Source organism: Streptomyces sp. NPDC051576, assembly GCF_040681835.1.
Taxonomy (GTDB): Bacteria; Actinomycetota; Actinomycetes; order Streptomycetales; family Streptomycetaceae; genus Streptomyces.
In genome coordinates this window covers 509360-567030 of record NZ_JBFAZO010000006.1, presented here as the reverse complement: position 1 = coordinate 567030, position 57671 = coordinate 509360, and the positions used below count along the sequence as shown (strand labels likewise).

The following is a 57671-nucleotide window of genomic DNA, read 5'->3' as shown; positions in this document are numbered from 1 at the left end:
CCACGGACCCGCTAGCCAGGTGAAGAAGCCGTCATGAACGCCCGACCCCTCACGGATCCTCCACGCAGAGCTGTCCGCCTCAAGGGCCCACCCACCCACCATCCCAGCCACACCTGTGCTCCAAGAGCCCCTCCCGCCCCACTTCGCAAGGCCCAAAGCACGTGTCGACGCGGTCGACAGCCCTCACAAACCTCCCTTTCAAGTTTGAGGAGAACAAGCACACGTGAATGAGAACACCCGTCACAAGACCCTGACCGCGGCCACGGCGAGCGTCTGGGACGCGTTCGTCATAGTCGTCGGCATGCTCAAGGGCGGCACCGGCAAGACCACCTCCGCCTGGTTCATCGCCCTCTACTACGCCGTCGTCCTCGGACTGCCCACCCTGCTGCTGGACGCCGACGCGACCAGCCAGTCCGCCTACGACTGGTTCAAGGTCGCGGCGGCTGCGGGCTTCGAGATCCCCGCCAACCTGGTGGTCGAGCGGTACCCGTTCGAGGACATCGCCGAGTACATCCGGGCCAAGCGCGCCGAGTTCGGCGCGATCGTGGTCGACGCCGGCGGCGGCAGCGCCCGCATCTTCCACGAGGCCGTCACCGAGGCGAACCTCCTGCTCGTGCCCGTGGCCCCCACCAAGATCGAACGCCGCAAGCTCGTGGCCACCTTCGACGAGGCGGAACGCGCCGCCGCCCGCAACGAGCACGGTGTCACCGCCCACGTCGTCATGGTCAAGGCCGACGACCGCACCAGCCTCCCCCGCAACGCCCGGGACAACCTCCTGGAGCCCGGCGAGGGCGAGGGCATCGGGCCCGACCGCGACGAACCGTTCCCGCTCGCCGACACCGCCATCCACGCCTGGGTGCACTACATGGAGGCCTTCGGCGAGATCCCCACCGAACTGAGCGAGTACGCCGAGCTGATGAAGGAGCTGACGGCATGACGGACCGAATGAGGCCCCCGGCCCGCCGCACGGGTGGTCGCCCGCTCGGTGGAGCCAAGCAGGCGACCCCGCCGTCCCCACCGCCGACCGCCGAGCTCACACCCGAGCAGTTCGCCGCCGAACAGGCCACCGCCCAGGGCGAAGGCCATCCCGCTGCCAGCAAGCCGCAGATCCAGCCCGCGCCTTCCGCCGTTCCCGTCGGCCGGACCGAGGTGCCACAGCCCTCGACCCAGCCAACTACCGAGGCGCCGAGCGTCCCCGCCCCGGAGACGGCCGCCAGTCAGCCGGCCCACTCGGCAGTCGTCGCCCTCGGGGCGGGGACAAAATCCCCTGGGGAACCAACGGAGCGGCAGGAGGCGCCCGTGGTCCCGACTCCCGGGCCCGCAGCATCCGCGCTCCAGCCCACGCAGTCTGCTGTACCTGTTGCTCAGCAGGGCCTGTCCCACGTCGCGTCCGCGACTTCTGGTGCTCCAGCCGCGGAGGTGGCGGTTCGCCCGGCCATTCATCCGGTCGCAGGTGGTACGGCGTTCCCGGTAAGGATCGAGGGTCCAGGGGTTTACCAGGAACAGGACACTCGATCGCAGGAGGCTCCCAGCGAGGGAACACCGTACGCCCACGGTCCTGGCCGTCCCAAGGACATTCCCGAGATCGCCATGGTTCTCAACCAGCGCATCATCGCGCGCGAGAGCCTTGACTCGTCGGTTCCCGCGGTGCTGAAGCTGAAGAAGCGGCTCAAACGCTTCGCGCTGGACAACGAACTCGACCACCTACCCATCGGCGACATCGTCTCGGTCGCACTGGAAGAGTGGCTCACCTCCCGCGGGTTCTGACACGACGTACGACGCGAGGGGTGGCCGCCCCCATATCGGAAACGCGGCCGCCCCTTCCGCCGACTATTCCAATCGCCCACTAGGCGGCTAGCCAGCCGCCTAGGCCGGACGGACCGGAGCAACATTCGTGCCCGATCTCTCCCACCATGCTCGGCGCCTACGCGACATCGCCGACGCGCTCGAAGCAGAGTCACAACCCAACGACGACCCATTCACTCCGCATCCAGACACGTCGAAGGTCATCAACGACCGCCACACCAAGCGCGGACAGCTCAACTACGCCGTCCCAGACGTCCTCCAGCTACAGCGACGCGTCCGCCGCTACAACGCCGATCACGACATGTCCCATGGCGACATCGTCGCCGTCGCCCTCGACACGTGGCTTCGAGCCAAGGGCTACCCACCTAGTCTCAAACCATCCGAGACAGATGCCCCATGAGCAGGCTGCACGATCAACTCTCTCTAGAGTGATGACCCGCTCCGGCTGATCCGCCGCCAAGGACCCGTTGTCTATCGCACCTGCCACTCCCACGGCTGCATCAACCTCCCGTGAGCGACATCCCACGCCGAGTGCAGGACACGCAGGCTCTACATCTCAGCGCGGGTGCCGGCATGCTCTACGTCCCATTCGGACCTGCCGGCGGCCGAGCATCCGCCAGATCCGCGTCTCCTGCCACTATGACCCTGCCGAACAACCACACCAGACGTGTCGCCCGCGCAATGCCGAGCGCCATGGCCAACTCAGCAAGCCAGTGAACCCCGCCCGTGTCCCTTTCCCTAATGTCCAGAACCGTGGCCAGCAGGCAGAGCCCGGAGACCACCAGAGTCGCACCCAGGATGCTCACCCAGTTCCGTCTGAACTGCGGGCCCTGCATCGGATGTGTGCGCAGCGTCCGCATCCGCTGTCCGGTGGACGCGGCGTATTGAGCGATCGCCGCAGTGATGAAGCTGCCGACGATGGCTGCGACTGTCGCCGTCGCCGTGTAAACGTTGACGCGCTGCTCCCGCGCCGGCCAGCCCAGTACATCGCCTCTGCCGGTGATCAGCACAATGCCCAGATGCGCGCCGGTGATCACGAACGCGACAATCCAGTCCAGGCGCGGCCGCCCCACCCATCGGACCCATAGCCAGTCCAGCACCGCTTACTCACCCCCTGAGCTGCCGCTCAGGCTAGCGGTCGGTGCTGGCAGGCTTCTTGCAACTCCTGCGCGTGCGTGCGGGCAGCTCCGAAGACAGCGTTGACCGCGAACTGCAGGTCCACCGACCGTCCATCGGTGAATGCGACCGGCACATCGCACTGGGCGGTGATGCGGTGCTCCAGAAAGTCGAGCGGCTCATACTCCAGGGACTGCCGGTGCGGGTCGCGGATCGCGACCTGCCCGTTGACGGAGCGCACCACGCCCGACTCGTCCATCCATTCGTCGAGGTCGGGGATGAACTGCAGGACATCACTGCGCAGTTGGGTCGCGGCCCGGTTTCTGCGAACCAGACTCAGGCGCCCTCCGCGCCTGGGGACCCGCAGGCTGAGAGTGATGGCAGTGTCTGGGTGCCGCTGCCCGAAGCTGCGGAGCGAATGCCCCAGCTCGGATTGTGCGTTCAGAGCCCCGACACTGTCCGCCGGGGCACCCTCCAACTGCACGGTCAGCTCTGACACTGCTTCTATACGGTTCAGTTTTTCGCGGGCCCGCGCATGGATGACCGGCTTCAAAACGACCTCACCCCACGGGAGTCCAACGCCGTTCAACCACTTGGTGATGGCGCTGACCCGCGGTGCGGAGAAGCCGCCATGGAGGGTACCGATGATGTTCCCGTATGGCATGAAGCAGAGGGTCGTCACGTGCACGACATCGGTGCCGGCCGCGAGCCGCAACGCTTCAATGGTGCCGTTGCTGTGATCGAGTTGGTGAGGCACCTCTCCAGTGATCTTAGCGAGGAGGAGATGATCCTCGGAGGTGGCCGCATCGACGGCCCCGATCAGCCGATCTTCACCACTCTGCACACTGCGTTCGTCAGGCGGTGCGGCCGAGATGCGGTCGAGGAAGCCCCGCCAGTCCTGAGGCTCCATGCGTGGCTGGTGGTTCTTGGCCTCGACGATCTCGAAGAAAAATACTGTGCGCTTGCGCATCGTTCCGGCCATTTCGCCTCCCCCTACTGCTGGCATGGCCCACATGATCGTAGGCACATTTGCCGAGGATCACCGAGCACCGTCCGCAGATGGCCGAAAGTTACAGCCCGAGATGCGCCAACTACCGTGCGCGTAAGGGGAGTTTCACGCCCCAGGCCTTGTATGCGGCCTCCGATCTGGCAAGGTGATCGATCATTGGATTAGTTTCGAGAAGCCGTGATTCTCCGCCACAGGCCAGTAGCACCGGCACACGTCGTACCGACGAGCGGACCCGGCTGCGAAAGGTGCGTGAACGGCGGTGGCGGCAGCAGGCGGCCCGGCGACTCCCAAGCCCGGCCAGCACCAGCCAAAGCGCTGGTACCAAACCCGGCCATCCCCCTTTCCGTGGGAGCAGGCGGCTCTCGACCACATCAAGCAGCGGATGCCGGTCACCGCCCCGCACTACTCGTGGTCGACCTTCTCCTTCACCGCCATGAGCGGCCGCATCAATGAGTGCGACCTGCTCATCGCCGTACCCCGCGGCCTTTATCTGGTCGAACTGAAAGGGCACCCCGGCCGGGTCGCGAACAGCGGCGACACCTGGAGCTTCCACGCCCCCGACGGCCGGATCCGTACGATCCGCAACCCTCTGCACCTCACCGACCTCAAGTCCAAGGAGCTGAAATCCCGGCTCCAGGAAGCGGCCCGCGAGCTCTACCCGAGCCTCCGCGTCCCCCGTATCGACCCGGCCGTCTTCCTCTCCGACCCTCTACTCCAGAGCGAACTGGACACAGTTCAGCGCACCCATGTCTACGGACGCGACGGCGTCCGGAGCGGACTCCCAGGGATCTGGGACGAGTTCCTCAGCCTGCCGCCGGAGCGCGAGAACTGGCGGGTCAGGGAGGACTTCACCCGGCACCTGCCCGAGTTGATGAAGAAGATCGGGGTGCGGGCATCAACCGCTCACCTCGACTTCGGCGACGGCTGGAAGCTCGCCTCCCGCCCCCTGGACGCGGGCCCCACGTGGGAGGACCGGCTCGCCGAGCGCAAGGAGATGATCCACGAGGAAGGCCGGGTCCGGGTCTATCTCGTCGAGCAGCAGGCGAGCGAGGAAAAGCGGCGTTCTACGAGCCGTGCCGCCGAGCGCGAGTACCAGGTGCTCCAGGGCATCACCCACCGAGGTATCGCCCAGGCCGTGGCCCTGCGCCAGCATCAGGGCGGCCCCGCGATCCTCTTCCGCCACCGGGAAAGCGATCTGCGGCTGGACAACTACCTTGCCGTCTACGGCGCGAAACTGACTGAAGCGGTACGCCGTGACATGGTGCGCCAACTCGCCGAGGCCGTCCGCTACGCCCACCGCCGCTCGCTCTACCACCGCGCGCTGGCGGCCCGTTCGGTATACGTCAGCGCACACGAGAACGGCAGCGACCCCGTTCTGCGAATCATCGACTGGCAGGCATCCGCCCGCGACTTCGACACCACCTCACTGCGCTCGCTGGGCGAGAGTTCCTTCACTGGGGAGCACATCGAGGACGCCGCCCAGTGCTACCTCGCACCCGAGACCGACGCCGACTACCCGGACCCGGTGGACCTCGATGTCTTCGGCATCGGCGCGGTGGCGCACCACATCCTGACCGGGATGCCTCCCGCAGAGACCCGTACCGCGCTCAAGGAGCGACTCACGGCCGACGGCGGACTGCACATGTATGCGGTCAGCGACGCCATGGACGCCGGACTCGACGAGCTGGTGTACGCCGCCACCCGAGCCTCCGTCGACGATCGGCTGGACTCGGCCGACGCCTTCCTCAAGCAACTCGATGATGCCGAACAGGCCAGCGCCGCCCAGGCCGTCGCCGTGGAGGCCGACCCCCTCACTGCCACCCCCGGTCAGGCCGTCGACGGCGATTGGACCGTCGAGCGAGTCCTCGGCTCGGGTGCCACGGCACGTGCGCTGTATGTGACACGCGTTACCGAGGACGAGCGCGGCACAAGGACGGCGGAAGAGCGGGTCCTCAAGGTCGCCCTGGACGCAGACAAGAACGAGCGTCTCGCCTCCGAGGCCGCAGCCCTTCAACAGATCAGCAGCGGACGCATCGTCAAACTGTACGAAGGTCCGCGGACCATTGGCGGCCGGACTGTCCTTGCTCTGGAGTACGCGGGCCCCGAAACACTCGGCCAGCGGCTGGCCAGCCATGGGCAGCTGGGCTACGAGGAACTGGCGTCCTTCGGCGAGGACCTTTTCACCGCGCTGGACGACCTTGCGGCCAAAAGTATGCGCCACCGCGACCTCAAGCCTTCCAATCTCGGGATCAAGGTCCGGGACGACGACGAGCAGCAGCTCGTGCTGTTCGACTTCTCCCTGGCCAATGTCTCCGACCGGGACATCAAGGCGGGCACCCGCGGCTATCTCGATCCGTTTCTGGGCGATGCACGGCGTCCTATTTACGACGACTACGCGGAGCGGTACGCCGCCGCCGTCGTCCTGCACGAGATGGCCGCCGCCGAGCGCCCCATGTGGGGCAACGGCGCGGACGATCCGCTCACAGCGCTGAAGGACGAGCTACCACTGCTCGCCGCCGACGCATTCGTGGGGGTTCTGAGGCCCGGTCTCGAAGCATTCTTCGAGCGGGCCCTGCACCGGGACATCAACCGCAGGTTCGAGTCGCTGCGCCAAATGCGGGACGCCTGGCGGGCGATCTTCACCGAGGCCGACCGCACCCAGCCTCCGCCGACCACCGACACCGTCTCGATACTCGGGGCCGGCGGGCTGCCGGAGGGACTCTCCGAGGACGGCATCCGGGATCTGTACGCGGAGAGGGCGAAGCTCGGAACGACCCTCAGGGATGCAGGGCTGACCGAGCGGGCGGCGGCTGTGGCCGAGGAACTCGGCGCGGTGACAGTCCGCGAGCTACTGGATGTGCCGTTGCCCCGCTTCCGGGGCAAGCGCGGAATCGGCGCGGTCGTCAAGAAGGAGCTCAACCGACGACACCGTCAGTGGACGTCTGCCCTGCGGCCGAGGAAGCCCAAGGCCGTGGCCGTGCCGGTACAGCCCACGGTGCCAGCGGCAGACGACATGCTCGGCGCCGAGCATGAGGCCCGGCAGAACGTGGAAAGGCTCGCCGCGCTCCTCAACCCGGTATTGGCCGGCCGCAAGGACAACAAGCGGCCGCAGGTCGTCGCGGCCTGGCTCGGGCTCGATGGAAAAGCGGAGCCGGGCGCCTGGCCGACCAACCGGCAGGTTTCGGAATCCGTCAAGGCCTCCGAGTACACGGTCTCCAGGCACCTAGGATCGGCGATCGGCGAGTGGGCCTCTGCGGACTGGATGACCCTCCTGTGCGGCGAGCTGGTGGAAGCCGTCCAGGATGCAGGACGCGTGATGACCGCCCGCGAACTGGCCCGGGTGCTCAGCGCGGGTCATGGCTCCGAGAGCGAATCCACCGAGGGCACGGAGGCCGCCGCGCTCGCCGTCGTACGAGCCGCTGTCGCCGCCGAGACCCTCCTCACCGGCCGCGACGAGGACCATGAGCCCCGGCTCGCGCAGATGCGGCGGCGGGGGCGTCTGATCGTAGCCCTGGAGTCGCTGGACGGCTCCGACGATCCGACTTCCGATGAACTCGCCGCGTACGCCATTGAGTTGGGCGAGGCCGCCGAGAAGGTCGCTGCCGCCGAACCGCTACCTGACCGGGCCGCGGCGCTCCGCGACCTGCGTGCGGTGCGCACACCGGAAGGCATGGACCCGCTCCCGGACGCCCGTCTCGTCACCCTGGCCGCAGCGACTTCGGTAGGTGCCGCGGCCTCGCCCCGGCTTGAGCTATACCCCCGGACATTGGAGCTGTGGCGGGCTCTTCAGATCTCACAGGCCGCGGCGGGTGTACGACGCGAGGTCGGCATCAGCCTGGAGGGGCTGCTGGCTCGGTTGCGTTCCCGCTTCCCCGAGATGGTGCTGGGCAAGCCCACGTACATCGAGGTCGAGGACGCGCTCAAGAAGGCTGGCTTCACGCTGACGTACGAGACGGCCGAGGCGCGCTTCAAGCCTCCAATGCCAGTTTCTGCGGTGACCGGCAGCAGCTGGCTGTACTCCTCCACCGGCACGGTGACCGGAGCCTCTCGTGCGCTGGCGGCGGGAGCCGCCGCCGGGCGCGAGCCGTCGTTGCTGCTCGCCGCGAAGCTCGACTCCGCAGTACGGGAGGGCGGTTTCCTCGCACTGAACGTGCACGTCAAGCGGTTACGGGGTGAGACGGGTTCGGTTGCGGACGCGCTGGCGGAGGCATTCCCAGTCGTACCGGTGAGCCTGGCGCGAGTCTTCCTGGAGGAGTTCCGGGCGTTGGCGGGAGAGCACGGCACAGACTGGTCCAAAGTGCTGGGCGCGGACACGCGGTACACCAGGAGCGGTGAACTCCCGAGCGGGCTCAGGTCATTCGTGGTCCGGGTCTGGCCTCGCGTCGCTGCGCGGTTGGAGGAGACGGCTTCGCGGGAGCCGGGGACGGTGCTCTTCATTCACACTTCTGGGCTGCTCGCGCACTACTACGAGGCAGGTGGGCACGACCTGCTGATCAGCTTGCAATCCGGGGCGCGCAAGCCAGGCAGGCGGCCGCATGGACTGTGGTTGCTCACCCCTTCGCACAATCCGCAGGCCGGACCTGAGCTGGACGGGCGCACGGTAGAGATAACCGGCGGCGACGCGGAACGCGCGGTACTGACCGAGGGCTTCCTGAAGGACTTGGCCGCGGTCTCGGCCGCACATCGAGAGGGTTTGGGGCAGTGAGCGCGCGCGGTAGCGGCCAGGACGGATTACTGAAGGACCTCCGCAAGCAGGTGGCGCTCCTGGAGGACGACTTGCGGGTGCGCAGTGAGTCGGTGGAGGAATACCGGGACCGGGTCACGGACGAGTACACGCGCGCCTGCGCCGCCGGGCGAACAGCGGCTATGTACGAGACATGGCGCGACGAACGGGTCACGCAGGTCGCGGCGGCGTGGGTGCTGGGGTGCGTCTTCGTCCGATTCTGTGAGGACAACAAGCTAATCCCGCGTCCGTGGCTAGCAGGTGTCGGCGATCGTCTCAAGGACGCGGAGGACAACGACGCGGCGTTCTTCGCCGCGAACCCGGAGAAAAACGACCGCGACTGGATCATCGCGGCATTTGATCATCTTGCTGGCACCAACTCTACGGTGGCGGGGCTCTTCGACCGCGCACACAACCCGCTGTGGGAGATTTCGCCTTCATATGAGGCAGCAACAGCGTTGTTGAAGTTCTGGCGGCGGGTCGGTTCGGACGGCGAGATCGTGCACTCGTTCGTGAACGAGGACTTGGACACCCGGTTCCTGGGTGATCTGTATCAAGACCTGAGCGAGCACGCACGGAAGACGTACGCGCTGCTCCAGACCCCGGTGTTCGTCGAGGAGTTCATCCTCGACCTGACATTGGAGCCGGCGGTGAAGGAGTTCGGCCTCGAGCCGGTCGTCTCCCTCGTTGACGGGTACGGCGTGGCACGGGAACTACCTGCAGGGCTGCGCACGATCGACCCGGCATGCGGGTCTGGGCACTTCCTGCTGGGAATATTCCAGCGGCTGCTGGAGAAGTGGCGTGAATTCGACAAGAGCGCGGACGACTGGACGCTGATCCGGCGGGCGCTAGACGCGGTGCACGGGTGCGACAAGAACCCATTCGCGGTGGCGATCGCGCGGTTCCGGCTGATGATTGCTGCGCTCAAAGCTGCGGACGCGGAGCGGCTGGATGCGGCTCCTGAGTTCCGAATCAACCTGGCAGTCGGGGACTCTTTGCTCCACGGACGCGGAGCCCCAGGGATTCGCCAGGGGCTGCATTCCGATCATGAACAGTTCTTTTACACCACCGAAGACGTCTATGACTTCACGATGAGCTGCGACCTACTCGGGAGAGGTTCGTACCACGTAGTAGTCGGCAACCCGCCGTACATCACAGTAAAGGACAAGCAAGAAAACCAGGCCTACAGGGAACGGTACGACACCTGCGCAGGAACATATGCGTTATCGATACCATTCGCGCAGCGGATCTTCGAACTAGCAGTGCGCACGAGTGGGTCAGAGCGCGCAGCAGGGTTCACGGGGCAGATTACGGCAAACTCTTTCATGAAGCGCGAGTTCGGAAGGAAGCTGATCGACTGGTTCCATCAAAAGGTCGACTTGACGCATGTCGTCGACACCTCCGGAGCCTACATTCCGGGGCACGGAACGCCAACGGTCATCCTGGTTGGGCGAAATCGCACGGCTTACCAGAAAGATCCAGTCCGCACTGTCCTGGGAATCCGCGGCGAACCCTCACAACCGGATGATGCATCAAGCGGTTTCGTCTGGTCCGCCATTGATCAGCAGATCGATCAACCTGGCAGCGAGAGCGAATGGGTTTCATCAGTCGATTCTGCACGCGACCAGCTCGCAGAACACCCATGGTCTCTAAATGGTGGCGGGGCCGGGGAAATCGCCGAGGCGATCGCGTCAGGGCGACGGAAGCTGGGCTCCATAGCTACCAGCATCGGGCGAACAACGGCAACTGGCGCGGACGACGCCTTCTTCCTTCCGGACCTAAACACTGCACGACGCCTCAGAGACCAATCGGCAGTTCGCACACTCATCACGGGTGACGTTGTTCGAGATTTCAGATTCACGGATTCCGTCGCAGTACGCAACCCCTATTCGGGTCCAGAAAACCGACAGACCATCAATTCGGACCACCACCTCATCAAACATAGTTTGTGGCCGTTCCGAACCCAATTATCAAAACGCGTCATCTTCGGCAAGACCGTAATCGAGAACGATTACCCTTGGTTCTGCCATCTCGAAAACTATTCGAGCAAGCTCAAAACTCCGAATGGAATATCTTTCGCCTTCGTTGCCACGCATAATCACTTCACTCTCGACACCCAGTCACGTCTATTCAATCGTTCCGCGCCGGTGATCAAACTTCCGGAAAGCTCAAGCGAGGACGAGCACTTGGCACTGCTGGGAGTACTCAACTCGTCGGCAGCGTGCTTTTGGCTCAAGCAGGTCTGCCACGATAAGGGTAGCCAGTCGGGAACCGGCGGCTTCATGCACGACGAATGGGAACGCTTCTACGAATTCGCTGGGGCCAAACTTCAAGATTTTCCGCTCCCTGACCAGCTCCCCCTAAACCTCGGCCGTACTCTCAACATTCTTGCTCAAGACGTGGCCATGCACGAGCCCTCGGCCATATGCGCCGCCGATGAGCCGCCCACTCGCACTCGTCTCGATGCCGCCCGGGACATCTGGACGTGCACCCGCCAGCGCATGGTCGCTCTCCAGGAGGAGCTCGACTGGGAGGTTTATCACTCCTACGGACTTCTCGCCGACGACGAGAAAGCCCGACTTACATCCTCCTTGCCCGTCACCATCCCCCAAGTGAAACTCGGGGAACGGGCATTCGAGATCGTGTTGGCTCGGAGGCAAGCAACCGGCGAGGCTGAGACAGTGTGGTTCGGCAGACACGGCTCCACTCCCGTCACCGATATCCCAGCCCACTGGCCAGACGGGTACCGAGACATCGTGCAGGCCCGCATCGACACCATCGCCGCTCGCCGCGACATTGAGCGCATCGAGCGTCCCGAGTGCAAGCGCCGCTGGGCCACCGACCCGTGGGAAAAACAGGAGAAGGTCGCTCTGCGGACCTGGCTACTTGACCAGTGCGAGGACAAGTCCCTCTGGTTCCACATCCTCAACGACTTCGAACAGCCCCGCACCCTCAGCGTCGGCCAGCTCGCCGACGAACTCGAAAGGCGCCCGGACGCGGACGCGATCCTCAACACCGCATCGCTTTACGCCGCCCACCTCGGCAAGCCGAACCTCTCCTTCGCCCAGATCCTCCAGGACGTGGTCGACGCCGAGCATGTCCCCTACCTCGCCGCATACCGCTACAAGGACACCGGGCTTCGCAAGCGCTCGCAGTGGGAGGACGTCTGGGAGAAGCAGCGCGAGGAGGACCGTACCGGCGAGCATCTCGATATCGCCGTACCGCCGAAGTACACCTCCGCGGACTTCATCAAGCAGTCCTACTGGTCGAACCGCGGAAAGCTGGACGTCCCCAAGGAGCGGTTCGTGTCCTATCCAGGCGCCAATCCGGACTCCGACCCGACCCTGCTCCTGGGTTGGGCCGGCTGGGACCAACGCGACCAGGCCACCGCCCTGCTGAACCTCGTCAGTGAGCGCCGCAAACAGCAGGACTGGCCCACCGAACGGCTCGTACCGCTGCTCGCCGGGATCGCGGAACTGATGCCGTGGCTGCGGCAGTGGTTCGGGGAGGTGGACGAGGAGTGGGGCGAGGAATCGGCCGCCGAGGAGTTCCAGAGCTTCCTGGACGGGGAGTTGGCACGCGAACAGCTCACCCCCGGCGCACTCACCGACTGGCGTCCGGCGAAGAAGACCCGGGCAGGCAGGTCAACCGCAACAGCGAAGACAACCGCAACGACGGCCAAGAAGAGGGCGGCGGAAGACGATGAGTAGCAGCGGCGGCGACCTTTACCTCCGGGACGTATTGGACCTCCCCGAGTCCGTCCTTGCCGGATCGTTCAAGGTCGAGCTGTCCGGAGGTTTCGATGAGACCGCCGAGCGTGTACGCGAGTATGTGGTCACCCCACAGCTGGAGCAGTCACTCCGTCGGGCGCTGAAGATCGTTGAGGCGTCGGTGCGGGCGGGGTCGTCCAACGCCGCATATCTTCACGGCTCGTTCGGCTCCGGCAAGAGCCACTTCATGACCGTGTTGCACGCCATCCTCTCCAACGATCCGGCCGCCCGCGCCAAGCCCACACTCCAGCCAATCATCGCGGACCACGACACATGGCTACGGGACCAGAAGTTCCTGATGGTGCCGTTCCACCTGGTCGGCGCGACGGACCTGGACTCGGCGATCCTCGGCGGCTATGTCGCCACGGTTCGGCGGCTGCACCCGGACTCGCCCGTGCCACCGGTCTACCGGGCGGACGCGATGTTCGACGACGCCCGCCGCCAGCGGGAGTTCTTCGCGGACGACGCGCAGTTCGTACGCTGGCTCGGTAACCCCGCGCTGCCGGAGGACACGAATGCCACCCCGCAGCAAGCCACCGACGACGAAAGCGACCTAGAGGACCTCGACGTCAAGGAGGCCCCGAAGGTCTGGACCCCGGCCCTCCTTGACCTTGCCTTAACATCCGCCCCCGGCGAGCAGGTCCGCGACTGGCTGGCGTCCGCACTGCTCTCCGGCCCGTACTCCTCGTACTCCCGTGGCGCACTCGGCGCGAAGAACGCCTTCCTGCCCCTCGAAAACGGGCTGGACATCATCAGCCGGCACGCCAAGTCCCTTGGCTACGACGGGCTGATCCTCTTCCTCGACGAGCTGATCCTCTGGCTCCAAGCGCATCTGCGCGAGCGGACCTTCGTCAATGACGAAGTCAACAAACTGGTCAAGCTGATCGAGTCCGGTACGGGTGGCCGCGCGCTGCCAGTCGTCTCCTTCATATCCCGCCAGCGCGACCTGTCCGAGCTGATCGGCTCAGACGCGGTCGGCGCGGAGGCCAAGAACCTGGAGCAGCAGGTCAAATACCTTGCGGGCCGTATCGACCCGATCAGTCTGGAGGACCGCAACCTCCCGGAGATCATCAAGGAGCGGGTCCTCAAGCCCAAGGACGACGCGGCGAAGGCCGCACTCGAAGCAGCCTTCGCCCGGGTCGAGACGTCCAACCAGTCGGTACGCGATGTGCTTCTCGACGCCAACGGCGCCACCCACGCCGACTGGGCCGACTTCAAGTCGCTCTACCCGGTCTCGCCCGTCCTCCTCAACGTCCTGGTCGCGCTCTCCGGCGCTCTCCAGCGCGAGCGCACCGGCCTCAAGCTGCTCCAGCAGATGCTCTACAAGCGGCGCGAAGACATGAAGGTCGGCGAGCTGATCCCGCTGGGCGACCTGTGGGACGTACTGGCCGAGGGGATGGGCGAGGCGTTCACGGACCGGCTGCGCAGCGAGGCGGAGGCGGCAACTCGCTTCCACGGCAAGGTAAAGGAGCATCTGCTGCAGAAGTACGGCTCCCCAGACGACACCAAGTTCAAGGCCGACGACCGGTTCGTCAAGACGATGCTGCTCGCCTATCTCGCCCCCGAAGTGCCTGCCCTCGCCCGGCTGACCGGGCCGCGCCTTTCCGCACTCAACCACGGATCGATCCGCTCCCGCACCGGGCAGGAGGACCGGATCGTGGTCAAGCGGATGCAGGAGCTCCAGGCGCAGTTCCCCGGCGAGCTGCGCAGTGACGGCAACGACGTGGACCCAGTGTTCACGCTGCATCTGTCCGACCTGGATGTGGAACCGATCCTGGACAGCGTCGGCGAGAAGGACACTCTCGGCGCACGCAAGCGGTGGGTGCAGGAGTGGCTGTGGCGGGAGCTGGTGATTGCCGACAACGGCACCCTTGTCGCCGACCGCGAGGTCGTCTGGCACGGCACCAGGCGGACGGCCGAGTTCGTCTTCGAGAACGTGCGCGATACGCAGATCCTCCCCGACACACAGTTCGAGCCGTCCGCGCCGGACCGGATCCGTTTCGTCATCGACTATCCCTTCGACGAGAACGACAAGGGCCTGCCCAGCGCGGACGAAAACCGGGTCTTCCGGTTGCAGCGGGAGAAGCCGGATGCGCCGACCGTTGTATGGCTGCCGTCCTTCCTCTCCGCTCAGCGGGGGACCCAGCTCGGCCGGCTCCTGAAGATCAACTACCTGCTGGAGCGCGACCGGCTGAAGGACTTCGCGACCCATTTGTCCTCAGACGACCAGGTACGTGTCAAGCATCAGTTGGAGGCGCAGCGCGAGACCCTCGTCTCGCAACTGGGTCAGGTGCTGCACCAGGCGTACGGGATCGCCAAGGCCAACGAGACCGACCTCGGGGCCCAGGTCACCGAGGGCAAACACGTCCACTCGCTGTATGCCGGACACACTCCGCAGCTCCAGGGCGGCGGCGTCTTCAAGTACAACCTGCTGAAGCTCGCCGATGGCCTGCTGGACTCGATGTATCCCAAGCATCCGAACTTCGACCGCCAGGAGAGCCGCAAACCGGTCACTCCCGCGAAGTTCAAGATGGCGTACGGGTGGATCGCGAAGGCTATGGACGACGGCTCGCGCCGGGTCGTGGTCGACAGCCGCGAACTGACGGATGTGGCGCGGATCGTGCATCCCTTGGAGTTGGGTGAGGTGCACGACGGGCCGCTGAACGTCTCCACGGACTGGCGCCGTCACATCGACCAGCAGGCGGCCAAGCACGGCGCGAAGGGCGACTTTCCGGTCGAGGACATCCGCACCTGGATCGCCGAGCTCGGCTGGACGGGCCTTGACAAGTTGGTCTCGAACCTGGTTATCGCGACGTACGCGCTGCTGTCCGACCGCTCCTGGATCTACCGTGGCAAGGCCGAACAAGCCCCTGCGCTCGACCAGTTCGGTCCCGGCTGGGCACTGCGGGCGCAGGAGCGGCCCAGCGAGGACGAGTTCACAGCGGCGCACACGCGGGCCGCCGCACTGTTCGGCACGAGCGTGCCGCAGGTGCTGTTCACCAGGAATGTCAACGCGCTCGCGGCGGATGTTCGTGCGAAGGCCGAAGAGCGCGAGGCTGCTGTCAATGGGCTGCGGCGCGCACTGACCCGGTACCGAAGTGCCCTCGGCATCAGCGGGGAGACACTGAGCGCACGCGAGCAGTCGGTGCGGGACGCTGCCGATCTGCTGGCGCGGATCAAACAGAACCCGGAGGCGACACCGCTCGCGCGGGATCTGGCGGCTGCGACGTATCTGAGCACCGATGTGGTGCTGGCCAAGACGATGTCCTCGGCGCAGCGGGTACTGGAGGCGCTGGAGCGTACCGACTGGGATCTCATCGACAGCGTACGCAAGTACACCGGGCGCGGGGACGGTCTCGCCGACCGGTCCGAGCTGTTGCTCGCCGAGATCGCGGACGCGGCAGGGACCGACGAGTTCGACACAGATCTGGCCCCGGTACTGAGCAGCGCGCGCGGCCAGGCCGTGGCTCTGATCAACGAGGCAGCGCGGCTCAGCACGGTGACCCCCGTCGCGCCCGTCGCGCCCCCGCTGCCGCCCCCGCCTGTCGAGTCGGAGGCGATCGTCTCCCCTGCCCGGGCCGAGGACGACAGGCCGACCACGCACGGTCAGTCGCCATTGCCGGCTACGCCGACAGCCACCCGGCGGTCTCGGCGAGTGAAGGCCACGGACAGCGAAAGTGTCCTGGAAGCCGCACTCAGCAGGGCCCTGGCCGACGTACAGGGCGAGATCCGGGACTATGCGGCCGCGCACCCGGGCGTCGAGATCGAGATCAACTGGCAGGTGCTGCACGCGACTCAGGGCGACGGCGCGAGCGTGCCGGGCGGCGAGGACTGATGGGGGCCACAGTGCCCGAACTCGACCAGCGGGTCGTTACCGGGCTACTCACCACGCGTCTTGCCCACACGAAAGGCCGGCGGCTTGTGCTGGTCCACGGGAAGTACGCGTCCAACGGGCCCACGGAGTTCACCGTGCCGACTGGCGACGGCGAACGGCGCAGGGTTCGGGTCACGCACACCACTTCGGTGCTTGGCCTCACCGATGCCTGGCAGTCTCATCTGGCCACCGAGGGCGCGGACCTGCTGGTGGTCACCACTGATGTGCACGGTGACCGGATCGGCCTCGATCTGCTGGGCGAGATGGTGCGTTCGCAGATCATCGCCGTTGACGAGGCCGACATCGTCAAGCAGCTCTTCGGCGCCGCAGACCTTGACCCGCGGATGCGACGGGACCCGTGGCTGTGGCTGCCCGGCGCGCTGATCGTCGCCGAGCCGGTGGGCGGCTGGCCGCAGCACGGGGCCGTGCTCACCCTGGACGCGGCGATGCGAGCCCTCGTCGGGGTGCGGCTCGGGCTTGAGGGCGTCTTCGAGGATGGGGCATCGGTGGATGTCGATGCGCTGCTCACCTGGTCCCGTACGCCCGGCGGCCCGGAGCGCTTTGCCGCGCTGCCCGAAGCCGAACAGCAGGGCATCACCGACTGGCTGGCACAGAGCGCGGGCGAGGCCGCCCCTGTACTGCTGCGGCTCGCGCTCCGCGGCCGGGGGACCGAGGCAACCGCGCTCGGTGTACTGGCGTCCGTCATGACCGGAAAATCCGCGTCGGCCGACGCGGCCGTCGCACTGGGTACGGTCTTCGGCATGATCGGTTCCCGGCCCTCCGAACTGCGCGCCTACGCACGGGCGGTGGAAGGCACGCTGACCCGCTGGATCGGTGAGGCGGCGGGGCGGGGGCCGCAGAGCGTCGATGCCCGGCAGCGGGTGCTCGACGTACTGCTCCAGGCCGACGAGCTGGCGGGCAGCGCCCATCTGACATCTGCGCTCGCCGACAACCCGTTTCTTCCCTCCGGCTTCCAGGCACGACTGCATCGGCTGGCCGAGGCGCTTACTGAGGGACCGGAGGAGGCACAGGCAGCCTGGGATCACGTTCAAGAGCATCATCTCGGCGCCGTCTTCTATCCGAAGCGGGTCGAGCTGGCGCGCATGGCGGTACGGCTGAGGCACTGGCTAGACGGGCAGGAGCCTGTGGTGTCCTCGGTCGACCAGGCCCTGCACACACACGTCGCCGACTGGGGGTGGGTGGACCGGGCGCTGGCCCAGCTGTGGGTGGGCGACGCCGAGGCCGAGGCCGCTCTGGTCGAGGCGTACCGCACCGTGCACGACGCGGCGCGACGGAGGCGAGCGGAGATCGACGAAGCCTTCGCGGCCGAGCTCGGACCGTGGACGCAGCACGCAAGTGCTGCGCAGCCCGGTGGAGTGCTGCTCATCGAGGACGTACTGCGGACGGTCGCCTTGCCGCTGGCGGCCGAGCGGCCGCCGCTGGTGCTCGTCCTGGACGGGATGAGTAGCGCGGTCGCGGCTCAGCTCGGCGAAGAGCTGACAGGTGTGGGGCGGTGGCGCGAACTGTCCGGCGGGGGGCGGCGGGCGGCCGCGGTCGCGACGATTCCGTCGGTGACGTTGCTCAGCAGGGCCACACTCTTGTGCGGGCGTCCGGTGTCGGGCGGGCAGAGCGTGGAGAAGGAGGGATTCGCCGCTTTCTGGCAGGAGAACGGGCATGCTGCAGCCCTCTTCCACAAAAACGAGATTCCCGGACCTGCGGGGCACCTGCTCGATCCGCGGCTGGTCGCGGCGATCGCCTCGGACGCCGTGGTGGGTGTCGTTCTGGACGCCATCGAAGAGAGTCTCGACCACGGCCAACGGAGTTCACTCGCGGACTGGGCTGTGAGCCGTGTGAAGTACCTCCCCGAGCTACTCAACTCCGCGCGTGGGCAAGGGCGTCCGGTGGTGCTGGTGTCCGATCACGGCCATGTGCTGGACCGGCAGGGGCCCGAGCTGGGACCGGTGGCTGCTGAGGGTGTTGAGTCGGCCCGCTGGCGTACGGGGACGACAGTCAGTGAAGGCGAGGTCGTGCTGGACGGACCGCGGGTGCTGGAGAACGGCGGCCGCGTCACCGTGCCCTGGTCGGAGGAGATCTGCTATACCCCGCGCAGAGCCGGGTACTACGGCGGTGCGGCACTCGCCGAGATGACGGTGCCGGTACTGGTGCTGGCGCCGTCTGCCGACCTCGCGCCCGTGGGTTGGGCCGAGCTGCCGCGTGAGTCCGTGCAACCGCCGTGGTGGGAGGCGAATACCGCACTGGCGCCGGTGACGGCTCCCGCTCCCGCACCGTCCTCCAAGCCTGTGAGGAAAACGCCGTCAGCCAAGCCGAAGGCCCGGCCACAGGAGGGTGAGCTCTTCACCGACGACGCGGTCCCGGTTCCCGTGGCCAAGGCAGCGCCCGCCGTGCCGGCTCCGCACACGCTCGGCCGCCAGGTCGTCGCCACCAAGCTCTACGAGCAGCAGGGCAAGTTCGTCCGCAAAACCCCTGACCGCAAGGTGGTGGCCGCCGTCATCGACGCACTCGAAGCTTCGGGTGGCACGCTCTCGCTCGCGGCGGTCGCCGCGGCCGCTGTCGCTTCGGGCGGCCGCACGCACACCCGCCCCGAGGGCTTCGTCACCGTGCTGACCCGGCTGCTGAACATCGAAGGCTACGAGGTCGTCAGCCTGATCGACTCCCGGACCCGGGTCCGGCTCAACCGCGACACACTGCGCGAGCAATTCGAACTGCCCAAGGGGAGCGCATGAGCGCCGCACCCGTGAGCGCGGCCCGCCGACGCGAGGTCATCGACGCGCTGCGGCGCGGGACCGTGCCCCAGTCCGGCCTCGATCTGTTCGCAGTCGGCCTCGAACGCTTCACGCCCGCGCTGGACGAGCGGATCGCCACGATCACCACAGGCGGCGCGGCCTTCCACGCGATCCGCGGCGAGTACGGCTCCGGCAAGACCTTCTTCGCGCGCTGGCTCGCCGAACGGGCGAAGCGGGCGGGGCTCGCCGCCGCCGAGATCCAGATCTCGGAGACGGAGACGCCTCTTCACAAGCTGGAGACGGTCTACCGGCGGCTCACCGAACGGCTGACCACCGCGACCGAACCGGCCAGCGCCCTGCGCTCGGTAATCGACGGATGGTTCTACACCCTTGAGGAAGAGGTTAACGAGGCACAGCCCGAACTCGCCGAAGACAGCGTGACGTTGGAGGCGGCCGTCGAAGCCCTGACGGAAGAGCGGCTGCGTGCCGTCGCCCAGACCACCCCCGCCTTCTCCGCCGCACTGCGCGGCTACCGCAAGGCCACCCTGGACGGAGATGCGGCGACCGCGGAGGCTGTCATCGCCTGGCTCGGCGGCCAGAAGTCGGTCGCCGCTTCCGCGCGGCGCACAGCCGGCGTACGCGGAGATCTCGACCACTTCGCGGCGCTCGGCTTCCTCCAGGGGCTGCTCACCGTGCTGAAGGACTGCGGGCATCCCGGACTTCTGGTGGTCCTCGACGAGATCGAGACCCTGCAGCGGGTGCGGGGAGATGTACGGGAGAAGGGGCTCAACGCCCTGCGGCAGCTACTCGACGAGATCGACGCAGGCCGCTTCCCCGGTCTCTTCCTGGTGATCACCGGCACCCCTGCCTTCTACGACGGGCAGCAGGGCGTTCAGCGGTTGCCCCCGCTCGCCCAGCGACTGGCCACCGACTTCTCCACCGACCCGCGCTTCGACTCGCCACGTGCAGTGCAGCTGCGCCTGACCGGTTTCGACCTCCAGCGACTGGGTGAACTCGGTCATTCTGTAAGAGACTTGTATGCAGGAGCGGCCCGGAATCCTGAGCGTGTCGCCTCGCTCGTCGACGATGGGTACGTGGCAGAGCTGGCCACCGCGATGACGGGAAGGCTCGGCGGGCGGGCCGGGATCGCGCCGCGTCTGTTCCTGCGCAAGCTCGTCGCGGACGTACTGGACCGGGTGGACGAGTTCGAGGATTTCGACCCGCGTAAGCACTACGCGCTGACGTTGAACGCCGACGAGCTGAGCGAGGTCGAGCGAAACGCGGCGGCGGACAGCGCCGACGAGATCGAGCTGGAGCTGCCGTGACGGGCGCCCCCGAGCCATTGGATCGATTGCACCCCGGGCTGGTCCACCACATCGTCAACACCCTGGAATGGCCCGGGCTTCGGCCGCTTCAGGAAGAGTCGATCGAACCGCTGCTGGACGGCTCGGATGCCGTACTCCTCGCTCCGACCGCAGGCGGAAAGACCGAGGCCGCGTCGTTTCCTCTGTTGTCGAAGATGGCGGCGGAGAACTGGACAGGAACGTCCGTCCTGTACGTCTGTCCTCTCAAAGCGCTGCTGAACAATCTTCTGCCACGTCTGGAGACGTACACCTCCTGGCTGGGACGGACCGCTGCCTTGTGGCACGGAGATGTCTCACAGCCACGTCGTAAGAAAATCCTGCGCGACCGCCCGGACGTACTGCTGACAACACCCGAGTCTCTGGAAGCGATGCTGGTCAGCACGAACGTCGACCATCGGGCCTTCTTCTCCGGGCTGAGGGCGATCGTGGTGGACGAGGTGCATGCCTTCGCAGGGGACGACCGGGGCTGGCACCTGCTGGCCGTGCTCGAACGGCTGGAGCGGGTTGTCGGGCGTCCGGTGCAGCGGATCGGGCTCTCCGCAACGGTGGGCAACCCGGAGCAACTGCTCACCTGGCTGCAAGGCTCGGGAAGCAGACAGCGCACGGCGCAAGTCGTCGCCCCGCATCTGCGCGAGGAAAAACCCGTACTGCCGCCACCCGGCGACGTCCAACTCGACTATGTGGGGTCGCTGGAGAACGCAGTCACAGTAATCGCCGCCCTGCACCGCGGCGAAAAACGACTGGTGTTCTGCGAATCGCGCCGCCAGGTCGAGAAACTCGGCGAAGGCCTGCGGGCGAAAGGTGTGACCACGTTCTTGTCACACGCCTCATTGTCGGTGGATGAGCGGCGGCGGGCGGAAGAGGCATTCGCCGACGCACGGGACTGCGTGATCGTCTCAACCAGCACACTGGAACTCGGCATCGACGTAGGCGACTTGGACCGTGTCATCCAGATCGACGCGCCTGGCACCGTGGCCTCCTTCCTCCAGCGCCTCGGCCGCACCGGCCGACGGCCCGGCTCCACCCGCAACTGCCTCTTCCTCACCGTCGACGAGGACGGCCTGCTCAGTGCGGCAGCCCTGCTCCTGCTGTGGTCGCGCGGCTGGGTGGAACCTGTCGTAGCCCCGCCTGAACCCCGGCACATCGTCGCCCAGCAAGTACTGGCCCTCTGCCTGCAGGAACACCGCGTGGGAGACCGGCTCTGGCAGGAATGGTGGGGCGGGCTCGGCCCCTTCGGTCCGTCAGCCGAGCCCATCGTTCGTCACCTGCTCGCGGAGGGGTACCTGGACCGGGACGGAGGCATGTTGTTCATCGGTCCCGAGGCCGAACGCCGCTTCGGCTACCGGCACTTCATGGATCTCACAGCGGTCTTCACCGCTCCCCCGGAATTCGCGGTCCTGTCGGGCCGTACCGAAATCGGCACGACCAATCCCGCATTGCTCACCGAAGAGGTGCCGGGCCCAAGGCGCCTGCTCCTCGCCGGGCGGAGCTGGCAGGTGACCTACATCGATTGGTCCCGCCGTCGATGTTTCGTCGAACCGGTCGAGAGCGGCGGCAAGGCGCGGTGGGGTGGAGCGGGCTCGGGCCGAAGCGCCTCGTACGAGCTGACCCGCGCTGCACGGGAGGTACTGCTCGGCGCCGATCCGCCGGTTTCCGTTACCCGACGCGCGGAGGCTGCGCTCGCCCAGGCCCGTGAGGACAGCGCGGAACTGGTCCACCCCGACGGAACAGTGATCGTGCGAGGCGGGCATGACACCAATGTGCGCTGGTGGACCTGGGCCGGCTACCGGGCGAACGCCACCCTCGCCGCCACGCTCACCACCGTCGCCGATCCGCTCCAGCGGCCCACCGACTCCTGTATCCGACTCCGCGAGGACGTGACGCCCTCGGAATGGAAGAAGGCCACTTCCGAGGCCGCCGACCAGCTGTGTCTACCCTCGGTGGACTCCCGCGCGTTGAACGGCCTCAAGTTCAGTGCCGCACTGCCACCTCGCCTTGCGGAAGCGACGCTTGCCGCACGTCTGGCGGACCTCCAAGGTGCAGCCGTTACCTTGCGAGAGACGTCCACGTTCAGCAAGCCTCGTGGGTAGTAGCGGTTCCTCGCGGATACCGCGCCCGGTACCCGCATCGACGACCGACAGCGGTCAGGCCCAGGCGATCCCGTGCCGCGGTGCTGGGCAAGGGCCGCTGCTCAGACAGTCGGCCTGTCTTCGCAAGCCTCGGTGTTTCACCACGAATTCCAAGAACCGTGACGGTCTGCCACCGAATGCAAAAGGTGCCCCGTGACCTGCGATGATCCGGCTTGTTGAGGACTGGATCATGAGCGGGGGGGGCACCGTTCACGCGCAGGGTAGCGAGTGGGCGCGGGGTCTGACGATGTCGAGGGACGGGAGGGGGCAGGTCGGGCATGTGGGCGGGGTGCATCTGCGGCTGCTCGCGGAGCGCACGGGCCTGACCGGGGAGCTGTCGGCGGAGCTGGCCGGCCGGGGTTCGTGCCGCTGCACGACCGGGGGCAGGTGATCGTGGACCTCGCGGTCGCGATCACCCTGGGCGCGAGGTGTACCCGCGACATCCGGCTGCTGGAGCACCAACGCCTGGTGAACCGGCAGCTCACGCCCACTGTGTCCTGGTTACGCCCGCCCCTTCGGGCAGCACATATCGCTCGTGGACGGTACCGAAGGCTCTGCGTCGTTCAGCGTTCAGAGTCTGCTTCGTCGGCCGTCTCCGCGGCGTCTTCGAACAGCCTGGCAGGCGCTACGTCCAGGCCGGACGCGATGCTCAAGATGGTCAGCACCCCCGGATTGCGCCGCCCGTGTTCGATGTAAATCAGTCCTCGAAAACTCAATCCGCTGCGTTCGGCGAGCTCTTCCAAGCTGTAGCCGCGCTCTTCTCTAAGTCGTCGGATTTGCATTCCGATGGACACAAGTCGCGGATCCGGCAGCGATTGACTTTTGGGCACACGGTGACTCGATCGTCACACCATCAAGGTCCACCATGAACAGTTGTGCATAACTACCGGCTGTAGCGGAAAGCATCGTTCTGACCGGCCCTGAACAGACACCAGACGCACCGGCCACACAAGGCGCTCCGCCGCATCAACCGCCACCGACGTGAACCTCCGGACTGCCCACAACGCCCGCCGGGCCGGTACGGGGGCGAACACGCGCGCAGAACGCACCACCGATTTACGGGCGGAACATTGAGCAAGCCGACCGAGCCGTTCGATCGCTGGCACAAGCGATATCCCAAACCAGAACGCGGCGAGGAGCCGTGCCGATGCGGCACTAAAAAGCGCCCCCTATACCCGTCTGCGGATCATAGCCGGGGTCGGCAATGGCAAGCGCGCTACACCGACATCGGCGGCAAAGAGCGAAGAGTCTGCCTGACCACCTGGCAGGAGGCGCGTGAGCACCTGGACAGGGCACTTGCAGAAATCAAAGGGAAGGAATCACCAAACCCCTCCGACAGCAAGCGCGTTGCTTACTACGCGGCTCAGATGATTGAAAGGAGACGCCAGCGACAAAAGAACGCCCATACGACCGCCGCCTACGAAGGCCAACTCCGCAACCATGTCCTGCCGTTCATCGGGAGTCGCTCGGTCGGCACCCTGCGCCGCCGGGACTCCACGTCCTTCGTCGACTACTTGATCGACAAACCCAACATCAACTCGCCCCGCACGGTGGTCCAGATCTTCAAGATCTGGCGCCTTCTCATGCACTACATGGTTGACGAGGATGTCCCGCTCCCGTCCAACATCGTCTCGCGGATCGAACTTCCGGAAGTCACACCGCGCGTCAAGGTTGTGCTGTCACCCGGACATGTCGCAGCAGTCGCAGCTGCGATGCGGCGGGTGGCGCCCCGCTACGAGGTTCTGATCTGGCTAGGCGCGTGCGCCGGTCTGCGTCTGGGCGAAGCCTTCGGGTTGATGCGAGGTCACGTGTCCTGGGAAAATGGCCTGCTTCGCATCGTGGAACAGCGTCAGCGCGGCAAGGCTGTACGTCTCAAGACCAGATCCAGCTATGCGACGTTGCCAGTGGATCGTTTCCTGATCAAACAGCTCGCCCGGCACGCTGCGCAGTTCTCCGGCCCAGAGGCCAGGTTGTCCTCTGCCGAACGCCGCAGACAGGACCGCACTCCTGTCGACCTCATGTCGGAGGACCTTCTCGTCACCAACCGGATCGGTCGCCCCGTCCTGTACAACGACTTCTATGCGAAATGGCGAAAATCCGTGACCCGAGCCGGACTTCCCGAGCGAACTCGCTTCCATGATCTCAAGCACTTCTACACCAGCACGCTCGGTGCCTCCGGCCAGCACGACCCGAAGACCGTGCAGGCGCTCTCACGGCATGCCGAGTTCTCCGAGACCTGGGACACCTACGCCCACCCACCGCTCGCAGTGGAGGCGGTCACGGTCACGGTGTTCGGCACCGCGTTCTCTGACGCCGCATCGGCTGTCTGAGAATGCTCGGCACGTCCAGTCCGCAACTCCCTCATCGTGAGCACAGCGAAAGTTCTCAACGCGCTCTCCCGCTGTGCTCGTTGACACTCAGTCGTACGGAGACCGTCGAGTCGTGCCAGCGTCAGGGGGCCACTCATGGACCCGGTCGCCAGGGCCTTCGACCGGACCGAATCCATGGCGCGGAACTGGTCAGGATGGCCGACGCTATGAGCGCTGGCGGGGGCCAAACCGGATGGAGCCGAACAGCCCCTTCTTCGGCCCAGGAGTGACCACCGATCACCCTCGGCCGCACCACAGGCAAGACCGCTGGACTCCACAAGCCCCCAGCGACGGACACTCTCCGCGAGAGATCAGTAGTTTGACGCGGGGACGTGCTACAGAATCCCAGTAGATGACGGCAGCAGTTGGTTGTGTCGATCGGCTGCTGGCTGATGGGCATGTTCCGTACCATGAGCCGGTGACGCAACGTCAAGCGCTACTCATCGGTGTGCCGCAATGTGATGACGCGACGTTCTCCCCCATCTCTCAGGTGGTGAGAAACGACCTGGAGAAGATGCGGTCGGCGCTGACGCTGTCGTCCTACTCGGTCGATTCGATCGGCGAGGACACGCTGGATCCGAGTGGAAACCGCATTCGGGCTGCGATCAGGAAGGCCTGCGCTGGGGCCCCGGAGGGCAGTGTGCTGCTCCTCTACTTCTCCGGACACGGCGTCAGCATAGACGGTGTGGACTATCTGGTTCCCAGCGATGCCTTCCGCGAGGGCGGGGAGCTCATCCTGGACAGCCTTGTGCCTGTGATTCCCGACTTGAGCCACTGCCAGGCGAAACTCGTGGTGTTCTTCGTCGATGCGTGCCGAGACTCTCCGGCGGGCCTTCCTTCGGAGGGAGGTGGGGGAGGTGTGCTCCACTACCCGGCGGGGGGCTCGCAGGTGATGGTGGCTGGATGCGCACCCGGGCAAGTCTGCCACTACGGCGAGGACGGCAGTGTGTTCACGAGAACACTCGCTCGGGTGCTCGACCGCCGCCACCCGGCGCGCACGCTTTCCGCAGTACTCAATGAGGTCACCAAGGAAATGCGCAGGACTACGGGGCGAGGAGACGACCGCTCCCAGGTTCCGAACGCCTACCCGGTGATGATGTTACGGAACGCCGCGGACCAGGTGATCTGCGAGGGTGACGAACTTGTTTCCGCGTGGCGCCGCGTCGCCGCGGAGAACCGTCTCTGGGACCTGACCTCCGGAATCACGGATGAGATACGGGGGCACGTGACGGGAATCGCGGAGGACTGCGCGCGCACATATCTGGAGGTCTCTGACCTGCTCCGCGAGAAGACGGGGATGACCGACCACTGGTTCGACCCGAACTACCCGGCCAGAACCATCGACTTCACCGCGGAAATCCTCACCGAGGGCACCCCAATCCTGCCGGAGGAAGCGGCAGTGATGATTGCGGCACCCTTCATGCGTGAGGCGGTTCTCGCGGAAGGAGTGCGAAAGGCCGCGGCGATCAGGCCAGGTGACTTCAAGCGTTGCTACGAGCGGGGCCACCGTACAGACCTTGAGCTCACCCACGAGATGTACCCCCAGGTGACTCGTCGGGTCGAGGGACTGACCCGACGACACGAGACGGAAGCCGCGGAGACCCTCGTCATGTGGCTGGTCCACCGCTGGGTTGATGGCTTCACCGGTCTGTGGAAGCTCCCACGATCACAGGCCTGTGCTGATCGAGGGGCGTACCTGATCCGCAGGACCGTGGCCGATCTAAGCCAGGGGGAGTGCCGCCATCTGGTGGAGACGTTGATCCGCGCGGTTGCCGCAGGGCCGGCCGATGCGCGACTGGAGGGAAGGCTCGCTGCGCTGCCGGACGACTGGCGGGGGAAAACCGGAGTTCTGTGGCTCGCGGGGACCCTGGCGGCCGACCCACGCCGCCTGCCCGCAGTGATCGCCGATCACATAGGCACCGGCCTCGAGTTGTCCCTTGCCTCCGTCAAAGACGCCGCCGATCTGCTGCGCGCGCAAAGACGCAAGGGGGACCTCGATCTGGCACTGATCTGCACTCATCCCGCCCAGCAAGATGCCTTTCAAGCCGTGGCCAACGCCGGGCAGCATGTCTTGAATCGTCTACACGAACTCGGGCGACTGGGCCCAGTCGCCGACGCGTTGCCCTTCCGAATCACTCATGACGGAGTGAGGCCCGACCGTCCGGGCCCAGACGGCACCGCCGTATACGAAGTGCCCCTCACCCGGTTCCGGCTCTCTGAGGACAAGATCCGTGAGCTGCTGATGGGGCGACAACTCTACGACGACCCCGCACTCGCGATCCGTGAGCTCTACCAGAACTCTCTGGACGCCTGCCGATACCGGGACACTCGCCTCGAAGGGCTACGGAGGAAGGGAAGGCGTCCCGCGCCGTGGACGGGAGAGATCGCCTTCCGGCAAGGCCTGGACGGCGACCGAGAATACATCGAATGCGAGGACAATGGCGTCGGGATGAGCCGGGAAGTGCTGGAGCACGTCTTTTCCCAAGCCGGCGAGAGGTTCGTCTACTCGCAGGACTACCGTGCCGAGCACTCCCTCTGGCAAGAGCTCGATCCACCCCTACGCATGGTCTCCAACAGTCAGTTCGGCGTTGGAGTCTTCAGCTATTTCATGATTGCGGACGAGATTCTTCTGTACACGCGTCCTGTGGATCAGCAGGGAATCCCCTCATCGCAAGGATTCGCCGTCCGGATCGCCAGCAGTGGCAGCCTGATGCAGGTGACTCCATCGGAGGAAATGCTCCAAGGCGGAACCAGGATCAGGCTCTACCTCACTGGAGACGAAGAGCCCGACAAGAAGATCTCCGTTCTGCAGACTCTTCGCCGACTGCTGTGGATCGCCGAATACAGTGTTATTGCAGCCGAGCATGGCGCGGCGCCGGAGGAGTGGCAGCCCCGACACCTTCGATATCAGGATGAATCGGCTGAATCACTCAAGTTTGATCGCGACCTTTGGTGGGTGTCGGGCGAGGGTGGTCTGGCGGCGGATGGCCTGCGTACCAACGAGGAGATTTACGGGTTGATCGTCAATCTGCGTGACGAGCACCGCCCTCAATTCACTGTCGACCGAAAGAAACTTCGCACCTGGCATGAAGATTGGGTTTATGGCAAAGTTGACGACTCGCTGCCTGCTCTGAACGCATGGCCGGGATTGACGCTGTCTTGGTTGTGGGAAGTCACTGATTCCTCCGCTGAAGTGGCTGAGCGTATTTTTAAACACCTAGCCAAAACCAGAGCCGAGATACCGATTGGTGGCGGCTGGGGCCAGAGTGCAACCGTTCCGCTGGCCGAGGTTGGCTGCGTTCCCCAAGACAAAGAACTCTTCGATCCAAAGAGCAGAAACTACTACCTTTACTCTCGATGGTTCACGATCTGGCGGTCCGGCGCCTGGAAGGGAAGGGCCAGCACTCAGCGAAACTTGCGTCGTATACCTCAGGCGCTCTCTGTCGAGGGTTTTCCCCTGGCCGATCCCATCGACGGAGCTCTCCTGGCCCGGCTCCACCGTCAATATGGTGAAGACAGTCCTGTTCTGCTAGAAGAAATTCTCGACGCAACCGCGCATGAGAAACAGACGGTCGCGGAGCTTCTCCGTCGACTGCGAAAGTTTGCAATAACAGGCCTGGACTTGCGCCATCTGCACCGCTGCGCCTCTGTCGATCTCACGTTTAAGAAAGAGGACGCCCCGCTTGCCGGGGCGCTGGCCGCATGGTCTCCACCTGGTCTGCCGCCTTCCCCAATCATTGCTGGGAGTCTGGTCAAGGCGTCTGCGCAACTTGACCAGCCGTTGCGCGAGGTCGTCCGCAGGGCTGCCGCAGCAGCGCCCACGGGATGGGTCGGGCCGCGTGCAGAACTCGGTCAGCTTGGAGACCACATATGTACGGCAGCCGAGACCAGGCTACTGTCGGTTCGACTCAGCACCATTCCTCCCTGGACATCTGGGCCACTGCAGCCCGCGCATATCGCCCACGCAGCGGGTGAACTCGGCCGGGATATCTCGCAGATCCTTGAGATGTGTGATCGATTTGCCCCCCTGGGTGTGAGTGTGGCGGGACGTGAACGGTACCCGGAGTCACTCAGTCAAGTGCAGGTCGAGGCCCTACGGCATTTGGAAGCGGTTGGCAGCGTTCTGACGCCCGTCCAGTTGATTCATATCGCTGGGCTGGTTGGAACGAGCTATCAAGAAGTCAGGTCGGAACTCGGAGCGTTGGAAGAGTGCGGACTCCTTCGGCTAGCGGAGACCAATGGCGTGGTGGATCTGGTTCCCGATGCTGACACCGTCGGATTCATCAGCTACGCGCTACAGATCATGGATCGTTGGACAGGCCGACAGGAATTCCTACATCGCCCCGCCTCTTTGGCCGTGACGGCGATTTTGTCCGGTCGCTATATGAGGCGCGGTGCGACGAACCAGATGAAGGAACTGACCACCTTCACAACTCCGGACGTGGCCATCACCGAGCCGGACCTAATTCTTCTCGCCTCAATGATTTTCGGATCGATCGGAGAAGCCCGTGATTGCTTCTCCAGGACCTATCCTGAGGCTCAGCTCCCCGAGATCGCTCAAAGCGCTGAAGATCTCCAACCTTGGCTACTCCAGGAATATTTGATCACTCCCCGCTGGGCAGTGGAACCTGTAAGCTGGACCCTCGGTGTCGGGCAGATCATTGCCGGTGCCCTCGACTTCGGTTCCACTGTCGGCGAGTTCCTCAACACCATCGCTCCCTATCGAGTGCTGGGTGCACCTCTCCCAGAGCTGCCGAAAGAAATCTCCGAGGAGTTGAGCGCTTGGCATCCGGATCTCTACGACCATGAATTGCTCGTAGACCCTCGGGAAACACCCGCTTTCGGTGTGGACGACGTCTACTTGACGGAAGTAGACGCCCTACGGTTGGTACAGATCGCCGGACGGCTCGGCATGTCACTACAGGAGACCCATCAGCGGCTCACCCGGATGGCTCCACTCGGTCTGCGCCTCGCATATGTGGTCGACGCGGTCCCTGAGGGCATCGTGCACTGGCGTGATCTGCTTACGTTGACTGTCCATCTAGACGGGCAGAAACCGGAACTCAGGGGTCGTGTGGGCTCAGACCACTTTACGCGGGCGGCCGATGCGACGGGGGAATCAGCTGCAGACGTTCTGAAAAGGGTGAGAGTTTACGCCCGCCTGTTCTCTCTGGACCTCCCGCAGGAGCCTTTTGATGATTGAGCACGACGGCGTCGCTTTTTCCGAAGTGAAGTTTCCTCTCCAGACGGGCTTCGCTGTGGTGCGAGACGAGGACGGACTCACTGTTGCGGGACTGTGTCCTCAATGCGCGGCCCATACAGAGATGATCTTCGTGTTCGGCACTCCTCAGGGTGCGAAGGGCCTTTTCCGGCGGGCTCAACCGACACAGCTGAGGAAGGTGACGATGTATTGCGAATGCGGCTACTGGCACGGGGACAGACCTCCCGAGTCACCGGAGGCGGGATGCGGCGCCTACTGGTTGGTCGACATCGGATGAGCATCGAGCACAAGCGGTGGGCTCAGCGCGCCCAGGAACTGCGGCTTGAGCAGTTGTCTACCGCGCGCAAGCAGGCGGAGGCCTGGCGGGCCGGACTGGCCGGTATGACCGCACTGTTGGGGACCATCCTGGTGGTGAAGGGGCGCGAGACCGTCGGTGATCTGGCCCCCTTGGCAAGGGTGACTGTCGCCGTGTTGCTCGCCATGACGTTCGGAGGCCTCCTCGCGGCGACGATCCTCGCCGTCCGAGCGACCGCCGGGACACCCGGTGCGGAAATCCTCTTGACTGGTGAGGGACTTCGGGAATGGACCAGGAGTGAGGTCAGGGCCATCGCACGGCGGATCTGGTGCGCCGCCCTCCTGACCCTGGGGGCACTTTCGCTCCTCGTGACCGCTCTCGGCTTCACCTGGTTCGGTCCGGTCTCAGACCCCGCAAAATCAATGGTTCAGGTGATCACTCAGGGTGACAGCGTGTGCGGTGAACTTGTGGGAACTGCTGGCGATGATGTGATCGTCAAGGGGGATGGGTTAAGGAAAATGCCGATCAACCTGATCCTCTCCATCGAACCCGTGAAGAGCTGCATCCGCCCCTGAAGAATCCCGGGATGAAACTACAACCATCGCAACTCATCGGTAACAACATGCATAGAGGTTAATTCCAACATGCCACCACCCCGGGATGCAGCTTCGCGTTTGGCATGTCCCTTTCTCATTGACAGTGTCCCCTGTCAGGCCCAAAGGACATTTCAGTGAGACGAACCGCGGCCTTCATAGCCCCCAACACCGCCCCCAGGACGAGCCGCGAGCGGACATAAACGAAGCCGCACACCGACGGCACGTAGGCCCGGCGGACGCCTGCCGTACCGCCACCGGCGTCGTCCTCGACGAGTACCTTGCCGTGAAGCGCATCGCGCTGGGTTTCTCCCTCGTCGGCTTCGCCACCGAGGTTCCCGTTGGTGCCTGCCCCAACGCCGACTCTTAGCATCACGTCGCCGGCCCACACACCAACCTCGTCGCACCTTGCCTGAAGCGCACTCCCGACACAGTCCTGTGCCGCGCCTTTAGTAGGCGGCGCTCCAAAGGTCGAAAGCGTCCCAGGCATGCTTGTCTGTCGCCACTGCTTCGAGCGAGACAGCGACCGTACGCCTGGGCGGCAAGGTGGCGTCGTCGTACCCAACGACCACGAGATCTTGGTAGTCGATGGCGAGGCGGAACGGGTGCGCGGCGAGATGCGCCCGGACATCGGTGATGTCGCTCTCCGGTTCGGGTTCCCCGTCCAGAAAGCCGATTTTCATGTAGCAGTTCGGGTCACCGAACGGGGTGACGTCCTGATACAGGTGCCGAAAACCGAAGCGTTCCACCGAGCGACGCATCTCTGCGAGATAGCCCTTCGCCTGCAGACCCTCCGTGGTGGATACGACTGGCCACCCGTGCACAAGACACCAGTTGCTGGCGACGTCGAACGTACGGGTCGTTTCGATGCCGGGGTCGGCCGCCATGACCATTCCGCCGAACTGGATGTCGAGAGACCGTTTGAACGTTGATCGCCATTCTCGCGCCAGTCGCCTTACGGCTTCCGGATCGACCTCGTCCGCCTTACCGAGATACACAATGGTTGCGTGCACCTGGAGCGACTCACGCGGCGCGTAACGGCCGGAAAACCGCCCGGAAACGAATTCCTGAATCGACCTCAAGCCATGCTCCACGCTCGGGATCTTGGCGCCGTAATGCGCCACCAGACCCAACTCTTGAGACATATCGCTCCAAAAGGTATGGAATCCGGCGCCTGTCGGGGAGTTGCATACTGACTAGATCAGGTGAACGAGTGTCCGGGCGGTTGCTGACGGTGCCCGCCTCAGGCATGCTGACAAGAATATAGTTCGACGCCAGGAGCGGCAATGATGGATTCCGGATCAGCCCAAGTTCCCCTCCGTGGCACTTTATTCTCCGCAGCCGACCGCCAGATCGAGGGATTGCTCACGCAATCCCGTTTCGACACTAGCCTGACCGCGGGACTCCTGTTCCTGGACGGTGGACTGATCATCCCGGATATTTATTTCTTCATCTCCGCCCGATTGAAGCAACACCTCGATTCTGCCGCTCTTTCGCAGCTGGAGGTGGCGTTGGAGATGGGCATGGTGATGCCATCATTCCGGAACCGGGACACTGCGAGCTTCGTCGATTCCCTCAGGGTCGTTCGTGAGGCTGGCATCGTCGGCCTGCTGCCCGGCGATCAACCCGATCGCATCGCCCGGCGCCTAGACGCTGCGCTGCTGCGTTCCTCAGACTTCCAGCCAGTATTCTGGCCGTCCGAGTCGCCGAGCTCGGTGGCCGAACGTTACCGGGCGATCATGGAGACCTGTCTGGGCGGTGACGATCCGCCGCCCGTCGAAAGCGAGGAGAGCCGAGCGCTCCTCAATGACGTGTGGCAGCGCAGCCCGCAGTGGCGCGTCGACTGTTTGCAACGGGCCGTTACGGCGAGCGGCTCCGGCCTGCGCCGGGGGACGTTGATGAAGGAGATCGGCCGAACTGTCGGCATCGAGAACCCTGTCGACGACGTTCGCGAGCTATACGAGGCCGCTCAGGCGGCCGGGCTGGCGCCGGAGGACGTCACAGCGTTGAAGACGATCTGTAGGATCATGAACAACTGCTACCTGTACAACCAGGCGCAACAACAGGTCACGCGAGCTGACTTCCCCGCGTACGACGAATCTGCGGAAGTCGTTCTTGCGGCCGGGCTGTCGGCGGACGGCGCTGCCCGTGCTGCGGCGACACCTCGAAGCGAACAGCCGAGGCTTGAGCGAACGTTGACCGCGCCGCCGATGGACGCGCTGCTGGAGGCGGACCCACATCGGTTGCTCGGCGTCCGCCAGGACATCCACGCTGAGTACACCGCCGCAGTGAAGGCATGGCACCGCGAGCCGACGAGTCAGCACGCAGAGCGCCTCATTGACGTCCAGCACGCGTACGTCGAAACGCTCACCCGAAACGTTCCCGGGCATCAGCCCGACCAAATGACGATCACTCATGTCGCCGGCAGCGGAGCGGAGGCGTCCACGGTGTTCGTCACTGGCACAACCATGCCACCTGGTGCGGGCGCGGACACCGGTGGCCCGGGGCCGGAATCGCTGATGTCCGACGGATGCTCGTCGTACCGCTCGCACCGCGCGCCGGACACAGGCCGTGGCGCTGGCAAGGATGCGGTACACCGAGAGGCTGTCGTGGCGCCGAGCCCCTGACCGGTCAGGACCGGAAGGAAGCGCGCGCTACGGCTCGCTTCGCGAGTTCCAACTCTTCCGCATACCTGTGCGCGTCTGTCCCGGAGAGCCGATGGAGGATCCCGAGCGCACGGAGGGCGTAGGCGGGAGCAGACGGCTCGTCGATACCCGCGTCGATCATAAGGTCGACCATAAGCCGGAGTGCTACCGCCAACTCAGCTAGCTGTCGAGGGTCACGCTCGGCAAGCAACTCGCGGGCATCGACACCGGCGCGTGCGGCGTCCACGGCAGCCGCCGTCGGCTCACTGGCCATCAGTTCGTCCCGCAGATCTGCCGCAGCGGCGGCCAGGACCTCCATGTAGCTGTCTGGCATCGCCTGTGCGAGCTCTCGATACAACCCCACCGCGCGGGCGATCGCGTCAAGCCGATCGCCGAGTTGCGACCGCACAACGCCAAGATTCCGCAGCGACCGGGCCAGAAACGGCCGGTATGTCTCCGGCTCGTGGACGGCAAGCCGCTCATACGTCCCGATTGCGCATTGCAACTGCTCCGCCGCTTCCGCGCAGCGGCCCAGCCCGCGCAGGATCATCCCGACGTTATTCAGCGCGTGCGCTATATCCGGCAGGACGCCGCCTTCCACTCGAGTGCCGAGGCCTTCGAGGAGCTTGAGCGCCCGAGCACCAGCCCGGTACGCCTCTTCCTGGCGGTCCAGCTTGGAGTACAAAGCGGCCAGGTTGGTCAGAGCCGCGGCATGGCGACGTTCGAACTGGCCATTGCGCAGCCTGTCGTATTGTTCGACCGCTTCTCCGAGGGCGGCCCTCGCCCGCTCGTACTCTCCTGCTGTGGAGAGCCGGACACCGAAATCGTTCAAGGCTCCGGCCAGGTCGGCGGCGGCCACCTTCCCAACACCTCCCTGCCCATCGCGGTGGTGCTCGACCAACATCTCTGTAACGGCAACCGCACGCGCCTGGTGAACGCGGCTACCGGACGGAATAGCTTCGTTTATTCGGCTGAGTATGCCCAAGCCATCGCCCTGGGCATGGCAGCGTTCTATGACGATGTCGAGGGCGGCGTTCAACGGCGCGGGGTCCTCGGTAGCCATGGCCACCAGCGTGGCGGGAACGGCCAGCAGGTCAGGACGGGCGGCCACCAGCCGACGGACGGCCTCGGCGGCCCCGGGATAGCGAACACCGACCCGAGTCAGGACAGTTAGAGCATCCTTGGCCTGACGCGGCGACACCTCGTTCACGGAGGCGTCGAAGTGATCTGGCCGATCCACGACCGCACGGCCCACTAGACGCTCGGCCAGGCGGTCGGGTTGCAAACTGCCCCAGTACATATGCCGTGCCTGGTAGAGGTCGCGCAGCCAGCGGTCGACGATCGTCATCAGCTCGCCGGAGGGTCGTTCCGAAAGTATCCCTAAGCCGGCCTTGACGGGCCCGATCTCCTCGGGACCCGCCGCGGTGCACAGCGTCGCGATCGCGACGAGGCCCGCCGACACTGGCGGCTCCAGCGCGAGCTCGTGAGTCTCAGCCATGCCGGTCCAATAGCGTCGTTCATGCAAGAGCAGCACGTCCTCCGCTCCGCCGGGCGCGTGCGACTGCTCGGACGCTGTGTGCGGGTAAGCGGCGTCAAGCAGCAAAGCGAGCGTGGTCATCTGAACTTCGAGGATGTTGGCGTATCGGACCGGCGACATGCGCGGCCGACGAATCCGCTGGGCAGCCGCCCGCCATTTGATCTGGCGATGCCCGTCCAGCGTGGACAGCCGTTCAGTGAGACCGAGGACGGCGTCGGTAAACGCCTGCTCCGTGCCCAGCTCGCCATTGGTGCCGCTCAACGCTGGAAGCTCCGTATGTTCGATAGTGGAAAGCTGAAACACCTCCAGGCCGGGTGCCGACGCGGCGACGATCTCCAGCCAGTCGCCTTTGGTCCGTGCAAGGAGGAGTAACCGGACCTTCTCCCTACGGCGTCGCACAAGCGATTGCGCCAAAGCCGTCAGTTGATCGGTGCGCGATTCCGCGTAGTCGACGACGATCAGCAGCGGAACCTTGAGTTCCCGCACCACCCTGTAGGCCTCTCGGGTCGCGTCCGGCCTCCAGGCAGCCAGATGAAGCACCGCCCAGCGCTCCCTGGACATGCGGCGCCCCAACTCCCGGCCCAGGCGGGACTTTCCCTGGCCACCGGCCGCCGTAAGCAGGCGAACAGCGAAAACGCCCTGTCCCGTACACCAGGCGTGCAGTTCATCTAGGAGATCATGCCGACCACGGAAACGCACCGTCTCAACATCGGCCCTGAGCAGTCCAGCGGGCGACTGTGGCTCGGCAGGCACGTCCTGCAGGTCGTCTAACTCAACCGGCTCGGCGAACGGGACACGGCCGGTCGCGTCTCCGATCAGTCGGCGGAAGTTCTCGTCCTGCACGAGACGCTCGGTGGGTATCGCGGTGAGTCGTCGGCCTTCAAATTTGTTGATGTCGTCCCAGATCACGACGCCGGTCAGCAGGTCACCGCAGAAAACCGCCGCGCCTGACATGCCCCGCCATCGAGAGATCGGCCGGTCCCTCTCCCAGACCGCCGGAGTCGTCGAGCCAACGTCGATATCGAGCAGCCCCGCCTTGACCTTGGTAAGCGGGTTTATCTTGCCCCTCAGCTGCTCTGCTTCCCGAACCTCGCGCCGCGCATCCGTCTCCGACACCTGCACGTCCGGGAAGCCGAGCGCCGTGCACTTGACGCCGGGCCGCCCGCACACCAGCACCCCCCACCGAGGCGGAGGGTAATACTCCGCGTCGTCCTCGGTGAGCTCCAAAAGCGCCGCGTCCGTGCCACGCCAGTGCTCCCCCTGGGCTCGCCATACCACCCTCGCGGGCCGGACCCTCACTGCTCCCGAGTCGTTCGATAACGACTGGTCGCTCAGGAATGAGACCATCGCGTCGGATTCGTCGTCGACGACGTGGCCGGCGGTAAGAATCAACGTTGTGGTGATGCGGTAGCCACTGCCGTATCGATCACCAGAATGGATCTCGCAAGCGCGATCTCTTTCCAGCATGCCCACCGCCCCCTGGTCTGCCAGCTGGATAGACAGTAGCCGAACCAATGAGGTATATCGCCTGAAACATCATAATCAACAGAAAAGAGCGATCGATGGAATCCGAGCCGGCATCGCAGCCCGTGGTTCGCATCAGGGTCCTGGATCCCGACGATCGGGACAGCCGCCAGATTTCCGGTAGGCGCAGCGTGACCGAACGCCTCAGCGACCGGCGGGCTGACATCGCTGCAGCTGTCGCCGAAGCCGTGGCGGCGCTCCAGGAGTCGAGCGCCGCAGCCGCGCGCACGGAGGACGGCTGGCGGGTTGCGTCGCTTGAGGCAACGTTCGGTATCGCGCTCGTGGCCGAGGCCGGCGCCCTACTCACGAAGGCGTCCGCCGAAGCGTCGCTGGAGGTGACGGTCACGCTCGAACGCGCGGCCGAGTAGGCGTCAGGCTGAATGCAACAGGGGTCGTCATGAAACCGCGCCGATCGGTTGGCAGGAGGCGAAGGACGCCCTGTCTACGGTGATTCATCGTGTGGATGTGTATCCCGGCGATTGACCGTGGCGGCGTACTGGTCGAGTCGCCGGAGGCGGCTTGTTGCCAGGTGACTCTGTTGGAGGCGTTGGCCGAGTAGGTCGCCGTTCAATGGCTTCCGGGGCAACACCGGGCGTAGGCGCGTATTCGGAGTGTCCCGTTCCGAAGTGGGGACTTGGGCTCTCCGACTGAGCGTCTGCAGTACACGCTGAAACGTCGCAGTGCCCGACTCGTGGTGCTGACCACTCCGGAGCAGTGGCGCCGCGTAGGCGGTGGAGCACCCGATGGCATCAAACCCTCCCTGGGAGTGCCTTTGTCGTTGGGAATCGCCCACAAGTGGCTGGGCGTGGAAGGGCCGCCTGATCTACCGGTCGACCAGTGGTTGACCGATGACGACATCATCGACTTGCTGAACGGGCAGCCACCGGTGGAAGCCCTGGAGATCGTCAGTCTCATTCTGGACGCGCATCATGCCAACGACAGGGACCTACCCAACCTGGAAGCCCTGGCACGTAAACGGAAAAACGGCAGCGCCACCCCGTTCGACCGACAGGTCCTCAGCGTCATCGCGGCACGCAGCAACTGGCGTCCGCAGCTTCTCACTTGGCACAAGAAGCCGGGCCGTACCAGCTTCCAGGGCGACTTCCTGCTGGCCTGCGCCACCCTACGTGGAGCGTCCGTCGCGCATGTCTACGCCAGTACGGCCGAGTTGGCATCCGTACTCGGTCACGGTGACCCGTCTTTGAACGGGCAGCAGGAACCCGGCGTCATCGAGATGGTCGACTCGATCGATGCCGAACTGCAGGCAGATGACACCATCACCTTCAATCGTCCTGAATGGGACGACGCGGCACTGGAGTACTTCTGGGTCGATCGACCCCTGTCACGGGTGAAATTTCTGGAATGGCTTGCAGACGCCCCCTTGAAGAAGCCCAGAGCCTCGCTGGAAACCCTCACTGACGCAGAACGACTGGCGATGGCCGAACGCATCGGAAGCTTCGCCCTACGGTGGGCCGTACTCTTCCTGGCCGCCAGTGATCGAGTCGCTTTCGAAGACGGCAGGCCTGTTGTCGTGCGGGCCAGTGGAGAGCGATTGTCACCGGCAGGCGACTGGTCAACGCGTTGCGGACCCGGATCTCTGCGCCGCCAGTAGAAGGCGCTCCTCGAACCGCGTGTCGTTGCCAAGGGCCCGCCGAGCTGGCCGAGTTCGAGGACATCCAGTACTTGGGTACGAGGCAGGCGGAGGGCCTCGGCCTGAAATCAGGGCATCGTGAAGAAGATCTTCAGAGCCCTCACACGCGCTTCGCCCTCCAGACCAGCCAATAGCCGCAGGACGATGGGGCCAGCCTGTTCCGGCTCGGTGAGCTGCCTCACTGTGGTCACCAAACGCTGTACGACTTCCTTCAGGAGGTCCATGTCCGGAACGAACGTCCGGACCTCTTGCTGTGCTTCGTCAAGGAAAGCTGGAAGAACTGATCCGTCGCCCAGTTCGAACAGTGTCCAGGCCACGATCGCGCCAGCAACGGCAGGCACGGTCCGCGGAGCGGCGACCAGACACAGCCCTCGCAACGCAGCGATGCCCCAGCGCGCGACTCTTTGGGGGTCTTTCTCGGGTAGCAACCGGATCAAGTCTGTGTACGTGCGCCAACCGTCCGGCAGCGGCTGCCAAGTCGAGGGACGTGAGAAAAGGAAGGCGGCGTAACCGTGCGGATTCCACTGCTCATTGCGGGCGATCGCGATCAAGCGATTGCGCACGGGCAATTCGGCCACGGGTAGTTCCATGAGCCGGCGATAGGACTGCTCAAGAGCCTCTTCTGGAAGCACCCCGTCCTGGACGAGGACTTCCAACAGATGCAAGCTGCCGAAGGCAGATACCCCTTGACTGCGGGCAAGAGCACGCAAGGCGGCGTCATCTGCGAGCAGGCTGACCCCGTGCTCTCGCGCCAGGCGGATCGGCGCGCTCCAAACGCCGTGCCTCTCGTCGTGGTGATCGGGAGGTGCATCGGGCAGGACATCACACGCGTCGACGGCAGCGGCCAGGGCATGGGCTCGATCACTCCACGCCCCGGTGACTTCCTCGGAATACTCAGTGAACGAGGGCTGCTCAGTTCGCGAATCCCATCCGAGCCAACCGGAGCTGCGCATAGCCAACGTAGAACGGGCCTGCAGGATGTCATCGCGTTGGGAGGCGGCGACAAGGAGTTGCTCTAAGTGGGCCGTCAACTGCGTCGCCGGTTCCAGCGCGATCGGAGAGAAGAACAATGCCGAGGTGTCCACAACTACGGAGGTATCAAGCGCGCGACGGGCCGCAGCGGCCTCCTCGGCGTAGGTGCCCTTGTCGGGATCACGGATCACGTAGCAGCCCATGGCGTTACGGATCAGAGTGTCCGTGTAACTGCGCCCGAGGGCAGCAGCACAAGCGCTGATCGGAAGCTGTCCGGCAACGGTCGCGCGCTGCATCTGACGCACGGCGTCCGACATTGGTGACAAGCGGGCCCGGAGAAATTCCTGAAGGCCTTCAAACGCATCGTCGATCGGGACCTGTTCGATCAGCTTGCTGTCGGGGAAGTGTTCGAAGAAGTGCTGCTGCAATTGGCGAGCTCGGGTCAGCGAGCCGTAGTTGTGTTGCTCCCCCGTCGGCGTCACGAAGGCGGTCATCACCGCAGTGGCGACCAGTTCTTCGTCGTCCGGGAAAGCCTGCGCCGCCTGGGTAGCTGCGGTCAGGACCTCCGCCTGCGTGATCTGGGTTCCGTCGGCCCTGCTGGTGAGACCGCCTTCACCGACCAACGGCGCGATCGTGCGCAGCACCGAGGCGATCAGCCTCGCTTGGGACCGACTCTGTGGTTCGAGGCGCGGCTCGGCCCTGATTACCTCGTAGGCATCTTGCATCCGGCGACGCTGATATAGGGCGTGTGCCTGGGCCCACCGGTATTTGATCAGGCTGTCATCCCGATTCGGGTCGCTCTCGGCGATCTCCTCGTCGGCGCTGAGCCGGCGCGTCTGCTCCAGGACCGCATCCCAGTCCTCTCCACGGGACGCTGCCTCGACAAGGAGTTCGCGGGCTGTTCGGCGACGTGCGGCATCGGCGCTGGCGGCGAGGCTGGACGCCAGACGCTTTGCGTCGTCCTCGCTTCCGATGGTGAGTGCCAAATGCGCCGCATCGAGAAGGTGTCGTTCATCGTCGTGGCGCAGAGCGAAGCGCTCCATAGCCTTGACGGCGTCTGCAGTCTTGCCCTGCTGCATGAGCGCCTTGACTCGGATCTGGAGCGCCGCATCGGAGTCGGGATAGCGGCGGGCGAGGATCTGGGCTTGGGTGACGTTGCCCAGAGACAGCAACGACTGCGCGCGGACCAAGTCGGCGCTCTCCGGATCGCGCGCGTCGAGCTCGGACAGCTCATCCTCGTCGAGGGTCGCAACAAGCGACAACCCGATCAGGGCTCGGAATCGTTGATCACCATGAGTGCCAGAGGTGGTCTCCTCAAGCACGCCGCGGAACTCGGCGGCTGCCTCGGGATGGGTGTCCTTCCTTGCGGTGAGTGTGAGCGCGGTAACCAGCCTCCGCTCAACCGGGTCATCGATCTTCTCAGCGAGCTCAAGCGCCAAGTGGATGTCTCCAACTTGCGCGGCCAGCCCAGCTGCTGCTTCAACGACGGGGCTCGACGTCGCCTCGACGCCCCCAGCAGTGCCTGCGGGTGGCGGCGTGAGCATGCGCAAGGCGCCGCGAGTGTCGCCTCTTAGGCCCCGCGCCTGCGCTGCGAGAACGAGTGCATCGGCGGTAGGGCCACCCCAGTCCCGCCGACGATCACGCGCGACGAGCGCGAGATCCTCCGCACGGGTCAGCGCGACGTCTCGGTCGAAACCTGAGATTCGGCTGACAGAATTGGTTCCCTTCACACAGAGCGCTCTCGCCAGTTCCAGCGCCACTCCGGAGGCTCTTGGCCCGGTCAGAGCAGCGACCGACGACGCGCCCGCGGGGTTGCGACGGTACGGCGAGAACCCACCTTCGATGTTTTCCAAGAGGATCAGAGCGGCGTCGATCTGGCCAGGATTCGCACGGAGGAGTACAGCCGCCGCCAGTGTGGCGATCAGCCTGGTGGACTCGAAGAAGGCCGGATAGAGGTCGGCGAACTCCTCGACGAACGCCATGAACTCACCATCCGGCTGATGATGTGCCGGCTCGTCGCCAAGAAGGGCCAGAGCTGGCCTCGGCAACGGCAGTTCGAGCGTTCCCTCCACCGCCAACAACGCAGGCGCCACCGCAGTGATGTCAGGGGCGAGACCGACGCGATAGAGCTCCCACAGCGGTCTGCCAGCGGGCTCGGCTGCTTCTGCTCGATCCAGCAGTTCGTTGCTCTTCTCTCGGTCCCCGTCGCGTGCGGCGGCGACTGCGCCTTCGCAATACAGGTACGCCGACAGGAGGTCTCCCTGCCAACGCTGCGCGGCCTGCTCGAAGAACCAAGACGCGGCAGGATGCTCATGTGCGCTGGCGAACTCGGCAACCAGAACCCACAGAGCCTTGCTGCCCTCACTGCGGAACTCCTGAGGTGGCCGGTGCTTGAAGCGGCTCAGCCACGTGGCCGGCTGACTGCCCAACTCCACCAACTTCTTGAGGACCGCAGTCGCGCGTACCCCCACCAGTGGCTCGGCCCACTCGTAGGCGAGCGCCACCTGCGGAGCGACGCGCAGCAACAGATGGACTGGCGACAGACCAGCGGAAGACGGTGGCCTGACAGCCGGCAGCGTTGGGGCCGCCGGCCTCGGCAGATCTTCCGGTTCGGCTGTGCGTAGCAGGGCAAACGCGAAGGCCGCGGCGTGGTGGGCCGCCCGCGGCTGCCACTCACGATCCGCGTCGGGAGTCTTGTTCTCGACGCAGTCGGAGATCCCGCGTACGGCGAGCGCGGGCAAGCCGTCCTTGTGGGCGGCCTCGTAGAGTCCTAGTGACTCCATGTCCACCGCCGCCACGTCGTTGAGTTGCGTGCGCACCTTGTCCATGAGCGCCGAGCGGCCGTCGCGACGGCTTGGACGATGTCGCTCATGTGCTCGCGTCGGCCGAGGTGTCGGGTCAGAGCACGCCAGTTCTTGAGGTGCGCGATGCCGTGCTCGACGCGGATCCGGCGTGAGGAGTGCGCTTTGCGCTGGAGTTCGTGTCGTTCCTCGTACCAGGCGGGAGCGTTCTTCTTGAACTTGCGATGTGGCGGTGTCACCACGCGTCCGCCGGTCTGCGCGCCCATGCCCTGGTAGCCGGCCTCCGCGAGGATCTCCATGAAAGGGCCGTCGGCCAGAAGCTGGGTCAGTCCCAGCTGTCGGGCCTGGGTGATGTCGGCACAACTGCCTGGCCGGACCGGGCTGCAGAACAGCATGCACCCCTCAGCGTCTGTGAGGACCATGGATTTCACTGCGTTTTGCCTGGTCTTGCCGGAGACGAATGTGTCCCGGTCCTTGCGGCCTGCGGCCGGGCGGCGCACACGGATCTCCGTGCCATCGATGATCCCGGTCCCGCCGGTGCCCAAGTACTCGATGACCTCGGCGAGAGTACGCAGCCGAACATCCGACGCGACGGTGCAGCCCCGTTGCGCCAGCAGGGGGCGTACCTCGCCGATGGCGCGCGTGATGGTGGAGCGGTCCACGCCGAACCAGCAGGCCAGCACGTCGTGCGTGGTGCCGTGGCGCAGACTCACCAAAGTGGCCAGCAGCCGATCGACGAACACGAACCTGTGCCTGGCCCCGGCTCCTACCGCCCGCCGCCGTGGCCGAGCGGTGAGCCGAGCCTGATGCTGCTCGTGCCACAACGGTCCTACCTCGGCGACGAGTTCAGCGATCACCGCCGACGACAGCCCGGTAACCCGGTACTTCGCCACGATCAACTCACGTGCCCCAGCCCCCACCATGCACAGTTCAACGAGCCACCTCAACGCCGAGCCACGGCCTACCGTGCACGAGGTCGTTGGCCCAAGGCCATGGATGCAGCCGCGGAGCTCGCCACGCCGCCGTCCACAAGCACTCTCCGAAGTGATCCGCACTCTACGGCGATCGTGCTTGGGCAGGGTCCCGCCCGTGCGGCGACCGGTTCACGTTTAGGGCAGGCCTATGTCCAGGGCGGGGTGGGCGTTCCGTCGGGGTCCAGTCCGTAGGGCCATTGCCGTCGTGCCTAGGTTCTGAAGGTGTTGGAATTCGACACGCTTCCCAGGCTGCCCGTGTCGGCTGCCTGCCGGGCGAGGGTTTCTGCCCCTGCGTGGTCTCCGGCTCGTGCTCTTGTCTGGGCGAGTTCGAACATGGCGTGAGCGCTGCCCGCATCGGCCGCGCGCCGTAGGAGGCTTTGGGATCCTGCATCGTCTCCGGCCGTTCCCCTGGTCACGGCCAGATCCAGCAGCGCGTAGGTGATGCCTGCGTCGGCTGCGCGGGCAGAGAGGGTTTCGGCTGCCGCATGGTCCTCTGCCCTCTCCCAGGTGCGGACCAGTTCGCGCAGTGGGTGGAGGTCGCCGCTGTGGGCCGCATTCAGCACGAGGGTCTCGGCGCCTGTCCGGTCGCCTGCCTTGTCCCGCACTCGGGCAACGTCCGCAAGCGTGCTGCGGCTGCCGGCGTCGACGGCCTGTTGAAACAGGACCTCAGCCGCCGCCCACTCGGCGTCCCGCTCTCGGGATCGTGCCAGGTGGGTCAGGGCACGGGGGTTGCCGGCAGCGGCTGCCCGCTGGGCAAGGGCTTCCGCTCTTGCGTGCTCTCCTGCTTTGTCCCTTATTCGGACCAGCGACGCGAGGGCTTCGATATCGCCTGCATCGGCCGCCTGTTGGAAGAGGCCCTCGGCGCCGACGTCGTCACCGGCACGCTCCCGTTGCCGGGCCAACGCCAACAAGGCATACGTCTCGTGGGACGCAGGAGCACGCCAGTTGGCTGCCGGGACACTCTTTAGGTGCGCAGTCCCTCTGCCCTTCAGAGGCGGATCTCCTGAGGAGCGACGACGTGACAGGTCGGTTGCGTGCCTGGCCAGGGCTTCGGCGCCCTTTGTGTCGCCCGCTTCCTCTCGCTCAAGCATGAGCCTTACCAAGGCTTGGGGGTTGCCGGCTGCGGCTGTTTGTCGGGCGAAGTCGTCAGCAGCCGCGTGGTCTCCGGCCTCCTCTCGGATCCACACCAGTTCGGCCAGCGCGGCTGGGCTGCCGAGGTCGAGCGCGTACCGGGCCAGGGCTTCGCCTCCCTGCTGGTCACCCGACTTCTCCCGCGTCAGCGCCAAGTCTGTCAGGGCACGCAGCTTGCCGGCTGCCGCCGCGCGCCGGGCCAGGGCCTCAGCCTTTTCTTCGTGACCGTCCTCATGCCAGATCCGGGCCAGTTGGACCAACGCCTGTTCGCTGCCTGCCCTGACGGCTTGCCAACCGGCCTCTTCGGCCCCCCGGGCGTCTCCGGCTTCTCGGCGGATCCGCATCAGTTGAATCATTGCTTCGGTGCTGCCCGCCGCAGCGGCCTCCAGGTAAAGGCGCTCGGCACCGTCGCGGTTCCCGGACTGTTCCCGGACATGAGCGAGCCGGAGCAGAGCCCGACCGTCCCCGGCGCCAGCGGCCCGCCGAGCGAGCGCCTCGGCGCGTTCTTTGCCGCCGGCCTTCTCCCGGGCCCGGGCCAGTTGCGCCAGCGCCCGGGTGTCGCCGGCCTCCGCCGCCTGCGTCGCCAGCGTCTCGGCCTCCACGTGTTGCCCGGATCGTTCCCTGAAGCGGGAGAGGTAGACCAGGGCGTCAGCGTCGCCGGCATCCGCGGCGCGGCCCGTGAGGTGGTGTGCCCACTGAAGTCGGTGCCGCCTTTGGGCCGCTGTGGCCAGGGCCTTGAGGTCGTCGACCCGGGTGAGATGCGTATGACCAGCGTCCCAGAAGCTTGCGGGAGGGCACAGCAGCTGGCGGACGGTCCGGCCGTGCTGCTCCAGGTAGTCGGCAAGGCGGAAGACGAGGCCGGCAGGAGTGGGCGACGGTGCTTGCGGCCGGCGGCGTTGGGGGCGGGGGCTGACGCGACGCAAGGGTGCCTGTTTTCCGTGAACGAGGCGGGCGAGTTCGGCATAGGCAGCTTCCGCCCAGTCCTCGGTGAGTTGGTCGTAGTCGACGTCGGTGAGGTAGTCGGCGGCTGCGGCCGTGAGAAACGGCTGGGAAAGGTGCAGGCCAAGGCCCAGGCAGCGGGCATCCATCGCCGCTTCGAGAAGAGCGCGGGCGGCCGCTGTGCCGTGCTCGTATCGGTGCAGAAGCTGGGGTGCGCCGGCGAGGTCCTGCGTCACGCGTCCATCGGCCCGGGCCCGGGTAAGCGCATCGGCCAACAGCCGGTCACCGCTGTTGGCCAGGTCTGCAGCGTGATCCAGGGCAGCGGCATCGAAGGTGTCAGGCACGGACACGGTGCGGCCCGCAAGCAACTCGCGCACTCTGCTGTGGGAGTCCGAGCCGTCCGTGGTCGGCAGAGCGGTGTACTGCCTGGCGTACTCGGGCCACAGCGTCCCCAGGATGAGCACCGGCCCCCGCGCCGAATCGGTGAGCAGGTGATGCAGGGCAGCAGCGATGCGCTCGCCCGAACTCTGGCTGTCGAGGTAGTGCTGGGCTTCGTTCAGCCACACCACGGTCCGCGGCTCAACCCGGCTCAGGTCCTCAAGTGCAGCCTCCGCCCGGGTCGGATCGAAGGGATGCCAGAGCCGCCAACCTGTACCTGCGAGCGGCTGAACCGCTTCCCAACACGCCCTGGTCTTCCCCGTGGAGGAGCTCCCGACCAGCACCACCATGCGGCAGTGGCCCTTTGCGGCCTCCTGCACCGCTGCGGCCAGCACACGGTCGTGCTCACGGTGTACATAGCCGGGCAGTATCCGATCTTCGAGCGCACCCGCCTCCTGCCCGTTCGCGGTGCTCCCGGCCGGGTGCACCTCCAGGGAATGCGGTTCCCAGTCTTCGACGGGCTTGCCCAGCCCCGGCCCTTCATCCACGGCTGAGCCTGCTGCGCCGGCCGCAGTCCGCTGCAACTCCAGAAGCGCGTGTGCTGGGACTCCAAAGGCCTGTGCCAGCGCTGCCACCGTCTTGGCCGACGGCAGCCGACCGTCGGGCCGAAAGGCCTCCGAGACGGTGGCGCGCCCCAGCCCCGACTGGTCGGCAAGCTGTGTCTTGGTCAGCTGACTCACAGTCAGACAATCACTCAGTCTGCCGCGTAGTTCACGCCCGGCCGCAGCACGCGTGGTGTGTTCTTCAGGCACCCATCCACCCCCGGACCATTCCGCCCTCCACCTGTGTTCATGCTCCTACCGGTGAATCGGCAACCGCCACCATCGGCAGACGTGCCGTGCCAACACACGACGGGCACGAGGAACTCACTTCATTCCCTGTTGCCGCTGCTGTTGCCTGCGCGCGGGGTGGTTGGGGCCCTGGACGGTTACTGGGCCCCCTTTGCGAGCGCGCCGCTCACGCGACCGCCGAGGTCGGCACCCCGGTGCGCCATCGGCCCATCATGTCGCTGCCCGCCGTGGTGAGGCAGCGTCCGGCAACATGAGTTCGCCCGCGGGCAGTTGGCCGACGACGGACCTGCCTGCGGCAGGACGCGCGGCGCACCCGCAGCGCCAGCACGCGTTCCTGACGGAACTGATGCTTTGGCCGCGGGCGTTCTTGGCGGCTGGCACACTGCACCGGTGGGTGCAGCGGGTGGATGGCAGGGGGTTCTGTGTCGGATGCGGTGATGACGGCGTGGATCGCCGCCGGTTCGGCAGTGTCCGGTGCACTCGCGGGCGGTGGGGTCACAGGATGGTTCACGCTGGCGGCCGCCAGGAAACAGGCACAGAGCACGGCCGACGCGGCGGCCCGGCAGGCGGATGCGGCCTGGGCGGCCGGCCAGCGCCAGGCGGATGCGGCCTGGGAAGCGGGACGCCGACAGGCTGAGGCCGCATGGGAGGCCGGACGGTTGCAGGCCGATGCCCAACTCGACGTCGCCCGACAGACGCTGACCGCCCAGCACCTTGCCGCGCAGCGTGAGGTGCGCCGGGCCGCCTACGCTGCCTTCCTCGCTGCCACCGACACCGGAAACCAGCGTCGCCTCCAGTGGCAGCGAGCCTTGGGCACCTCCGAGGCGGCCGGCTGCCGCGACCGCTACCGTGCAGCCCTGAGCGCCGTTACCGAGGCACTCACCCTCGTCCGGCTCGAAGGCCCTGATCCGGTCAGCTCCGCTGCCGAGGCCTTGGAACGCTCCCTCGACGCGAACGCCTCCCCGGGGCAATACGAGGCCGTGCACGCAGACTTCCTCGATGCCGCACGTACCGCCCTCGCCGCACCCTGACCACCGTCCCTGCGCCGATCTGGCGCACATTCTCCCCGTTCACTGCGCGCAAGGTCAGCTGCAGCACCCCCGCTTCCGCGTAAGGCGTGCTGTGATCCACGGGCGGTCCGGCCGGAGCACACCTGTATCGCTCGCGGTCGGCCAGGTGCGGCTACGGCTTCTTCCGGCTCCGTCGCGGCGCCTCCAGCGGGCCCCAGTTTGTGACCCTCGGGCTGGGACGGCCGGAATGGGCTCCATCAGTGACCAGAGCTGGGGCCAAGTGGGCCTGGTTCAGGCCGCCTTCACGAGTATTGATCTTCACGGATCGGAGCCGCTCGGAGACGCCTCGGTGGTCCCAAAAGGCACCGACGGGCGAACAGAGCGCATGATGGTTCCTCACGAGCAGACGGTCGCTGAGCAGATGCTCCCCCAGCCGGGTGCCGTCCTACCGCGCGGGGTACGGCGCGCAGGCGGACAGATGTCACACGACCGACGCCGTCGGCGTGCCACACCCGTCGCTGTCCACCCGTCCGGAGGCTGGTGAAAGAGCAACAACCGCACCGACCGTGTGGGACGGCCCGTCCAGCACGCGCTCTTGGTCTCTCTGGGAACCGGGGAAGTCGAGACTGCCAATCCCCCGGTTCAGAGCTTGGTCATGGTCTTGGACCGTGGTCGAGGATGTCGTAGGGATCTCTGTGGCAGGCCGGGCAGCGCCACAGGACCGCGATCTGCTGATCGCTGCACCAGCAGCTCGGCGGCCAGATCATGCTCGCCTGGGACAACTTGTACGTCCACCTCGCCGCCGGGATGCGGGAGTTCATCACCGGACGGGACTGGACCGGAGGCATCGGGGCGACTTCTTAAGCCTGCGTTGGACACCGACACGTACTCGGATACCACGTGCGAAGCGGGCCCTTCCAAGGCGATCGTAGTCGGCTTGCGCCACGAGTGTTGCCTTTGCGTTACCAAGTCATGGGTATTCCTTGGTCAGGCTCTTCTAGGGTCGTGGCTGCGACTGCGAACGGGGGAACGCGCGATGGGTGACGGCAAGGACCCGGCCAAGGTCCTCGACATCAAGACCGCCGACATCAAGCGGGCGGCACCGGACTTCCAGACGGCGGCAGTTGATCTGGGCAAGGCGCTGACCGCGCTCGTGAAGTCCCTGGACGGGCTGGGCGAGCCGTGGGGAAACGACAAGCAGGGCAAGGAGTTCGGCGACTCCTACAAGCCGTTGCAGAAGAAGATCGAGAGCGCGGCGGGCACGCTGGTGCTGGGTCTGACGAGCATTCACGAGGCGATGGCCGACATGGCGGACGGTCATGTCGACAACGACGAGTTGATCGCGGGGATGTTCACCGAAGTGAAGGTCACGAAGTCGGACGGTGCCGGTGAGCGTTGAGGACGAGGCCCGGAAGATCCTGCTGCATCTGGGCCTGTGGTGGCCGGAGGCCGACTCCGGGAAGCTGCGGTCGGCGGCAACGGCCTGGCGCACCTTCGCGGACGCCGTCGACGATCTGCGGGGCCCGGTCCAGCAGAGTGCGTCGTCGATCATCCACAACAACACCGGTGAATCGATCGAGGCGTTCGACAAGTTCTGGGGCCGCTACGCGCAGAACTCCAAGGGCAAGGACAGCGGCTGGCTGAAGGACCTGGCCGACTCCGGGCGTGAAATGGCCACCGCGCTCGACAAGTTCGCCGACGCGATCGACGACGCCATCAACAAGCTCTGGACGCAGATCGGCATCGACGCCGCCGTGATCGCGGGCGGGGTGGCACTGGCCTTCTTCACCGCGGGCCTGGCCTCCGGCGCGGCCGTCGCGGCGGCCGACCTGGTCATCGAGTTCGGCGCCGGTCTCGGCGTCGCCGTTTCCACGACGATCGCCGAGATCGCCGCGGGCACGCTGGTGGCCGCGGCCTTCGGCGGGATCGAGTCGGTGACCGTCGACCTGGCCGTCGCCCAGCCCCTGAAGATCGCGACCGGACTCCAGCAGGGCTTCAGCCTCGACGAGGTCAACCAGGCCGCCAAGGACGGCATGATCTTCGGCGGCGCGCTCGGCGCCGGCGGCGGGGTCTTGAAGGCGACCATGGAAGGCGGGCTCAGCGACACCACGCCCCTTCTGCTGCGCCCGCCGTCGCTCCGACCCGGCTTGGTGGAGTTGGGCCCGGCGGCCCGCAACGCCGACCGCATCCCGTGCGTGGGCGAGCCGATCGACGTGGCGACCGGCGCGATGCTGATGACGCAGACGGACCTGACGCTGCCGGGGAGCCTGCCGCTCAAGTTCACCCGCACCCACCTCTCCTCGTACCGGGGAGGCGTGTGCTTTGGGCCGACCTGGATCTCCACTCTGGACGAGTGCCTCCAGATCGACGGCGAAGGCGTCGTCTTCGCTGCGGCGGACGGCATGCGCCTCGTGTACCCGGTGCCGCAGCCCGGGGAACCGACATTCCCGGTCAAGGGCCCGCGCTGGCCGCTGGAGTGGGACGGCAAGCCGGATGGTGCGATGACGGTCACGGACCCGGTGACAGGTGTCGTGCGCACCTTCGCCGCCCCTGTTCCTTCCTCTTCCTTCGGCGTCTTCCATCTGGCCCTGGACTCCTGGAGCGACCGCAACGGCAACCGTATCGACGTCGAACGCGACGACGAGGGCGTGCCGTTCGGCATCCGCCACTCCGGCGGCTACTACATCGCCGTCGACACCCAGGGCCCGCGCATCACGGCTCTGCGCCTGCTGGATGAGCCGCCTTCTCGCTACCGGCCCAGCATCGCGACCGACGAGGGCACGGTCGTGATGCGTTACAGCTACGACGAGTCGGGGAATCTCGCCGGGGTCATCAACTCCAGCGGCGAACCCCTGTCGTTCACGTACGACGCGGAGGGCCGTGTCACCCGCTGGACCGACCGCAACGGCACCTGGTTCGGTTACGTCTACGACGAGCGTGGTCGCGTGGTCCGCACCGAGGGCGTCGACGGCATTCTCTCGGGCACGCTTACCTACGACGACACGGCCCACGCGACCACGTACAGCGACTCCCAGGGCCACGTCTCGGTCCACCAGTACAACGCCGAAGGCCTGCTGGTGGAGGAGACGGACCCGCTCGGCCACGTCACCCGCACAGAGTGGGACGAGTACGGGACACAGCCGGTCGAGGTGACAGACTCGCTGGGGCACACGACTCGGTACACCTACGACGAGAACGGACTCCTCACCGAACTCGCCCTGGCCGACGGCTCCGTGGCCCGGGCCGCATACAACGCGCTCGGATTGCCAGCCGAGGTGGTTGAGCCGGGCGGGGCGGTCTGGCGGCACACGTACGACGAGCGCGGCAATCTGCTGAGGACCGTGGACCCGACCGGTGCCGAGACGCAGTACACGAACGATGAGGCAGGCCGTCCAACCGCGATCACGAACGCGCTCGGCCACACCCGCACAGTGGCGTACGACGCGGCCGGTCTGCCCGTCGCCCTGACGGATGAGTTGGGCCACACCACTACGATTCGCCGAAACGTCTTCGGCCGGGTGGTCGGGGTGGCCGACCCTCTGGGCCACATCACACGCCTGGGCTGGACTGCGGAAGGCAAGCCGGCCTGGCGCGAACAGCCCGATGGCAGCCGGGAGTCATGGACTTGGGACGCCGAGGGCAACCTGCTCAGCCACACGGACGCGGCGGGCAACACGACGCACCACACGGCAGCGCACTTCGACGTCCCCGCGACGCGGACCGACCCGGACGGCGCGCACTACCAGTTTTCGTACGACACGGAACTGCGCTTGGCGAAGGTCGTCAATCCGCAAGGCCGAACCTGGTCGTACAGCTACGACGAGGCCGGCCGGCTCGTGGCCGAAACCGACTTCAACGGGCGTGCGCTGTCATACACCCACGACGCAGCAGGCCGGCTGGTCTCACGGACCAACGGAGCCGGGGAGACGTTGAACTTCGTGCGGGACGGGGCGGGCCGCGTTGTGGAACAACGCACCGGCACCGGTGAGACGACGACCTTCGAGTACGGAGCGGACGGACTGCTCGCCCGGGCGGTCAACCGGGACGCCGGGCTGGTCCTCGCCCGGGATGCCCTCGGACGGGTCCTCAGCGAGATGGTCGACGACCACGCCACGGCCTACGCCTACGACCTCATGGGTCGTTGCGTCCGCCGCGAGACTCCATCCGGGCTGGTCTCGCTGTGGACGTACGACATGGCAGGTCGTCCAACCGAGCTTCGCTCGGAGGCAGGTGCCCTGTCCTTCGCCCACGACGCCGCCGGGCACGAGATGGAGCGCCGTCTCGGCGTGGACGTTCTGCTGACCCAGAAGTGGGACGCGACCGGCCGCCTCACGGTCCAGTCCCTCACCGCAGGCTCCGCCGATGCACAGAACCTGCTGCAGCACCGCACCTATGCCTACCGCGCCGACGACCACCTGACGGAGATCCGGGAACTCACCACGGGTACCCGCCACTTCGACCTGGACGGGATGGGACGTGTCACCGCCGTGCGCGCCCACGGCTGGACCGAGACATACGCCTATGACCAGGCCGGCAATCTGGTAGGCGCCACAGCACCCGATCACGGCTCCGCCGGGGAGCGTGACTTCGACGGCACCCTCGTCCGCCGTGCAGGCCGCACCACCTACCAACACGATGCCCAGGGGCGTCTGACCCGCAAGACCCGAAAGCTCCTCAACGGGCAGGCTCGTAGCTGGACCTATTCCTGGACGGCAGAGGACCGCCTAGCCGAAGTCTGCACACCGGGCGGCGAACGCTGGAGATACGCGTACGACCCGCTCGGGCGCCGCCTCTCCAAATACCGACTGACGGATGACGGAACCCAGACCGATCGCACCGACTTCTCATGGGACGACACCAGGCTGTCCGAACAGAGACGATCGGACGGCCAGGTGACCACCTGGGATTATGAGCCCGGTACCTATCGGCCGGTCGCCCAGACCGATCACCGGCGATCGGCTCTCGGTCACCACAACTCGTTCCTCGCCCGGTTGGCCGAGGAATCGGCACCCGACCACGCGATCCTCTTCCAGGCGGTCATCACGGATGCCGTCGGCACTCCGACCGAACTCGTGACCGATGAGGGCGCGAGGACATGGCAGCGCCGAACGTCACTGTGGGGCACTGTGCTCCGAGGCCCGGACGAGTCCGCTACCACCGACTGCCCTCTGCGGTTCCCGGGGCAGTACGCGGATACTGAAACGGGCCTGCACTACAACTACTTTCGCTATTACGACCCCGAGACAGCCTGTTACCTGAGTCAGGACCCCCTGGGGCTGACGGCGGCCCCCAACCCGTCGGCCTATGTCCGTCATCCCGGCACCTGGTCGGACCCGCTGGGTCTGTACGGCTGTGAACTGGAGGACCTCGGAGGCGGCTGGTACCGGTCGCCCGAAGGGCTGGACTACGGTCCGGGATCGGCTGAGGGGCACCGCATCACCCATGTCATGCAGCACACACGGGACAACCCCGTGAAGCCCGCTCACGGAGTGTTCGACACGGGCAACCAGGGGGTGTTGGAGACAGTCGACGAGGCATGGAACCGGCGGGCCGCAGCGGTGTCGGTCAACCAACAGGGCGCTCGTACCACCTACATCATCCCGATGGCCCGGCAGGTGGGTTACAACCCCGGAGAAGAATATATTTCGATCACCGTCGAACACGGCAACGAAGTGATCACGGCCTTCCCGAGGAGTTGGAACTGATGGAAAAGGTTGCCTGCGCCCACTGTGGCCAGGACTGGGTGCGCTGCTACGAGCGCAAGGACACGGGCAAGAAATTCTTCCTGTGCCCGGAATGCGAGTCAGTATGGGAACTGGAGGACGACCTCCAAGAGGACACGGACATGTACTTGAGCGAGTACCTGTTGACCGGAGATCCCGCGAAGGACTGGGAGATCATCGCTCCATGTGCCTGAGCGAATGGTGACGCAGGCGGCATTAGAGCTCGTGCAACGGCGCAACGATCAGAGCAACTCTCCGCCAAGGGGGCGATGCTGCAGCCGCCACGGGCGTCACTTGCGGGGCCGCGGTCGTCACCACGACCCTTGTCACGGTGTTCGCCCGCGACTGGATTGCTGGTGGAGGTGCCTACGAGGACGAATACCGGCGCTAGGAAGGGATCTGGCGCATAGCGCGGCGCCGGGTAGTACGTCCCTTCGACATTGCGCAGTTGGCACCGAGCGATGGACCCGTCCATGCCGACGCGCCGGTTCAGGCCACTGAACGACTCTGACACGAAAATAGAGACAGTTCGTGCAGGTCAGGCAGCCTCGATGGATTCGAAGCGGGTGGTGAGGCTGAGGCGGTTGGCCTCCTTGGTCATCCGTTCGAGGCGGCCAGATGTTGACCCTCGACTTGGTGGAGGGCTCAGAGTTTCTGGATGTGGAGAACGAGATGCGCCGCATTGGTGAGATGGCCCGGGACAGCGGACTGAGTGTGAGCGCCCTACGGTTCTACGACGGTGCCGGCGTGCTGGTCCCGGCCTGGGTGGATCCGGTCAGCGGCTACCGCTGGTACGGCCCCGAGCAGCTCGAAGAGTCCCGGTTGCTCGCCCGGCTGCGTCGGGCGGGTATGCCGTTGGCGGACATTCGGCTGGTGCTGGCCGGCTGGTTCAGTGCGGACACCGACCTGGTGCGGAAGCTGCTTCAGGCACACCTGCGCCGTCTTGAAGTGGGGCTGTCCGAAGCCCGCACTGAGTTCTCCACGCTCCGAGCGCTACTCGAATGCAGGGAGAATCCCATGACTACGCTCCGCACTGCCACCGTCCGGCTGGCTGTCTCCGCGCCTGAGTTGGCCGCGGCGTTGGATGCGGTCCGCTTCGCCGCCAGTACCGATCCGGAGCTGCCGATGCTCGGCAGTGTCCTGTTCGACATCGAGGGTGAGGCGCTGCATGTCGTGGCCACCGACCGTTACCGGATGGCTGTCGCACAAGCCGGTACCACCGGGCATGGCGGGCCCCGTGTCCAGGTCATCGTGCCGTCCCCGCTCGCCGACGCGATGCGGGCGCTGCTGAGCGACATCACCGAACTCGTCGCCGAGATCGGTCCGTTGTGGCACGAGCGGCACCGGGCTGGTTGCTGCACCCGCGCTCGCAGTCCGTGATCGGCCGCAGACCGGAGGGGTCAGACTTGGTGACGGTTGTGTTTTTGGCGTAGGCGTAGCCGTTCAGCGACTCGTGGTCCTTGGGAGCCAGGACCGGGTCGACCGAGAGGAAGCGGCCGGTGGCCGGGTCGTACTCGCGGGCGCCGACATGAGTGAGGCCGGTGTCGGTGTCGGCGGGTTTGCCGAGGAAGCCCTTGCCGTCCGGCCAGGCCGACGGTGCCGTGCCGCGGCGGGACTCGCCGAACGGCTTGGTGTAGCGGCGGGTGACGGACGGGGTCGTCGCGTCCATCGTCATCGATGCGGTGCCGTGGTGGTCGACCATCCAGGACAGGCCGGACCCGGTGCGGACCGCCGTGGCGTCGCCCGCCAAGTAGTAGCGCTGAGCGGTGGACTTCTTCGCGGCCGTGTCGTAGTGGAGTTCCTCACCGGCCAGGTAGAGAACGGTCTTCGCCGGGCCGCGGCGAATCACGAGCTCGCCATTCGCGTCGTACAGGTAGTCGGTGGTCTTCGACCCCTCGGTGATGAGGGTGGACAGTTCTCCTTCGATGTCCCAGCCAAGGCTCTGCGCGGTGCCCGTGGTGCCGTACCGCTCGGTGGTGCTGCCCTGCTCGTCGTACCCGTACGACCGAACCCGGCGGCGATCTTCGCCAGGGTGGTGTGTTCGCGCAGGTACACCAGTGCCACCATCGCGCGTTGCGACGGGCGGAGCTTGCAGCGGCGGTCACCCTCACGGGTGACGACGAGCATGGTGACCCACTCCACGAGCTCATGGGGTAGGTCGAGTGCGGCAGGACAGATGACCAACGAGGCCCCCGAGCAGCGTGGTTGAGACGTCAGACATCTCGATCAACGGCGCGGGGGCCTCGCTCGTTGCGGTCTGTGAAGCGTCACCTGATCGACGGCCATCTCGAAGAGGCTCACTACCGATACGCCCAGTAAGCGCTTTACCCTATCCCTCCCGATCTTCACGCTTTGGCCGTCTCTTCCTTCATCTATTTGGAAAATTTGGAGACCTGTCAGGGAACCTGTCCGCATCCCGTCGCATCCCAACACAGCGAAAATAGAGTGTTCTATGGGGGAATTTGACACATCCGTGGCGGCGAGGTGAAGAGGAATCACCCAGTCCTTGACCTCGACTTGGGATTAGCTTGAGATTCGTCTTTTGTCTCCATGGCGGCGATGTAAGTCCCTTGTGAAGATCGGTTCGTTGTCCTGTGCACTCCGAGCCGAGGGGTGCCAAAACGGAGGGAACTGATTGTGCGTCACAGACCCGTACCCCAGGGCAGATCGAGACCGACCCGGAGAGGCCAGGCTCAACGGCTGCGGCAGATAGCCGTCGGCATTGTGATGGTGATGGCTGTCGAGACCGCGTTGATGGCTGAAGGCAACGGGCTGGCGTTCGCCGCGCCCACGGCAAGCACAGCGAGTAGCGTGTCTGACTCCGCCGAGGCGTCGGGTCCTGCAGAGGCACAGGATGAGGCGTCGGCGGTGTTGATGGCCCGTCTGCAGGGCCGGAAGATCGAGGTGTTGTCGGAGCGTGCGTCAGATTCGACGACGTATGCGCTGCCCACGGGGGAGTTGCAGACGGAGGCGTATGCCGGTCCCGTGAGGGTGAAGCAGGACGGGGTGTGGAAGGACATCGACACCTCGCTGTCCGACACCGGCTCCGACCTGACGCCCGCTGCCGTGCCCGCGAACATCGCGATCTCCGACGGCGGCGACACTCAACTCGCCTCGGTGACGCAGGGCAAGGAGTCGTTCGGGCTGGGCTGGCAGGACAATCTGCCCACGCCCGAGGTGAAGGACAACACTGCCTCCTACGATCTGGGCATCGGCCAAACCTTGTCGGTCACCGCGCTTGCGCAGGGCTTCTCCGAGAGCATCCAACTCGCCCAGCAGCCCGACGACGACGCGGTGTCGTACCGGATCCCGCTGAACCTGGACGGGCTCAAGCTTTCCCAGGCCGACTCGGGACACCTGCTGCTCAAGAATGACGGCGGCGACGTAGTCGCCGAGGCTCCGGCTCCGATGATGTGGGACGCGTCCAAGGACGCCGCCTCGGGTGAGTCGGCGAACCAGAAGCAGGTCGCCACCACCATCGAGACAGCGGACGACGGTTCGCAGACCCTGGTCCTCACTCCGGACAAGGAATTCCTGGCCACTGCTCAGTACCCGGTGACGGTGGACCCAACCACCACGCTCGCGGTCACCACTGACACGTGGATCCAGACCCCGGACTACACCGACTCGCAGCTCAGTTCGCAGGAGCTGAAGTCAGGCACGTACGACGGGGGGAGTGATCTGGCCCGTTCGTACCTGAAGTTCGACGTGTCGAAGTTCGTCGGCAAGCACATCACCGACACCAACTTCGCCCTGTATGACTACTACGCGTCGACCTGCGCCAGCACAGGATCGGGCACGACGGTCCGCCGGATCACCTCCTCCTGGTCATCGTCCACCCTGACCTGGGCCACCCGTCCCTCGTCCTCCGGGACCGGCGCGGTGGTCAACCTGGTGCCGCACGGCTATTCCTCGTCCTGTCCGGCCGCCTGGTCGAACTGGGACATCGACACCATCGTCCAGGCGTGGGCCGATGGCTCCCCCAACTACGGACTCATGGTCTACGGCACGAGCGAGACCGACTCGACCACCTGGCGGCGTTTCCGCTCGGCGAACTACACGACCTCCGGGTACGCGCCGAAGCTCACGGTGACCTACAACTCGTACGCCACCACGAGCGGGCTGGCGATCTCGCCGAGCAGTGTGAACGCCTACAGCGGCAAGCGGTACGTGACCACCTACACGCCGACGCTGTCGGCGAAGGTCACCGACGCCGACGGCTCGACGGTCAAGGGGCAGTTCGAGATCACCAACGACCCGGCGTACTCCGGGGAGACGACGTACTCCTACACCGGTACATCCGCCTCGGTGGCCTCCGGCGGCACCGCGAATCTGACCATCCCCAGCGCGAGCCAGCTGGCTGGGGCACACCTGCGGATGCGGGTACGCGGCTACGACGGCACGGACTACGGCGCCTGGTCCTCCTACATCTACTTCGTGCCGAACGTCGCCAAGCCCGCCGCACCCACGATCTCCTGTGACCCGTACACGGCCGACACCTGGACGACAACGTCGGACAGCG

General features: G+C 65.8%; 31 protein-coding genes and 3 pseudogenes (2 of these 34 running past the window's edge). 23 read left to right on the top strand and 11 right to left on the bottom strand.

Annotation, left to right across the window (positions count from 1 at the left end; translation table 11 throughout):
- The 4 genes from AB0M63_RS23170 to AB0M63_RS23155 form a co-directional block, all read left to right on the top strand.
- Window positions 1-37 carry the final stretch of a helix-turn-helix domain-containing protein gene (locus AB0M63_RS23170; protein ID WP_366020683.1) on the top strand. The gene continues 437 nt to the left of window position 1, outside the view, so the window shows 37 of its 474 coding nt (coding positions 438-474); its start codon lies beyond the left edge, outside the window; its stop codon occupies window positions 35-37.
- Window positions 38-223: 186 nt separating this feature from the next.
- Window positions 224-937, top strand: coding sequence for a ParA family protein (locus AB0M63_RS23165; RefSeq protein WP_366020682.1), 714 nt, complete (start codon window positions 224-226; stop codon window positions 935-937).
- Between the two features lie 653 nt (window positions 938-1590).
- Window positions 1591-1767 carry a hypothetical protein gene (locus AB0M63_RS23160; RefSeq protein ID WP_366020681.1) on the top strand — a complete coding sequence of 59 codons (177 nt, stop codon included), beginning with the start codon at window positions 1591-1593 and terminating at the stop codon, window positions 1765-1767.
- Window positions 1768-1894: 127 nt separating this feature from the next.
- Complete coding sequence (locus AB0M63_RS23155; protein WP_366020680.1) at window positions 1895-2206, top strand: hypothetical protein; 312 nt, start codon at window positions 1895-1897, stop codon at window positions 2204-2206.
- A 178-nt stretch (window positions 2207-2384) separates the two neighbouring features.
- On the opposite strand, the gene AB0M63_RS23150 is transcribed toward AB0M63_RS23155, so the two are convergent.
- Window positions 2385-2906: a hypothetical protein gene (locus tag AB0M63_RS23150; RefSeq protein ID WP_366020679.1), complete on the bottom strand. Its 522-nt coding sequence runs from the start codon at window positions 2904-2906 to the stop codon at window positions 2385-2387.
- Between the two features lie 26 nt (window positions 2907-2932).
- Window positions 2933-3904, bottom strand: coding sequence for a hypothetical protein (locus AB0M63_RS23145; protein WP_366020678.1), 972 nt, complete (start codon window positions 3902-3904; stop codon window positions 2933-2935).
- 286 nt (window positions 3905-4190) lie between these two features.
- On the opposite strand from AB0M63_RS23145, the gene pglW reads away from it, so the two are divergent.
- The 7 genes from pglW (at window position 4191) to AB0M63_RS23110 (ending at window position 22926) form a co-directional block, all read left to right on the top strand.
- Window positions 4191-8636, top strand: coding sequence for a BREX system serine/threonine kinase PglW (gene pglW, locus AB0M63_RS23140; RefSeq protein ID WP_366020677.1), 4446 nt, complete (start codon window positions 4191-4193; stop codon window positions 8634-8636).
- A complete protein-coding gene (gene pglX, locus AB0M63_RS23135) occupies window positions 8633-12364 on the top strand; it encodes a BREX-2 system adenine-specific DNA-methyltransferase PglX (RefSeq protein ID WP_366020676.1) in 3732 nt (1243 codons plus the stop codon). Before pglW ends, pglX begins: the two co-directional genes overlap by 4 nt.
- Window positions 12357-16259: a PglY protein gene (locus tag AB0M63_RS23130; RefSeq protein ID WP_366020675.1), complete on the top strand. Its 3903-nt coding sequence runs from the start codon at window positions 12357-12359 to the stop codon at window positions 16257-16259. Before pglX ends, AB0M63_RS23130 begins: the two co-directional genes overlap by 8 nt.
- Entirely contained in the window at window positions 16259-19042 is a 2784-nt protein-coding gene (gene pglZ, locus AB0M63_RS23125) for a BREX-2 system phosphatase PglZ (RefSeq protein WP_366020674.1), read from the top strand. Before AB0M63_RS23130 ends, pglZ begins: the two co-directional genes overlap by 1 nt.
- Window positions 19039-20367 carry a BREX system ATP-binding protein BrxD gene (brxD, locus tag AB0M63_RS23120; RefSeq protein WP_366020673.1) on the top strand — a complete coding sequence of 443 codons (1329 nt, stop codon included), beginning with the start codon at window positions 19039-19041 and terminating at the stop codon, window positions 20365-20367. The genes pglZ and brxD overlap by 4 nt, the downstream gene beginning before the upstream one ends.
- Window positions 20364-22496 (top strand): DEAD/DEAH box helicase, encoded by a 2133-nt coding sequence (locus tag AB0M63_RS23115; RefSeq protein ID WP_366020672.1) that lies wholly within the window; start codon window positions 20364-20366, stop codon window positions 22494-22496. The genes brxD and AB0M63_RS23115 overlap by 4 nt, the downstream gene beginning before the upstream one ends.
- A gap of 286 nt (window positions 22497-22782) precedes the next feature.
- Entirely contained in the window at window positions 22783-22926 is a 144-nt protein-coding gene (locus tag AB0M63_RS23110) for a hypothetical protein (RefSeq protein WP_366020671.1), read from the top strand.
- 172 nt (window positions 22927-23098) lie between these two features.
- Here AB0M63_RS23110 and AB0M63_RS23105 read toward each other — a convergent pair whose 3' ends face one another.
- Complete coding sequence (locus tag AB0M63_RS23105) at window positions 23099-23317, bottom strand: helix-turn-helix transcriptional regulator (protein ID WP_366020712.1); 219 nt, start codon at window positions 23315-23317, stop codon at window positions 23099-23101.
- A gap of 288 nt (window positions 23318-23605) precedes the next feature.
- Here AB0M63_RS23105 and AB0M63_RS23100 point away from each other — a divergent pair, with 288 nt between their 5' ends.
- From AB0M63_RS23100 to AB0M63_RS23090, 3 genes are all read left to right on the top strand, one after another.
- Window positions 23606-24865 (top strand): site-specific integrase, encoded by a 1260-nt coding sequence (locus tag AB0M63_RS23100; protein WP_366020670.1) that lies wholly within the window; start codon window positions 23606-23608, stop codon window positions 24863-24865.
- A gap of 391 nt (window positions 24866-25256) precedes the next feature.
- Window positions 25257-30107, top strand: a complete 4851-nt coding sequence (locus tag AB0M63_RS23095; protein ID WP_366020668.1) for a caspase family protein — start codon at window positions 25257-25259, stop codon at window positions 30105-30107.
- A gap of 291 nt (window positions 30108-30398) precedes the next feature.
- Window positions 30399-30995 carry a hypothetical protein gene (locus AB0M63_RS23090; RefSeq protein WP_366020667.1) on the top strand — a complete coding sequence of 199 codons (597 nt, stop codon included), beginning with the start codon at window positions 30399-30401 and terminating at the stop codon, window positions 30993-30995.
- Window positions 30996-31462: 467 nt separating this feature from the next.
- Here AB0M63_RS23090 and AB0M63_RS23085 read toward each other — a convergent pair whose 3' ends face one another.
- Window positions 31463-32158: a hypothetical protein gene (locus AB0M63_RS23085; protein ID WP_366020666.1), complete on the bottom strand. Its 696-nt coding sequence runs from the start codon at window positions 32156-32158 to the stop codon at window positions 31463-31465.
- Between the two features lie 141 nt (window positions 32159-32299).
- On the opposite strand from AB0M63_RS23085, the gene AB0M63_RS23080 reads away from it, so the two are divergent.
- A complete protein-coding gene (locus tag AB0M63_RS23080; protein ID WP_366020665.1) occupies window positions 32300-33640 on the top strand; it encodes a hypothetical protein in 1341 nt (446 codons plus the stop codon).
- Between the two features lie 4 nt (window positions 33641-33644).
- Here AB0M63_RS23080 and AB0M63_RS23075 read toward each other — a convergent pair whose 3' ends face one another.
- Window positions 33645-36662 carry a trypsin-like peptidase domain-containing protein gene (locus tag AB0M63_RS23075; RefSeq protein ID WP_366020664.1) on the bottom strand — a complete coding sequence of 1006 codons (3018 nt, stop codon included), beginning with the start codon at window positions 36660-36662 and terminating at the stop codon, window positions 33645-33647.
- Between the two features lie 95 nt (window positions 36663-36757).
- Here AB0M63_RS23075 and AB0M63_RS23070 point away from each other — a divergent pair, with 95 nt between their 5' ends.
- Window positions 36758-37087 carry a CU044_2847 family protein gene (locus AB0M63_RS23070; RefSeq protein WP_366020663.1) on the top strand — a complete coding sequence of 110 codons (330 nt, stop codon included), beginning with the start codon at window positions 36758-36760 and terminating at the stop codon, window positions 37085-37087.
- A 323-nt stretch (window positions 37088-37410) separates the two neighbouring features.
- Complete coding sequence (locus tag AB0M63_RS23065) at window positions 37411-38331, top strand: hypothetical protein (protein WP_366020662.1); 921 nt, start codon at window positions 37411-37413, stop codon at window positions 38329-38331.
- 107 nt (window positions 38332-38438) lie between these two features.
- On the opposite strand, the gene AB0M63_RS23060 is transcribed toward AB0M63_RS23065, so the two are convergent.
- The 3 genes from AB0M63_RS23060 to AB0M63_RS23050 all read right to left on the bottom strand — a co-directional run bounded on the left by AB0M63_RS23060 (window position 38439) and on the right by AB0M63_RS23050 (window position 46305).
- Window positions 38439-42170, bottom strand: a complete 3732-nt coding sequence (locus AB0M63_RS23060) for a hypothetical protein (RefSeq protein ID WP_366020661.1) — start codon at window positions 42168-42170, stop codon at window positions 38439-38441.
- Window positions 42113-42886 (bottom strand): transposase family protein, encoded by a 774-nt coding sequence (locus AB0M63_RS23055; protein ID WP_366020660.1) that lies wholly within the window; start codon window positions 42884-42886, stop codon window positions 42113-42115. Before AB0M63_RS23055 ends, AB0M63_RS23060 begins: the two co-directional genes overlap by 58 nt.
- Window positions 42887-43326: 440 nt before the next feature.
- Window positions 43327-46305, bottom strand: a complete 2979-nt coding sequence (locus tag AB0M63_RS23050) for a helix-turn-helix transcriptional regulator (RefSeq protein WP_366020659.1) — start codon at window positions 46303-46305, stop codon at window positions 43327-43329.
- Window positions 46306-46838: 533 nt separating this feature from the next.
- On the opposite strand from AB0M63_RS23050, the gene AB0M63_RS23045 reads away from it, so the two are divergent.
- Window positions 46839-47447 carry a hypothetical protein gene (locus tag AB0M63_RS23045; RefSeq protein WP_366020658.1) on the top strand — a complete coding sequence of 203 codons (609 nt, stop codon included), beginning with the start codon at window positions 46839-46841 and terminating at the stop codon, window positions 47445-47447.
- 632 nt (window positions 47448-48079) lie between these two features.
- Here AB0M63_RS23045 and AB0M63_RS23040 read toward each other — a convergent pair.
- Window positions 48080-48274 carry a hypothetical protein gene (locus AB0M63_RS23040; protein ID WP_366020657.1) on the bottom strand — a complete coding sequence of 65 codons (195 nt, stop codon included), beginning with the start codon at window positions 48272-48274 and terminating at the stop codon, window positions 48080-48082.
- A 188-nt stretch (window positions 48275-48462) separates the two neighbouring features.
- On the opposite strand from AB0M63_RS23040, the gene AB0M63_RS23035 reads away from it, so the two are divergent.
- The 4 genes and pseudogenes from AB0M63_RS23035 to AB0M63_RS23020 form a co-directional block, all read left to right on the top strand.
- Window positions 48463-48825, top strand: coding sequence for a hypothetical protein (locus tag AB0M63_RS23035; RefSeq protein ID WP_365301937.1), 363 nt, complete (start codon window positions 48463-48465; stop codon window positions 48823-48825).
- Window positions 48815-53131, top strand: a complete 4317-nt coding sequence (locus tag AB0M63_RS23030; protein ID WP_366020656.1) for a DUF6531 domain-containing protein — start codon at window positions 48815-48817, stop codon at window positions 53129-53131. The genes AB0M63_RS23035 and AB0M63_RS23030 overlap by 11 nt, the downstream gene beginning before the upstream one ends.
- Complete coding sequence (locus AB0M63_RS23025) at window positions 53131-53343, top strand: hypothetical protein (RefSeq protein WP_366020655.1); 213 nt, start codon at window positions 53131-53133, stop codon at window positions 53341-53343. The genes AB0M63_RS23030 and AB0M63_RS23025 overlap by 1 nt, the downstream gene beginning before the upstream one ends.
- A gap of 466 nt (window positions 53344-53809) precedes the next feature.
- Window positions 53810-54439, top strand: a pseudogene (locus tag AB0M63_RS23020) (MerR family transcriptional regulator); the annotation flags it as partial.
- A 64-nt stretch (window positions 54440-54503) separates the two neighbouring features.
- On the opposite strand, the pseudogene AB0M63_RS23015 reads toward AB0M63_RS23020, so the two are convergent.
- A pseudogene (locus AB0M63_RS23015) lies at window positions 54504-55157 on the bottom strand (RHS repeat-associated core domain-containing protein); the annotation flags it as partial.
- Window positions 55136-55333: pseudogene (locus AB0M63_RS23010) on the bottom strand (IS5/IS1182 family transposase); the annotation flags it as partial. The pseudogenes AB0M63_RS23015 and AB0M63_RS23010, both read right to left, overlap by 22 nt.
- An 801-nt stretch (window positions 55334-56134) precedes the next feature.
- Here AB0M63_RS23010 and AB0M63_RS23005 point away from each other — a divergent pair.
- Window positions 56135-57671, top strand: the 5' end (the start) of a protein-coding gene (locus AB0M63_RS23005) for a DNRLRE domain-containing protein (RefSeq protein WP_366020654.1). The gene runs 4274 nt beyond the window's last position; the window shows 1537 of its 5811 coding nt (coding positions 1-1537); its start codon is at window positions 56135-56137; its stop codon lies off the right edge, out of view.

Bases quoted from the DNA above. Each gene is read 5' to 3' on its own strand.
- AB0M63_RS23080 (WP_366020665.1), top strand. From the start codon at position 32,300: ATGATGGATTCCGGATCAGCCCAAGTTCCCCTCCGTGGCACTTTATTC.
- AB0M63_RS23160 (WP_366020681.1), top strand. From the start codon at position 1,591: ATGGTTCTCAACCAGCGCATCATCGCGCGCGAGAGCCTTGACTCGTCG.
- AB0M63_RS23145 (WP_366020678.1), bottom strand. From the start codon at position 3,904: ATGGCCGGAACGATGCGCAAGCGCACAGTATTTTTCTTCGAGATCGTC.
- AB0M63_RS23130 (WP_366020675.1), top strand. From the start codon at position 12,357: ATGAGTAGCAGCGGCGGCGACCTTTACCTCCGGGACGTATTGGACCTC.
- AB0M63_RS23095 (WP_366020668.1), top strand. From the start codon at position 25,257: ATGACGGCAGCAGTTGGTTGTGTCGATCGGCTGCTGGCTGATGGGCAT.
- pglZ (WP_366020674.1), top strand. From the start codon at position 16,259: ATGGGGGCCACAGTGCCCGAACTCGACCAGCGGGTCGTTACCGGGCTA.
- AB0M63_RS23105 (WP_366020712.1), bottom strand. From the start codon at position 23,317: ATGCAAATCCGACGACTTAGAGAAGAGCGCGGCTACAGCTTGGAAGAG.
- AB0M63_RS23110 (WP_366020671.1), top strand. From the start codon at position 22,783: ATGTCGAGGGACGGGAGGGGGCAGGTCGGGCATGTGGGCGGGGTGCAT.
- AB0M63_RS23070 (WP_366020663.1), top strand. From the start codon at position 36,758: ATGGAATCCGAGCCGGCATCGCAGCCCGTGGTTCGCATCAGGGTCCTG.
- AB0M63_RS23060 (WP_366020661.1), bottom strand. From the start codon at position 42,170: ATGGACAAGGTGCGCACGCAACTCAACGACGTGGCGGCGGTGGACATG.
- brxD (WP_366020673.1), top strand. From the start codon at position 19,039: ATGAGCGCCGCACCCGTGAGCGCGGCCCGCCGACGCGAGGTCATCGAC.
- AB0M63_RS23040 (WP_366020657.1), bottom strand. From the start codon at position 48,274: ATGCCTCCGGTCCAGTCCCGTCCGGTGATGAACTCCCGCATCCCGGCG.
- AB0M63_RS23090 (WP_366020667.1), top strand. From the start codon at position 30,399: ATGAGCATCGAGCACAAGCGGTGGGCTCAGCGCGCCCAGGAACTGCGG.
- AB0M63_RS23085 (WP_366020666.1), bottom strand. From the start codon at position 32,158: ATGTCTCAAGAGTTGGGTCTGGTGGCGCATTACGGCGCCAAGATCCCG.
- AB0M63_RS23075 (WP_366020664.1), bottom strand. From the start codon at position 36,662: ATGCTGGAAAGAGATCGCGCTTGCGAGATCCATTCTGGTGATCGATAC.
- AB0M63_RS23035 (WP_365301937.1), top strand. From the start codon at position 48,463: ATGGGTGACGGCAAGGACCCGGCCAAGGTCCTCGACATCAAGACCGCC.
- AB0M63_RS23025 (WP_366020655.1), top strand. From the start codon at position 53,131: ATGGAAAAGGTTGCCTGCGCCCACTGTGGCCAGGACTGGGTGCGCTGC.